General features: G+C 65.2%; 55 protein-coding genes (1 of these 55 only partly in view). 30 read left to right on the top strand and 25 right to left on the bottom strand.

Translation table 11 applies throughout. The features are described 5' to 3' along the window. Positions 1-531, bottom strand: the 5' portion of a protein-coding gene (locus AC5RUQ_RS12995) for an MFS transporter (RefSeq protein WP_493947756.1). It extends 855 nt beyond the left edge of the window; the window shows 531 of its 1,386 coding nt (coding positions 1-531); it begins with the start codon at positions 529-531; its stop codon lies off the left edge, out of view. Positions 532-680: 149 nt separating this feature from the next. Between AC5RUQ_RS12995 and AC5RUQ_RS12990 the strand changes: the two genes are divergently transcribed. Then, complete coding sequence (locus AC5RUQ_RS12990) at positions 681-1,367, top strand: DUF2848 domain-containing protein (RefSeq protein ID WP_493947755.1); 687 nt, start codon at positions 681-683, stop codon at positions 1,365-1,367. Positions 1,368-1,394: 27 nt separating this feature from the next. Here AC5RUQ_RS12990 and AC5RUQ_RS12985 read toward each other — a convergent pair whose 3' ends face one another. Continuing rightward, a complete protein-coding gene (locus AC5RUQ_RS12985; RefSeq protein WP_493947754.1) occupies positions 1,395-1,631 on the bottom strand; it encodes a DUF2630 family protein in 237 nt (78 codons plus the stop codon). A 56-nt stretch (positions 1,632-1,687) separates the two neighbouring features. Here AC5RUQ_RS12985 and AC5RUQ_RS12980 point away from each other — a divergent pair, with 56 nt between their 5' ends. After that, entirely contained in the window at positions 1,688-2,086 is a 399-nt protein-coding gene (locus AC5RUQ_RS12980; RefSeq protein WP_493947753.1) for a hypothetical protein, read from the top strand. Between the two features lie 21 nt (positions 2,087-2,107). On the opposite strand, the gene AC5RUQ_RS12975 is transcribed toward AC5RUQ_RS12980, so the two are convergent. The 3 genes from AC5RUQ_RS12975 to AC5RUQ_RS12965 form a co-directional block, all read right to left on the bottom strand. Next, on the bottom strand, positions 2,108-2,443 hold the full coding sequence (locus AC5RUQ_RS12975; RefSeq protein WP_493947752.1) for a DUF202 domain-containing protein: 336 nt from the start codon (positions 2,441-2,443) through the stop codon (positions 2,108-2,110). 3 nt (positions 2,444-2,446) lie between these two features. Beyond that, positions 2,447-2,851 (bottom strand): YidH family protein, encoded by a 405-nt coding sequence (locus AC5RUQ_RS12970; protein WP_493947751.1) that lies wholly within the window; start codon positions 2,849-2,851, stop codon positions 2,447-2,449. A gap of 106 nt (positions 2,852-2,957) precedes the next feature. Beyond that, positions 2,958-3,317 carry a YnfA family protein gene (locus tag AC5RUQ_RS12965; protein WP_493947750.1) on the bottom strand — a complete coding sequence of 120 codons (360 nt, stop codon included), beginning with the start codon at positions 3,315-3,317 and terminating at the stop codon, positions 2,958-2,960. A gap of 54 nt (positions 3,318-3,371) precedes the next feature. On the opposite strand from AC5RUQ_RS12965, the gene AC5RUQ_RS12960 reads away from it, so the two are divergent. From AC5RUQ_RS12960 to AC5RUQ_RS12935, 6 genes are all read left to right on the top strand, one after another. Continuing rightward, positions 3,372-4,406, top strand: a complete 1,035-nt coding sequence (locus AC5RUQ_RS12960) for an LLM class flavin-dependent oxidoreductase (protein WP_493948128.1) — start codon at positions 3,372-3,374, stop codon at positions 4,404-4,406. A gap of 223 nt (positions 4,407-4,629) precedes the next feature. After that, positions 4,630-5,727 carry a ferredoxin reductase gene (locus AC5RUQ_RS12955; RefSeq protein ID WP_493947749.1) on the top strand — a complete coding sequence of 366 codons (1,098 nt, stop codon included), beginning with the start codon at positions 4,630-4,632 and terminating at the stop codon, positions 5,725-5,727. Positions 5,728-5,739: 12 nt separating this feature from the next. Further along, positions 5,740-6,924: a fatty acid desaturase family protein gene (locus AC5RUQ_RS12950; RefSeq protein ID WP_493947748.1), complete on the top strand. Its 1,185-nt coding sequence runs from the start codon at positions 5,740-5,742 to the stop codon at positions 6,922-6,924. Between the two features lie 315 nt (positions 6,925-7,239). Further along, a complete protein-coding gene (locus tag AC5RUQ_RS12945; RefSeq protein WP_163166235.1) occupies positions 7,240-7,437 on the top strand; it encodes a hypothetical protein in 198 nt (65 codons plus the stop codon). Positions 7,438-7,530: 93 nt separating this feature from the next. Next, positions 7,531-8,367 (top strand): alpha/beta fold hydrolase, encoded by an 837-nt coding sequence (locus tag AC5RUQ_RS12940; protein ID WP_493947747.1) that lies wholly within the window; start codon positions 7,531-7,533, stop codon positions 8,365-8,367. 242 nt (positions 8,368-8,609) lie between these two features. Continuing rightward, entirely contained in the window at positions 8,610-9,383 is a 774-nt protein-coding gene (locus AC5RUQ_RS12935; protein WP_493947746.1) for a lytic transglycosylase domain-containing protein, read from the top strand. A 119-nt stretch (positions 9,384-9,502) separates the two neighbouring features. On the opposite strand, the gene AC5RUQ_RS12930 is transcribed toward AC5RUQ_RS12935, so the two are convergent. Further along, the gene (locus tag AC5RUQ_RS12930; RefSeq protein ID WP_493947745.1) at positions 9,503-10,246 is read right to left on the bottom strand and encodes a GAF and ANTAR domain-containing protein; all 744 of its coding nucleotides are present in this window, start codon (positions 10,244-10,246) and stop codon (positions 9,503-9,505) included. Positions 10,247-10,540: 294 nt separating this feature from the next. On the opposite strand from AC5RUQ_RS12930, the gene AC5RUQ_RS12925 reads away from it, so the two are divergent. The 3 genes from AC5RUQ_RS12925 (at position 10,541) to AC5RUQ_RS12915 (ending at position 14,010) form a co-directional block, all read left to right on the top strand. Continuing rightward, the gene (locus AC5RUQ_RS12925; protein ID WP_493947744.1) at positions 10,541-11,134 is read left to right on the top strand and encodes an adenylate kinase; all 594 of its coding nucleotides are present in this window, start codon (positions 10,541-10,543) and stop codon (positions 11,132-11,134) included. Next, positions 11,131-12,003: an NAD-dependent epimerase/dehydratase family protein gene (locus AC5RUQ_RS12920; protein ID WP_493947743.1), complete on the top strand. Its 873-nt coding sequence runs from the start codon at positions 11,131-11,133 to the stop codon at positions 12,001-12,003. Before AC5RUQ_RS12925 ends, AC5RUQ_RS12920 begins: the two co-directional genes overlap by 4 nt. Before the next feature lie 168 nt (positions 12,004-12,171). Further along, positions 12,172-14,010, top strand: coding sequence for a S8 family serine peptidase (locus tag AC5RUQ_RS12915; RefSeq protein WP_493947742.1), 1,839 nt, complete (start codon positions 12,172-12,174; stop codon positions 14,008-14,010). Positions 14,011-14,111: 101 nt separating this feature from the next. On the opposite strand, the gene AC5RUQ_RS12910 is transcribed toward AC5RUQ_RS12915, so the two are convergent. From AC5RUQ_RS12910 to AC5RUQ_RS12890, 5 genes are all read right to left on the bottom strand, one after another. After that, positions 14,112-14,315, bottom strand: a complete 204-nt coding sequence (locus AC5RUQ_RS12910; RefSeq protein WP_493947741.1) for a hypothetical protein — start codon at positions 14,313-14,315, stop codon at positions 14,112-14,114. 9 nt (positions 14,316-14,324) lie between these two features. Then, positions 14,325-15,629, bottom strand: a complete 1,305-nt coding sequence (gene mmsB / locus AC5RUQ_RS12905) for a multiple monosaccharide ABC transporter permease (protein ID WP_493947740.1) — start codon at positions 15,627-15,629, stop codon at positions 14,325-14,327. A gap of 1 nt (position 15,630) precedes the next feature. Continuing rightward, a complete protein-coding gene (mmsA, locus tag AC5RUQ_RS12900) occupies positions 15,631-17,160 on the bottom strand; it encodes a multiple monosaccharide ABC transporter ATP-binding protein (protein ID WP_493947739.1) in 1,530 nt (509 codons plus the stop codon). A 105-nt stretch (positions 17,161-17,265) separates the two neighbouring features. Further along, a complete protein-coding gene (chvE, locus tag AC5RUQ_RS12895) occupies positions 17,266-18,390 on the bottom strand; it encodes a multiple monosaccharide ABC transporter substrate-binding protein (RefSeq protein WP_493947738.1) in 1,125 nt (374 codons plus the stop codon). 242 nt (positions 18,391-18,632) lie between these two features. Next, on the bottom strand, positions 18,633-19,763 hold the full coding sequence (locus tag AC5RUQ_RS12890) for a DNA alkylation repair protein (RefSeq protein ID WP_493947737.1): 1,131 nt from the start codon (positions 19,761-19,763) through the stop codon (positions 18,633-18,635). A gap of 142 nt (positions 19,764-19,905) precedes the next feature. Between AC5RUQ_RS12890 and AC5RUQ_RS12885 the strand changes: the two genes are divergently transcribed. Next, positions 19,906-20,706 carry a phosphatase PAP2 family protein gene (locus AC5RUQ_RS12885; protein ID WP_493947736.1) on the top strand — a complete coding sequence of 267 codons (801 nt, stop codon included), beginning with the start codon at positions 19,906-19,908 and terminating at the stop codon, positions 20,704-20,706. A gap of 121 nt (positions 20,707-20,827) precedes the next feature. Here the strand turns inward: AC5RUQ_RS12885 and AC5RUQ_RS12880 are convergent, their stop codons facing one another. Beyond that, positions 20,828-21,118, bottom strand: a complete 291-nt coding sequence (locus tag AC5RUQ_RS12880) for a MerR family transcriptional regulator (RefSeq protein WP_493947735.1) — start codon at positions 21,116-21,118, stop codon at positions 20,828-20,830. A 167-nt stretch (positions 21,119-21,285) separates the two neighbouring features. Here AC5RUQ_RS12880 and AC5RUQ_RS12875 point away from each other — a divergent pair, with 167 nt between their 5' ends. The 3 genes from AC5RUQ_RS12875 (at position 21,286) to AC5RUQ_RS12865 (ending at position 22,671) form a co-directional block, all read left to right on the top strand. Beyond that, on the top strand, positions 21,286-21,714 hold the full coding sequence (locus tag AC5RUQ_RS12875) for an Hsp20/alpha crystallin family protein (protein WP_493948127.1): 429 nt from the start codon (positions 21,286-21,288) through the stop codon (positions 21,712-21,714). A gap of 83 nt (positions 21,715-21,797) precedes the next feature. Beyond that, entirely contained in the window at positions 21,798-22,217 is a 420-nt protein-coding gene (locus AC5RUQ_RS12870) for a J domain-containing protein (protein WP_493947734.1), read from the top strand. A 76-nt stretch (positions 22,218-22,293) separates the two neighbouring features. Next, complete coding sequence (locus AC5RUQ_RS12865; RefSeq protein ID WP_493947733.1) at positions 22,294-22,671, top strand: hypothetical protein; 378 nt, start codon at positions 22,294-22,296, stop codon at positions 22,669-22,671. Positions 22,672-22,702: 31 nt separating this feature from the next. Here AC5RUQ_RS12865 and AC5RUQ_RS12860 read toward each other — a convergent pair whose 3' ends face one another. After that, positions 22,703-24,091: an AAA family ATPase gene (locus AC5RUQ_RS12860; RefSeq protein ID WP_493947732.1), complete on the bottom strand. Its 1,389-nt coding sequence runs from the start codon at positions 24,089-24,091 to the stop codon at positions 22,703-22,705. A 121-nt stretch (positions 24,092-24,212) separates the two neighbouring features. On the opposite strand from AC5RUQ_RS12860, the gene AC5RUQ_RS12855 reads away from it, so the two are divergent. Continuing rightward, positions 24,213-25,760, top strand: coding sequence for a GH1 family beta-glucosidase (locus AC5RUQ_RS12855; RefSeq protein ID WP_493947731.1), 1,548 nt, complete (start codon positions 24,213-24,215; stop codon positions 25,758-25,760). Positions 25,761-25,832: 72 nt separating this feature from the next. Here AC5RUQ_RS12855 and AC5RUQ_RS12850 read toward each other — a convergent pair whose 3' ends face one another. Together AC5RUQ_RS12850 and AC5RUQ_RS12845 are read right to left on the bottom strand one after the other, a co-directional pair. Continuing rightward, entirely contained in the window at positions 25,833-26,924 is a 1,092-nt protein-coding gene (locus tag AC5RUQ_RS12850; protein WP_493947730.1) for an App1 family protein phosphatidate phosphatase, read from the bottom strand. Between the two features lie 66 nt (positions 26,925-26,990). Then, positions 26,991-27,722, bottom strand: a complete 732-nt coding sequence (locus AC5RUQ_RS12845; RefSeq protein ID WP_493947729.1) for a DUF72 domain-containing protein — start codon at positions 27,720-27,722, stop codon at positions 26,991-26,993. Between the two features lie 88 nt (positions 27,723-27,810). Here AC5RUQ_RS12845 and AC5RUQ_RS12840 point away from each other — a divergent pair, with 88 nt between their 5' ends. The 3 genes from AC5RUQ_RS12840 (at position 27,811) to AC5RUQ_RS12830 (ending at position 30,746) form a co-directional block, all read left to right on the top strand. Next, positions 27,811-29,619 (top strand): glycoside hydrolase family 15 protein, encoded by a 1,809-nt coding sequence (locus AC5RUQ_RS12840; RefSeq protein ID WP_493947728.1) that lies wholly within the window; start codon positions 27,811-27,813, stop codon positions 29,617-29,619. Between the two features lie 117 nt (positions 29,620-29,736). Beyond that, complete coding sequence (locus AC5RUQ_RS12835) at positions 29,737-30,027, top strand: hypothetical protein (protein ID WP_493947727.1); 291 nt, start codon at positions 29,737-29,739, stop codon at positions 30,025-30,027. After that, a complete protein-coding gene (locus AC5RUQ_RS12830) occupies positions 30,027-30,746 on the top strand; it encodes an HAD family hydrolase (RefSeq protein WP_493947726.1) in 720 nt (239 codons plus the stop codon). The genes AC5RUQ_RS12835 and AC5RUQ_RS12830 overlap by 1 nt, the downstream gene beginning before the upstream one ends. Positions 30,747-30,827: 81 nt before the next feature. Here AC5RUQ_RS12830 and AC5RUQ_RS12825 read toward each other — a convergent pair whose 3' ends face one another. Continuing rightward, on the bottom strand, positions 30,828-31,076 hold the full coding sequence (locus tag AC5RUQ_RS12825; protein WP_493947725.1) for a hypothetical protein: 249 nt from the start codon (positions 31,074-31,076) through the stop codon (positions 30,828-30,830). 169 nt (positions 31,077-31,245) lie between these two features. Here AC5RUQ_RS12825 and AC5RUQ_RS12820 point away from each other — a divergent pair, with 169 nt between their 5' ends. Next, positions 31,246-32,421, top strand: a complete 1,176-nt coding sequence (locus tag AC5RUQ_RS12820) for a zinc-dependent alcohol dehydrogenase (RefSeq protein WP_493947724.1) — start codon at positions 31,246-31,248, stop codon at positions 32,419-32,421. 70 nt (positions 32,422-32,491) lie between these two features. Here the strand turns inward: AC5RUQ_RS12820 and AC5RUQ_RS12815 are convergent, their stop codons facing one another. The 4 genes from AC5RUQ_RS12815 to AC5RUQ_RS12800 are packed head-to-tail and all read right to left on the bottom strand — an operon-like array spanning position 32,492 to position 37,679. Then, on the bottom strand, positions 32,492-33,304 hold the full coding sequence (locus tag AC5RUQ_RS12815) for a bifunctional allantoicase/(S)-ureidoglycine aminohydrolase (protein ID WP_493947723.1): 813 nt from the start codon (positions 33,302-33,304) through the stop codon (positions 32,492-32,494). A gap of 15 nt (positions 33,305-33,319) precedes the next feature. After that, complete coding sequence (locus tag AC5RUQ_RS12810) at positions 33,320-34,597, bottom strand: DUF6986 family protein (RefSeq protein ID WP_493947722.1); 1,278 nt, start codon at positions 34,595-34,597, stop codon at positions 33,320-33,322. Positions 34,598-34,600: 3 nt separating this feature from the next. Continuing rightward, a complete protein-coding gene (gene aceB / locus AC5RUQ_RS12805; RefSeq protein ID WP_493947721.1) occupies positions 34,601-36,199 on the bottom strand; it encodes a malate synthase A in 1,599 nt (532 codons plus the stop codon). 37 nt (positions 36,200-36,236) lie between these two features. After that, positions 36,237-37,679: an NAD-dependent malic enzyme gene (locus AC5RUQ_RS12800; protein WP_493947720.1), complete on the bottom strand. Its 1,443-nt coding sequence runs from the start codon at positions 37,677-37,679 to the stop codon at positions 36,237-36,239. Between the two features lie 212 nt (positions 37,680-37,891). On the opposite strand from AC5RUQ_RS12800, the gene AC5RUQ_RS12795 reads away from it, so the two are divergent. Further along, entirely contained in the window at positions 37,892-38,647 is a 756-nt protein-coding gene (locus tag AC5RUQ_RS12795) for an IclR family transcriptional regulator (RefSeq protein ID WP_493947719.1), read from the top strand. 135 nt (positions 38,648-38,782) lie between these two features. Here AC5RUQ_RS12795 and AC5RUQ_RS12790 read toward each other — a convergent pair whose 3' ends face one another. Both AC5RUQ_RS12790 and pucL read right to left on the bottom strand, forming a co-directional pair. Beyond that, the gene (locus AC5RUQ_RS12790) at positions 38,783-40,288 is read right to left on the bottom strand and encodes a nucleobase:cation symporter-2 family protein (RefSeq protein WP_256249879.1); all 1,506 of its coding nucleotides are present in this window, start codon (positions 40,286-40,288) and stop codon (positions 38,783-38,785) included. A gap of 180 nt (positions 40,289-40,468) precedes the next feature. Next, on the bottom strand, positions 40,469-41,377 hold the full coding sequence (pucL, locus tag AC5RUQ_RS12785) for a factor-independent urate hydroxylase (RefSeq protein WP_493947718.1): 909 nt from the start codon (positions 41,375-41,377) through the stop codon (positions 40,469-40,471). Positions 41,378-41,728: 351 nt separating this feature from the next. Here pucL and AC5RUQ_RS12780 point away from each other — a divergent pair, with 351 nt between their 5' ends. After that, complete coding sequence (locus AC5RUQ_RS12780; RefSeq protein WP_163166290.1) at positions 41,729-41,914, top strand: hypothetical protein; 186 nt, start codon at positions 41,729-41,731, stop codon at positions 41,912-41,914. Between the two features lie 100 nt (positions 41,915-42,014). Here the strand turns inward: AC5RUQ_RS12780 and AC5RUQ_RS12775 are convergent, their stop codons facing one another. After that, positions 42,015-43,388 carry an 8-oxoguanine deaminase gene (locus AC5RUQ_RS12775; protein WP_493947717.1) on the bottom strand — a complete coding sequence of 458 codons (1,374 nt, stop codon included), beginning with the start codon at positions 43,386-43,388 and terminating at the stop codon, positions 42,015-42,017. A gap of 402 nt (positions 43,389-43,790) precedes the next feature. On the opposite strand from AC5RUQ_RS12775, the gene AC5RUQ_RS12770 reads away from it, so the two are divergent. From AC5RUQ_RS12770 to AC5RUQ_RS12735, 8 genes are all read left to right on the top strand, one after another. Then, positions 43,791-44,285 (top strand): nucleoside deaminase, encoded by a 495-nt coding sequence (locus AC5RUQ_RS12770; RefSeq protein WP_163166294.1) that lies wholly within the window; start codon positions 43,791-43,793, stop codon positions 44,283-44,285. Positions 44,286-44,300: 15 nt separating this feature from the next. Next, entirely contained in the window at positions 44,301-45,821 is a 1,521-nt protein-coding gene (locus AC5RUQ_RS12765) for an NCS2 family permease (protein ID WP_493947716.1), read from the top strand. A 170-nt stretch (positions 45,822-45,991) separates the two neighbouring features. Further along, the gene (locus AC5RUQ_RS12760; RefSeq protein ID WP_493947715.1) at positions 45,992-47,197 is read left to right on the top strand and encodes an XdhC family protein; all 1,206 of its coding nucleotides are present in this window, start codon (positions 45,992-45,994) and stop codon (positions 47,195-47,197) included. Further along, the gene (locus AC5RUQ_RS12755) at positions 47,188-48,105 is read left to right on the top strand and encodes an FAD binding domain-containing protein (RefSeq protein ID WP_493947714.1); all 918 of its coding nucleotides are present in this window, start codon (positions 47,188-47,190) and stop codon (positions 48,103-48,105) included. The genes AC5RUQ_RS12760 and AC5RUQ_RS12755 overlap by 10 nt, the downstream gene beginning before the upstream one ends. Before the next feature lie 2 nt (positions 48,106-48,107). Further along, positions 48,108-50,939, top strand: a complete 2,832-nt coding sequence (locus AC5RUQ_RS12750; RefSeq protein ID WP_493947713.1) for a molybdopterin-dependent oxidoreductase — start codon at positions 48,108-48,110, stop codon at positions 50,937-50,939. A gap of 87 nt (positions 50,940-51,026) precedes the next feature. Continuing rightward, the gene (locus tag AC5RUQ_RS12745) at positions 51,027-52,007 is read left to right on the top strand and encodes an aldo/keto reductase (protein WP_493947712.1); all 981 of its coding nucleotides are present in this window, start codon (positions 51,027-51,029) and stop codon (positions 52,005-52,007) included. Positions 52,008-52,048: 41 nt separating this feature from the next. Continuing rightward, positions 52,049-52,708 (top strand): uracil-DNA glycosylase, encoded by a 660-nt coding sequence (locus AC5RUQ_RS12740; protein WP_493947711.1) that lies wholly within the window; start codon positions 52,049-52,051, stop codon positions 52,706-52,708. Between the two features lie 96 nt (positions 52,709-52,804). Continuing rightward, positions 52,805-53,974, top strand: a complete 1,170-nt coding sequence (locus AC5RUQ_RS12735) for a serine hydrolase domain-containing protein (protein ID WP_493947710.1) — start codon at positions 52,805-52,807, stop codon at positions 53,972-53,974. Between the two features lie 11 nt (positions 53,975-53,985). Here AC5RUQ_RS12735 and nboR read toward each other — a convergent pair whose 3' ends face one another. Then, positions 53,986-54,624: a nicotine blue oxidoreductase gene (nboR, locus tag AC5RUQ_RS12730; protein ID WP_493947709.1), complete on the bottom strand. Its 639-nt coding sequence runs from the start codon at positions 54,622-54,624 to the stop codon at positions 53,986-53,988. 91 nt (positions 54,625-54,715) lie between these two features. Then, a partial coding sequence (locus tag AC5RUQ_RS12725) for a transketolase-like TK C-terminal-containing protein (RefSeq protein WP_493947708.1) occupies positions 54,716-55,488 on the bottom strand: 773 nt, incomplete at its 5' end.

The raw sequence follows: 55,488 nt of genomic DNA, 5'->3' as shown, positions 1-55,488 counted from the left end.
GAGGTTGCCGGCAGGCGGACCCACCTGTGCGGCGGAGGCCCAGAAGCCCCGCCGGTGCGGATCGCCGTACTCGCTGGAAAGCAGGACGGCCCCGCCCCACTCGCCGCCCACGCCCACGCCCTGCGCGAACCGCAGGAGCACCAGGATGATGGGCGCTGTGATGCCGATGGCATCGTATCCGGGCAGGACGCCGATCAGCACCGTGGCCACGCCAATGATCATCAGCGTGGTTACCAGCACCTTCTTGCGGCCGATGCGGTCGCCCAGGCGGCCGAAGATGATCCCGCCGACCGGGCGGGAGACGTAGCCCACGGCGTAGGTGGAGAAGGCGAGGATAGTGCCCGTCAGGGGATCGCTTGCCGGGAAGAAGACGAGGGGAAAGACGACGGCGGCGGCTGCTGAGTAGACGGCGAAGTCGTACCACTCAAGGGCTGTCCCGGTGAGGCTGGCGGCAAAGGCCTTATAAAGACCCTTGGGATGGATGGGCGGGTGCGGCGCCGCCCCGTGAGCCGGAACTGGAGAGTTGCTCATTGTGTCCTCCACGGAGTGTTCAAAGGTGACGCCTGTCACGCTGGCGTATAATGTATACATTACGCATACTGGTTGTACATTGGCGACCCTTTCCGGTTTCCGGTTTGTTATTTTTTTCCAGCAGCACCTCGAAAAAGGACGGATCCACCATGACGGTTCTCAGCTTTGAACTTCCCGACGGCAGCACCAAGGATGTGGAGGTCAAGCATCTTCTTAATGCCGGCTATGCGGGACGCGAGCAGGATGAGGTCCAGGCGCACATCGCTGAACTGGCAGAGCTTGGCGTCCCGGGACCCACCACCACCCCCGCCCTCTACCCGGTGTCGCCCTACCTGGCGCAGCAGGTGTCCGAGGTGCGCGTGCAGCACGGACGGACGTCGGGAGAAGCGGAGTGGGCGCTGGTGATCGCGGACGACGGCGTCCTGTTGACGGTGGCCTGCGACCACACTGACCGGGAGCTCGAAGTCCATGGCGTGGCCTGGAGCAAGAACGCGAGCCCGGACGTCCTGGGCCGGAAGGCATGGCGGCTCGACGAGGTGCGTGACCACCTGGACAAAATTACGCTGAAGGGCTGGGTGGGGGAGGGGGAGACTCCGGACACCCTCATCCAGGACAGCACGCTGGAGGCGCTGCTGACCCCGGATTACTGGCTGGAGGTCCTGACAGAGCGCGGTCTGAACCAGCCCGGCACCCTGCTCATTTCCGGCACCGTAGCCATGACAGGGGGCGTAAACCAGTTCGCCCGCAGCTGGAAAGTGGAAATGGCCGACCCCGTCACCGGGTTGTCCGTGGATGCCCAGTACGTGGTGGAGCAGATGCCGGAACCCATCGGCTGAACATGCAGCCCGGCTGCGGAGTGGGGGCTACTGCTTGTAGCCCTCAACTTCGCTGACGGGGCGGGCCTCGGCTTCGTTGGGGTTTTCGCCTGATTCCGCTTTGGCCCTGCGCTGGCGGAGCAGGTCCCAGCACTGGTCAAGGCTTTCCTCCACCTGCCTCAGCCTGGCCCGGTCCGGCGCCTGGCCGTCTCCGGATCCCTCGCGGAGTGTGTGCTCCTCCTCCACCAGGGCCTGGATGCGGCTCAAAAGATCCTCGTTGTTCATGTCTGCCCCTTTCGCCGGAAACGATTCCCTCAGGGTACGCCTGTACCATCAGAATCATGCCCACTGTGCTTGATATGGCAGGTCCAATCCTGGAAATGCTCACTTGGTTGTGCCTGCCCGCCGGGCTGGGATTGCTCTTCTACACCGGCTTCCTGCGCCGCTTTGTGCATCCGTGGGCCGTGGCCGAGGCTGTGGTGTACTCGGACAGCAGCGGCGTGGGCTTCCGCTGGTTCGACCGGAAGTACCAGGTGCACCACGCGCCAATGTCGCCACACGACATCAAAGACCTCGCAGTGGGCGATACCCTCCCGATCTACTACCATCCCAAGCGGCCCACGCAGTGGCAGATGGCAGCTCCGGAAGAGGCTGGAAAAACGGCGGCCGTGCTGGGCCGTTGCCTCACCGGTATCGGTGCCGTGGCGTTCCTCGCGGGGTTTGTCCTGCCGATGTTCTAGGGCAGGATCGCCGGGAGCCCTTCAGCCGGCAAGGACGACGCCGATGCCGAGGCCGCCCAACGCAACCCCCGCAGTAGCCGTCCACAGCACGGCGGTGACGTCGGCGTCGACATTCTCCCTTGCAATGCCGCGTGAGCTGGCGCTGTAGCGGCGGCGCTGCGTGAAGTAGATGGCTGCAGCCGCCCCCGCAGCGACGGCGAACATCAACAGGATGGGCAGCCCGTGGGTAGGAAGCCAGCGCAGGAAGATCGCGCTGACTGTCACCAGCGCCATCATCGTCCTGCCCCAGGCGAGCGTGGTGCGCTCCGGCTGGAGGCCGGGATCGCGGTGACCCCCGGCGGGGTGCGTGGCCGTCACCGGTCAGCGCCAGAGGATGAAGACCAGCACGACGGCGGCCGCGACCGCCCCTGCCCCCGCAAGCAGCGGGACAATAAGCGGCAGCGGCAGCGGCGCCTTGTTGCGCATGCTTCGTTCCACCCGCAGCCACCGCACTGCCGCCCCCGCGCTCAGCAGCATGCCCAGCAGGAGCAGCACCACCGCCAGTCCTTTTCGGACGGGCTCCAGGAAAAGGTCCGCGGTGAAGGCCTCGATGGCAATGCCGCCGGCCAGGAGCGCCAAGGACGTTCGGATCCAGGCAAGGAAGGTGCGTTCGTTCGCCAGGGTGAACCGCGGGTCCGGTTCCTCCCCGCCGGGCAGCAGCCGCTCGGCAATTTTCCCACGCGACGGCGGGGTGTTGGCCCTGGCGGGCTGCTCGCTGTTGGTCACGCTGCCAGTTTAGCCAGCGGTGTTGCCCTGGCCGCCTGCGGTGCGGGGCGGCAGCCGGTTAGCTTTCGTGCTGTGCGGCGCCCGCCCAGAGCAGGCTGTACTGGGATCAGCCCGCGTTCCGTGGCACGAACATAATCACGGCAACGCCCAGCAGGCAGATGAGGGACCCGGCCACGTCCCAGCGGTCGGGGCGGAAACCGTCAAAGATCATGCCCCAGGCCAGCGAGCCGGCGACGAACACCCCGCCGTAGGCTGCCAGGATTCGGCCGAAGTGGGCGTCCGGCTGAAGCGTTGCCACAAAACCGTAGAGGCCCAGGGCTATCACGCCCAGGCCGGCCCACCACCAGTCCCTGCCTTCGCGGACCGACTGCCATACCAGCCAGGCGCCACCGATTTCCGCGGCTGCTGCGATTGTGAACAGCACAACTGTTTTGGCGATGGTCGCAGCTTCTTCAGAAATACCCACCCGGCCATCATGCCAGCCGGGAATGCCCGCCGCCCCGCTGCAGTTGGGGCAGGTATGGAGCGCATCGGATTCCTTTCTTTCGGCCACTGGGGCCCCGGCCACGGTTCCCGCACCCGGACTGCGGGAGACGCCCTCCTCCAGGCCATTGACCTTGCAGTCGCTGCCGAGGAACTGGGGGTCAACGGGGCATTCTTCCGCGTCCACCATTTCGCCCGGCAGCAGGCCTCGCCGTTTCCCCTGTTGTCTGCCATTGGTGCACGGACGACCCGGATCGAAATCGGCACCGGCGTGATCGACATGCGATACGAGAATCCCTTGTATATGGCAGAGGAGGCCGCCGCGGCCGATCTCATCAGCGGGGGCCGGCTCCAGCTGGGGATCAGCCGCGGCTCACCGGAGCCCGCCCGGGAAGGGGCGGCTGCGTTCGGCTACCGCCCGCAACCGGGAGAGACTGACGCGGACATGGCGCGCCGCCATACAGCCCTGTTCCGGAAAGCCATCAGCGGAGCCGGAGTGGCGGAAGCGGATCCCCGCTATGCCGGCGGTACAACCGGCCTCCTGCCCGTCCAGCCGCAGTCGCCAGGCCTGGCCGAGCGCATCTGGTGGGGAGCCGGCAGCAGGAAGACAGCCGTCTGGGCCGCGGAACTGGGCATGAACCTGATGAGCTCCACCCTGCTCACAGAGGACACCGGCGTACCCTTCCATGAACTCCAGGCGGAGCAGATCCAGTTGTTCAAGGACGCCTGGGCTGCAGCCGGGCACCAGCACGCGCCCCGTATTTCGGTCAGCCGCAGCGTGCTTCCCATCGTGGACGAGGAGGACAGCCGCTACTTCGCGGGCAGTGCCCTGCGCGACAGCCGGGACCAGGTGGGCGTCATCGACGGTCTGACCGCCCGGTTCGGGAAAAGCTACGTGGGCGCCCCGGACTTCCTGGCCGAAGAACTCGCTGCGGACACAGCGGTACAGGCTGCAGACACCCTGCTGCTCACGGTCCCCAACCAGCTCGGCGTTGAGTTCAATGCCAAACTCCTGGCAAACGTCACCCGATATATCGCACCGGCACTAGGGTGGCCGCCGCCGTTCTCCTGACCAGCCGTAATGTCTCCGGTCATAATCAAATTTCTCGGCGGAAGCAGGGCTTTGACGATACAATAAGCATGCTTACTGAAATACGGGGAACCTTCCGCAGGCCGCAGCCGTTACTCTTATAGTGCGGCTTTGGGGGCTTAGCGCCCTTACTACAGCGTGACTGCGGAACGGTCATATGACGGAGAGAGAGAAATATGGCCCGCGCCCTTTTAGGCTTTAACCCATGATCCGGCTACGTCAGCTGGCCCAGGCGGCCTCAGTCCTCACAACGCCCTTGACCCCGGAGGACATCCTCGCGTTGTTCAATCCGGTCTACTCGGCGCGGCAGCTTCGTGGTGTGGTCACCCGCGTAGTGCAGGAGACGGCACAGTCCGCAACCATCTTTTTCCGGCCCGGCCGCGGCTGGCACTCCCACTTGGCGGGCCAATGGGCGCGGATCGGCGTCGAACTCGATGGCGTCCGCCACTGGCGGTCCTACTCCCTGAGCGCCCCGGCGGGCAAGGACCCCGCCATCACTGTGACCGACGTCGGTGCAGTCTCCGGAACCCTAGTACGCACCACCCGCCCGGGCGACGTCCTGTTCCTGGCACCTCCGCAGGGTGACTTCGTGCTGCCGGAGCACCCCCGGCCCCTGCTGATGGTGACCGCGGGCAGCGGCATCACTCCGGTGATGTCCATGATCCGCACCCTTGTTCCACGACGTCCTGATGCCGACGTCGTCCTGGTCCACTCAGCGCGCACCCCAGGTGACAGCCTCTTCCGCGAGGAACTTGCCGAGCTCGCCGACCAGTTCCCCAATTTCCGCCTTGCACACTGGTTTACCGGCGAGCAAGGCCGCATGGACCTCACCAACACCAAGCAGCTGGACGAGATCTGCCCGGACTGGAAGGACCGCGCGGCCTACGCCTGCGGGCCGGACAGCTTCCTGGACGACGCCGAGGCCCTGTGGAAGCGCGCAGCGCTGACCACCGCCGCCCCCGGCTCGGACGTCGCGGTGGCTGGCAGCGCCGGCAACCTCATGATCGAGCGCTTCAATACAACCTTCGAAGGCGGCGTCGGGCACGACGGCGGCCTGGTCACCTTTGAAGCTTCGGACCGTGAGGTGGAAGCCGACGGCGACACCCCCATCCTGGACGTCGGGGAGGACGCCGGCGTGCTGATGCCCAGCGGTTGCCGCATGGGCATCTGCCACAGCTGCCTCACCCCGCTCCTGTCAGGGCAGGTCCGGGACCTCCGAACCGGGGAAGTCCATGGCGAACCCGGCCAACTGATCCAAACGTGTGTCTCGGCAGCCGCCGGACCCGTCAACCTCGAAATCTGAGGAGCACCAGGTATGACTGTAATTTCACCGAGCAAAACCAACCCCGCCGAAGGCACTGCAACCGGAGGGTCAAGGACGCGCCCCGGAAAGCTCGCCGAGTCCGGCAGCCCCACGGTTCGCCCGCCCGCTGCAGCGCACCTCTCGGACGAGCAGGTAGCGGAACTTGGCCGCGAGCTGGACGCGATTCGCGATGAGATCCTGGCCAAGCGCGGGGCAGCGGACGCTGCCTACATTCGCCGTGTGATCAAGGTCCAGCGCGGCCTGGAGATCTCCGGCCGTGCTGCACTGCTGGTCAGCAAGAACAAGGCCGCCTGGGTCACCGGAACCACACTGCTCAGCTTGGCCAAGATCCTGGAAAACATGGAGATCGGACACAACGTCCTGCATGGCCAGTGGGACTGGATGCGGGACCCGGACATCCACTCCACCACCTGGGAGTGGGACTTCGTCACCCCGTCGCGCTCCTGGCAGCACACCCACAACGACCTGCACCACCGCTGGACGAACGTGGTTGGCAAGGACAACGACGTCGGATACAACCTCCTGCGCATGGACGAACAGCAGCCGTGGAAGCCCGTCAACCTGGCCAACCCGCTGTTCAATGCCATTCTGGCGCCCCTCTTCGAGTGGGGCATTGCCATTTACGACCTTGAGCTCACGGAGTTCAAGGAAGGCAAGAAGTCCAAAGAGGCGCTGCTCAAGGACCTGAAGGCCCTCGGCAAGAAGGTTGTCACCCAGTTCACCAAGGACTACGCCGCAACCCCTGCCGTGGCCATGCTCACGGGCTCCGGCAAGCAGGCGCTCTACGGAACCTTGACCGCCAACGCTGTCCGCAACGTCTGGGCGCACGCCGTGATCTTCTGCGGTCACTTCCCCGAAGGCACAGACACCTTTACTGAGGAAATGGCCGAAGGCGAAACCCGCGGCGACTGGTACATCCGGCAGATGATCGGGTCCGCCAACATCTCCGGGTCAAAGTTTATGCACATCATGACCGGAAACCTGTCCCACCAGATCGAACACCACCTCTTCCCGGACCTGCCGTCCAACCGGTACGCCGAGGTGGCGCCCAAGGTCCGCGAGATCTGCCAGCGCTACGGCCTGAAGTACACCACGGGACCGCTGCTGAAGCAGGTTGGATCCACCTGGGGCAAGATCTTCAAGCTGGCTCTTCCGGGCAAGGCTGCCGGCGCCTGATCCAAGCACCGCCTGTTCAGTACTGAAGGCACCTCCGGTACCGGGATTCCCGGCACCGGAGGTGCCTTTTTGTCTCTGCCCCCGGACGCTCTCTCACCTACCGTGGGTTTTCCGGCGACGCTCTCTCACTTAACGCGGGTTTTCCGGCGACGCTCTCGCACTTTCGGCGGGTTTTCCCGGGGCGCTCTCTCAACCAACGCGGGTTTTCCGGCGACGCTCTCTCACTTACCGCGGGTTTTCTCCAATCGATGGCTCACATTTGCTCGCCCACGCCGCATAATTGAACCCACAGCCGCCACGGCCTATGGAGGAATCATGCGGATTCTCGGAGCTCTTGTTGTCATCTGGCTAATCATCGGCGGTGTGGCCGCGTGGCAGCGCGGCTACTTCGGTTCCGCGCCGGGGAACTGCGCGCAAGCAGGGACGATAGCGATCACTATCGTCGCCGGCCCGCTGAACTATATGGGTGCCAATCCCCAGATATCCTGCGAGCTTCCGCAGCCCTCACAGTAGCGTGGAGCACGGCGGGCCACCCTAGAGTAGGAACTGCGCGGGCAAAGCATTTCCCGCCCGCATTGATCCCACAGTCTCGAAAGGACCGCCGCGATGGCTTTCATCACCGTTGGAACTGAAAACAGCACTGACATCGAGCTTTACTACGAGGACCACGGGTCGGGCCAGCCGGTGGTGCTGATCCACGGCTATCCCCTGGACGGCGCTTCCTGGGAGAAACAGACTGCGGCACTGCTGACTGCCGGCTACCGGGTAATCACCTATGATCGCCGCGGCTTCGGGAACTCGAGCAAGACCACTGAGGGATACGACTACGACACGTTCGCTGCCGATCTCAACACCATTTTGACAACTCTGGACCTCAGCGACGCGGTGCTGGTCGGCTTCTCCATGGGTACCGGCGAAGTGGCCCGTTACCTGAGCACCTACGGCTCGGCACGGGTAGCGAGGGCGGCGTTCCTCGGCTCCCTCGAACCTTTCCTGCTGAAGACCGACGACAATCCAGACGGTGTTCCGCAGGAGGTCTTCGACGGGTTGAACCAGGCTGTCACGGCAGACAGGTACGCGTTCTTCACCGAATTTTTCAAGAACTTTTACAACACTGACACCTTTCTTGGCACGCCCCGCCTCAGCCAGGAGGCAGTCAATGCCAGCTGGAACACGGCCTCCGGCGCAGGAGCCACTGCTTCGGTGGCAGCGCAGCCCACCTGGCTCACGGACTTCCGGCAGGACATCCCCAAGATTGACGTTCCTGCGCTGATCCTCCACGGCACCGCGGACAACATCCTTCCCATTGACTCCACCGGACGGCTGTTCGCCAAGGCCCTGCCCAGCGCGGAGTATGTGGAGATCGAGGGCGCCCCGCATGGCCTGCTGCTGACCCACGCCGCAGAGGTCAATGAAGCGCTGCTGCGCTTCCTCGCCCAGTAGTCCCGCCTTACGCCGGCACCTTCGGCGACGGTGGTAGTCCGCCGTCGCCGAAGGTGATGGAGCGTTTCGGGAAGATGCGCCATAGGTGATGGCGCGTTGGGGTTTGGTCTGCGGGAGGTGATGGCGCGCTGGGGTTTTGCCTGCGGGAGGTGATGGCGCGTTGGGGTTTGGTCTGCGGGAGGTGACGGAACCCAGCCGTGAATAGGAGGGCTTGGCCGGCTCCGATCGATAGGATCAAACGCGTGACTGACTCCCGCGACGCCGTACTGCGCCTCAGGCGTCTCCTGGTCTTTACCGTGTTCGCGGTTTGCGTCTTCACAGCGTTGTCATTCTGGGCGCTGCAGCAGTCCGGCGCGGATGCCCGTGTGGCCCTCGACCCGCCGCCGCGGTCGGAAGCGAAACTTGAAACGCTCTCCACCGGCATCACGCCGGCCGTGAACATCACCCGGAACGCGGACGCCGAGTGGCTCGCACAGGCTGCCGGGCAGACCGGCATTCCCGCGCGGGCGCTCCAGGCTTATGTGGCCGCGGCCGGCGCAGCCAACCAGTCCTCTCCGGGCTGCGGGATCGGCTGGAATACGGTGGCGGCAGTCGGCTTCGTCGAATCCCACCACGGGGCTTACGGCGGCGGAAGCCTGGACTCCGCCGGGCAGGCCAGCGGACCCCTTGTTGGCCCAAGCCTGGACGGAAACGGATTCGCCGCCATCGCTGACACGGATGCCGGAGCCCTGGATGGCGACGCACGCTGGGACCGTGCCGTGGGGCCCATGCAGTTCATTCCCTCCACGTGGGAGATTGCGGGGAGGGACGGCAACGGCGATGGGACAGCGGATCCCTTCAACATCGACGACGCTGCGCTCAGTACAGCCAGCTACCTGTGTGCCCGCGGCGGTGATCTCACCACCGCGCACGGATGGACCGGTGCCATCTACTCCTACAACCAGTCGGATGCCTACCTGGTCCAAGTGCGTGACCGGGCCACGGCATACGCCCAGGCGACGGGCGCCATCGGATAAGTACCGCGGCGCTACTGGCCCCGTCCCACGCCGCTGGCCACCTCCGCGGCGGCCTCCTCGCGGCGTTCCCAGCAAAAAGGTACCGCTGCTGCATCGCGAAGCGGCCTGACGCCGGGCTGCTACCCGTCGTAGTGGGTGCGAGCCGGGCCCTGGCCCAAGGCGTTGACCACTGCCGTGGCAACGTCATGCAGTTTCGAATTGCGGGTGCTGGACGCTGTCTTCAGGATCTCGAAAGCATCGTGCTGGCTGCAGCGGTTCTGGGCCATAATGATGCCCACCGCCATATCGATGACTGTCCGCGATTCCAGGGTTGCCCGCAGGTTTGCCGCCGTTTCGCTGTAGTGGGCAAAGCGGACGGCAAGCCGGAGCGCGAGGGAGGTCTGGCTGACGAAGTCCTCGGCGAATTCAAGCACCCGTGCTTCAAAACGGTTGGGGCGGCCCGAGTACAGCAACAAAGCCGCCTTGGTGCCGCCTTCCAGCTGGAAAGGCAGCGCAAGGACGGAGCGGACGCCCCCACCCAGCAATGCCGCGGAGTATTCAGGCCACTGGCCATCGTCGCGGATATCCGGAACATGGACAGTTTCCTGGGTGGTGGAGGCAATCATGCTAGGCGTTTGGTTGAATTCGTACTCAAGCCGCGCAACGGCCTCGGCGGCCGGGCTGCTGCTGGCCACCATGGCGGCTTTCCGCTCCCGCAGCAGGGTGATGGCGCACAGGATCTCGTCCCCGGGCTCGGAGAGATTGCGGGCGGACACCTGCGCCAGTTCGGTAAGGAAATCCTCGACATCGGAGCTGTTGAGGACAAGTTCATGCAGGTGGTCAGTAATGGATGTATCAGTTTTTGCAGTTGACTCGCTGGCCACGGTTTCTTGGTGCCATTCGCTCAGGTCAAAACGAGCCGGCAACATGCTCCGTCCACCCGAAGGGCGGAAGGCGGCAATGCTCGCTGGATCGACGAACTTTCCAACGGCCTGCTGCTAAACCGATACCGAGAAGTATATACATCCTCCGGCCACGGGAAACGTCATATTGGCTTCCCCTGTTAGCCCGTGGCTGCTGGTGCCCGAACGGTTATTGCGGGCAGAATAGGGGACGTGCCGGGGCCGCCGGCGGCGGATCCGGAAACCAGCGGTGCCGCGCCGTGGAGGGACAGGAACATGACCAGACTGCTCATCATCGGTCCGCCCAGCTCCGGCAAGGGAACGCAGGCGGAACACCTGGCACGGCATTTCGGCATTCCCGCCGTGTCCACGGGCGAGATCTTCCGCAGCAATGTCAGCCGGGAGACTGAACTCGGCAATGAAGCCGCAAAGTACCTCGACGACGGCGACTTCGTTCCGGACCACCTCACCAATGCCCTGGTCAAGGACCGGCTCCTCGAGGCCGACGTCAAGGCAGGCTTTCTTTTGGACGGCTACCCGAGGACCGCACCCCAGGTTATGGAGCTCGACGACATGCTGGCTTCCCAGGGGCACGCCCTCGATGCGGTGATCGAGCTCCAGGCCCCCGACGCCGAGCTGGAACAGCGGATGCTGCAACGTGCCAGGGACGAGGGCCGCAGGGACGATACCGTGGACGTGTTCCGGCGCCGCCTTGACCTCTACCACCGCGAGACCCATGAAGTGGTGTCCGTCTACGCAGGCCGGGGCTTACTGGTGCCGGTGAACGGCAGCGGCGAACCCGGCGACATCACCAAACGTGCGATCGCCGCCGTGGAACGCTTTATCAACCGAAAAGGAGAACGCGCATGAGGGTGGCAGTAACCGGGGGAAGCGGAAAGCTGGGACGGCACGTGGTCCGCAGGCTGGCCAGCGACGGCCACCAGGTGCTCAACCTGGACCGTGCAGGGGAGCGGAACCCGGGGCTGGTGGTGGTTGACCTGCGCAACTACGGCCAGGTGGTGGATGTCATGCTGGGGCTGGACGACCGCCACGGCGGATTCGACGCAGTGGTCCACCTCGGGGCCGTTCCCGCGCCCGGCATCATCCCGGACGCCGCCACCTTCGAGAACAACATGCTCGCCACCTACAACGTGTTCCAGGCCGCCCGCCGGGCCGGAATAAAGAAGGTGGTGTATGCCTCCAGCGAGACGGTGCTGGGACTGCCGTTCGACGTCGACCCGCCCTACATTCCGGTGGACGAGGAGTATCCCGCCAGGCCGGAGAGCACCTACTCGCTGGTGAAGCACCTCGAGGAGCAGATGGCGGTGGAGCTGACGCGGTGGGACCCGGAGTTGAGCATCTCCGGGCTCCGGTTCTCCAACGTCATGGACCCCGAAGACTACGCCAGGTTTCCGGCTTTCGATGCCGACGCAACGCTGCGGAAATGGAACCTGTGGAGCTATATCGATGGCCGTGACGGTGCGCAGGCGGTGGTCCGTGCACTGGAAAACGCGGGGCCGGGCTTCGAGGCGTACATCATCGCCAACGCGGACACGGTGATGAGCCGGCCAAGCGCGGAATTGGCGGCGGAGGTGTTCCCCGACGTCAAGGTCACCAAGGACCTGGGCGAGCACGAGACCATGTTGTCCATTGACAAGGCCAGGCGGCTGCTCGGTTTCGAGCCAGAGTACTCCTGGCGGAACCACCAGGTGGACATCCCGGCAGGCGCCTCAATCTGACCCGCCGCGTACGAGCCGCAGAAATCTCATAGGGTTGGCACAAGATCCTGCAAGGACCGGGTTTTTGTGCCCAACCGGGTCCTAACCTTTTGGTAGGCCGGATAAATTACCTGCCCGCGCAGCCCGCAACGCCAAAACAAGGACCCCAAAATTCGCACTCCATCCTTTGTGCTGCCCGCCGCAGCAGTGCTGGTCTCCGCCGTCGCCCTTTCTACCGCTTCCGTGCCGGCGTCAGCAGCCCCGCCGGCAGAGGCCGGCGAAACGGGCCGCTACATCATCCGGTACGCAGCCAATGCCGATGTAGCCGCCGAGGCAGCCGGGCTGCGGGCGCAGGGACTCGGTGTCGGCCGTACTTTTGCCCACGCCGTCCGTGGTGCCGTGGTGACCGCCAATCCCGCACAGGCAGCAGCGCTGGCACGGTCCGGCCGCGTGGTATCGGTGGAAACCGACGCCCCCGTCAGGCTCTCCGCAACCCAACAGCCAGCACCTTGGGGCCTGGACCGGGTGGACCAGAGGGCCCTGCCCCTCTCCGGGTCCTACTCCTGGACGGCATCCGGAGCCGGCGTGAGCGCCTACGTGGTGGACACCGGTGTCCTGGCCTCGCACGCGGACTTCGGCGGACGGGTGGCGGCCGGCTGGAGCGCCGTTGCGGACGGACTGGGCTCCAGCGACTGCAACGGGCACGGCACCCACGTGGCAGGATCGGTGGCCGGGTCCATTTACGGCGTGGCCAAGGGCGCTACCGTCGTGCCGGTCCGGGTGCTCGACTGCAACGGCTCCGGCTACAACTCAGACGTGGTGGCGGGCCTGGACTGGATCGCGGCCCACCACACGGCGGGAACGCCCGCGGTGGCCAACCTCAGCCTGGGCGGCGGGGCCAGTACCGCCGTGGACGCGGCCATCCAGGCAGTAATGAACGACGGCGTCACTGCTGTGGTTGCCGCCGGCAACTCCGCCGTGGACGCCTGCGGTAGCTCTCCCGCCCGCGTTCCGGCGGCCGTAACCGTAGCTGCCAGTGACTCATCTGACCGGCAGGCGTCCTTCTCCAACTTCGGATCCTGCGTGGACCTCTACGCACCCGGGGTGGGGATTACCTCAACCCACCACACGTCTGCCACCGCCACCGCATCCATGTCCGGAACGTCCATGGCCGCGCCCCACGCGGCGGGGGCAGCAGCAGTGCTGCTTTCCCAGAACCCCGCGCTCTCACCGGCCCAGGTGGCGGGCACGCTCACGTCCAATGCAACCGCAGGCGTTATTACCGGGGCCACCAGCGGAACCCCCAACCGCCTGCTGTTTGCCGGCGCTGCTGCCGCCCCGGCACCCGTCCCCGCTCCGGCACCCGCCCCGGCACCCGCCCCCGCTCCGGCGCCCACTGTCACTGCCATCACCCCGGGATCCAACGCAACGGCAGTTGCAGCAGGAGCCAACGTGACAGCCACCTTCAGCGCCGCGGTCCAGGGCGTCACCACCGGCACGTTTGTGCTCAGGAATGCGGCCGGCAGTACCATCCCGGCCACGGTCAGCTACAACTCCACCACCCGCACCGCCACCTTGGACCCGGCTGCCGGCCTGCCCGCTGACGCAACCTACACTGCCACACTGGTGGGCGGAGCCTCCGCCATCCGCGACGCCGCAGGAACCCCGTTGGCCTCCGTCTCCTGGAGCTTCCTTACCGGCCCGGCCCCCGTGGTCGCCGCTTCCACACCTGGCAGCAACGCGCTGCTGGTCCGGCGGACCAACAACATCAGCGTTACCTTCAACGAGGCCGTCCAGGGGGTGGCCGGGGCGACGTTCACGGTAAAGAACGCTGCCACCGGTGCGGTGGTTCCGGCCGCCGTGTACCGGAACGGCACCACCAACCAGTGGATACTGGACCCCCAGCAGGCGCTGGGGGCCAAGACCAAGTACACAGTGACGGTGACCGGTGGCAGCGCCGGAGTCCGCGACCTTGCCGGAAACCCATTCGCCGGCAGGAGCTGGCAGTTCACCACCGGCTCGTTCTAGGCCGTTCTCACGGGCAGGCGGAAACCAAAAAGGAGGCCGACGGCGGTTGGTAGCAGCCGCCGTCGGCCTCCTTTTCAGGGTTGTGTCCCCAAGGGGCCTTCTCAGTAGTCGATCGGGACAAGCTCATAACCGTCTGTCTTGGCTATCAACTGTCGGCCGTCGACACCGTTGGGGCTAAGCCAGAGAGCTGACGAGTCCGCTGTAACGTCCTCCACCTCGCCGGTCCGCAGGACCCGGCCGCCAGAGCGGAGTTCCACCCAATGGCCCCGCAGGTCCTCCCAGTTTTCACCTGGTGCGACGGGCATGACTCTTGGTCAGATCTTGTCTGAAGTGCTTGCCGGAACCGGGAGGGGTTGGTCCGGCGCCTTCTCCCGGGGCTGGGCCGATTCGCCGGCAGCCGGCGGTACTGGCTTCCTCTTGAAGCGGTTACTGATGCCGGTGCCACCGCCGGTGCGGTTTTTGTTGAAGATATCGAAGCCCACGGCGAGCAGGAGGACGAGTCCCTTGATGAGCTGCTGGTAGTCCGTCCCGAGTCCCAGGATGGACATGCCGTTGTTCAGCACACCCATGATCAGGCCTCCGATCAGGGCCCCCGCCACCGTGCCAATGCCTCCTTGGACTGCCGCTCCGCCGATGAAGGCTGCCGCTATCGAATCCAGTTCAAACCCGGTGCCGCCGGCAGGTTGGGCGGAGTTCAGGCGGGCAGTGAAGACCAGTCCTGCTAGTGCGGCCAGTACGCCCATGTTGACGAAGAGCCGGAAGGTGACTGCTTTGGTCCTGATGCCGGAAAGTTCGGCGGCGTGGAGGTTACCGCCGATGGCGTAGATGTGCCGGCCGAAGATGCTGTTGTTCATCAGCGCGGAGTAAGCGATGACGAGCACGGCGAGAACGATCAACACGATGGGGGTGCCGCGGTAGCTCGCAAGCAGGAACGTGATGACGAGCATGAGCAGCGCGATGAACGCCGTTTTGATGGCGAACCAGGCCACGGGCTCGTTCTCGAGGTTGAACCTCTTGCGGATCCGGCGTTCCTTCAAGGACTGAAAGAGGATCGCGGCAGTGCCACCGACGCCGAGGATGACGGTCAGCCATTCCAGTACGGAAGTGCCGCCGGTGATGTCGGGCAGGAAGCCGCCGCCCAGCGCGCGCAGTTCGTCGGGAAACGGGGTGATCTGCTGGTTTTTCAGGGTAATCAGTGTCAGCCCGCGGAAGATCAGCATGCCGGCGAGCGTGACGATGAATGCCGGGATGCCGACATAGGCGATCCAGTACCCTTGCCAGGCTCCCACCAGGGCGCCCACCAGCAGACAGGCGGGGATAGCCAGCCACCATGCCCATCCCCACTGGACCATCATGACCCCGGCGACTGCGCCGATGAAACCGGCGACGGAGCCGACGGAGAGGTCAATGTGCCCGGCGATGATGACCATCACCATGCCTATCGCCAGGATGAGGATGTAGCTGTTCTGAACCACTAGGTTGGTCACGTTCTGGGGCTGGAGCAGGATTCCGTCGGTCAGGACCTGAAAAAGGATAACGATCAGGATCAGGGCGACGAAGATGCCAACCTGGCGGAGGCGGCTTGTCAGGAAGCCGAGGGATTCTCGTAGGGCGGACATGCTATTCCTTTTCTTTGGTCATGTAGTGCATGAGAGTTTCCTGGGAGGCCTCGGCAATTGGGACCTCACCGGTGATGTGGCCCGCTGACAAGGTGTAGATCCGGTCGCAGATGCCCAGGAGTTCGGGGAGTTCCGAGGAAATAACGATGACTGCTTTTCCTTCAGCGGCCAGGCTGGCAATGATCGTATAGATCTCGAACTTGGCCCCCACGTCGATGCCCCGGGTGGGTTCGTCGAGGATCAGCACGTCAGGATCGGAAAACATCCATTTACTCAGCACCACTTTTTGTTGGTTTCCTCCCGAGAGCTTGCCTGTGATGGCAGCAACGGATGGAGCCTTGATGTTCATGCTTGCGCGGTAGCGGTTGGCCACGGCTGTTTCTTCGTTTTTGTCCACCCAGCCGCGTTTTGCCAGCTTTCCCAGGGCCGCCATCGAAATGTTGCGTTTGATGTCTTCAATGAGGTTCAGGCCGTAGTGTTTACGGTCCTCGGTGGCATAGGCAATCCCGTGCCTGATCGCGTCGGGCACGGTGGCGGTGTTGATTTCCCGGCCATGCTTGAAGACTTTGCCGGACACCGCACGCCCGTAGGACCGGCCGAAGACGCTCATGGCGAGTTCCGTCCTGCCCGCGCCCATTAGGCCAGCCAAGCCCACCACTTCGCCCTTGCGCACGGTGAGGTTGGCGTTGGACACCACCATGCGCGTGTGGTCCTGGGGGTGCTGGACCGACCAGTCTTCGATGCGCAGCACTTCCTCGCCGATCTCGGGAGTCCGTTCCGGGTAGAGGCTGTCCAGGTCACGCCCAACCATTCCGCGGATAATGCGTTCCTGGGTGATCTGGCCTTGGTCGAGCCGAAGAGTCTCGATCGTCCTGCCGTCGCGAATGATGGTGACGGCGTCAGCGACCTTTCGGATCTCGTTGAGTTTGTGGCTGATGATGATACTGGTGATTCCCTGGCCTTTAAGGTGCAGGATCAGGTCCAGGAGGTGGCCTGAGTCCTCATCGTTGAGGGCTGCTGTGGGCTCATCCAGGATGAGAAGCTTAACTTCCTTCGACAGCGCTTTGGCGATTTCCACCAACTGCTGCTTGCCGACGCTTATGTGCTGGACCGGCGTGACCGGATTTTCGGCCAGGCCCACCCTGGCCAGCAGCTTTGCCGCTTCCAGGTTGGTTTTGCGCCAATCCACCCAGCCGTTTTTGGCCTGCTCATTGCCGAGGTAGATGTTTTCGGCGATCGAGAGGTAGGGGCTGAGGGCAAGCTCCTGGTGGATGATCACGATGCCGCGCTTTTCACTGTCGTTGATGCCTGAGAAGTTGCACGCCTCGTTTTCGAAGAGGATTTGCCCGTCGAACGCATTGTCAGGGTAGACGCCGGAGAGGACTTTCATCAGGGTCGATTTCCCGGCGCCGTTCTCTCCGCAGATGGCATGCACTTCACCGCGGTTAACATCCAGCGTGACATCCTGCAGGGCCTTGACCCCTGGGAAGGTCTTGGTGATTCCTCGCATTTGAAGAATGGGTGTGTTCATCGTCAATTCCCACTGACTGGTTGGAAGCTGGCAACCTGCTGCTGCAGGTGCTGGGGGAAGGGTGTGGCCGGGCCGAAAGGGCCCGGCCACCGCCCTGCGGGGTTGTTACTTGACGTCGGCGTCCGAGTAATAGCCGGACTCCAGGAGTTCCTTCTTGTAGTTGTCCTTGGTGATGATCACGGACTCAAGCAGATACGCCGGTACCACCTTGACCTTGTTGTCGTAGGTCTTGGTGTCGTTCACTTCCGGCTCCTGGCCCTTCAGCACCGAATCGACCATCTTTACGGCCTGAGAGCCCAGCTGGCGGGTGTCCTTGAAGATGGTGGAGTACTGCTCGCCGGCGATGATGGACTTGACCGAGCCTTTTTCGGCATCCTGACCGGTCACGACTGGAAGGGTTCCCTTGGCGTAGCCGCCCGTGCTGGTCAATGCGGAAATGATGCCGATGGAGAGGCCGTCATAGGGGGAGAGCACTCCGTCCAGTTTGGTGCCTGAGCTGTAGGCGGCGGTGAGGATGTCCTCCATGCGCTTCTGGGCCACGGGAGCCTGCCAGCGCAGGATGGCTGCCTGCTCGAACTTTGTCTGGCCGCTGGGCACCTTCAGAGTTCCGGCGTCCAGGTAAGGCTTCAGCGTGTCCATGGCGCCAGTCCAAAAGAAGTTGGCGTTGTTGTCATCCGGGCTGCCGGCAAAAAGCTCGACGTTGAAGGGGCCCTTCCCCTCCACCTTGTTGCCGCCGGCATCCACCAGGCCGAGCCCGGTCAGCAGGGACGTTGCCTGCTGCACGCCCACCGTGTAGTTGTCGAAGGTGGTGTAGTAATCAACGTTCGGGGAACCGTTGATCAGGCGGTCGTAAGCGATGACCTTGACGTTCTGCTCTTTGGCTTTGACCAGGACGTCCGTCAAGGTAGTGCCGTCGATAGCAGCAATAATGAGGGCCTTGGCGCCCTTGGTCAGCATGTTCTCAATCTGGGAGACCTGGGTGGGAATGTCATCATTGGCGAACTGAAGATCAGTCTTGTACCCCAGGTCCTTCAAGGACTTCTCGACGTTTCCGCCATCAGCAATCCAGCGTTCGGAAGTCTGGGTGGGCATTGAGATGCCCACAAGAGATTCACTGGGATTGGCAGAGGCCCCTGCCTCAGTGGCTGCGCCTCGGGAGCCGCAACCTGTCGCACCGACAGTGACTGCCAGGGCGACGGCAACGGCGCCCAGGAGTTTCCTAATTCTCATGATTTTCTCCTTTCGCGGAGGTTGGTCCGCGAAGTGGTGCTGGGCCCGCAAGCATCTGCGCTTGCCGGCGGATAAAGCCGCCAGGAGTACCTGGTGTTGATGCCCGAGAGGGCTACGGACACGAGTGGAACTGCGGATCCGGCAGAATCGGTGGTCGAGCCAGCCGGGCCTGCAGTCCAGAAGCCCATGCATGCTTGTTAGCGCTAACACGCATGCTACGGCAGAGTTGCATGTGAGTCAAATCACTCTTTGCTTTTCGGGGGTAGTCCTTCTAGCGTGAATTCGGTGCGCCCATGTGCGGCACCGTTGATCTGGAGCTCCAACGCGTGCAGTCCCGGATGATGCACCCTGGTAGTCATCTGCCTGAACGCGTGGCGCTTGGAGATGCTCGTGCTCTCGCCCGGCGCCAGGGTCAGGGTTGAGATTTTGAAGACCTTCGCCGACTGGCTGCCATTGGCCTTGCGGTAGTGGACCAGGTAGTCCACAGCCAGGCGGACATCCTGGGTGCCGGTATTGGAAATCTCGAAGGCGAACGTCAACTCTCCAGGCACCGTGAGGATTTCCTGGTCAAGGCGCGGACCGGAAACGGCCACCGTCGCCGGCGTGAAGCCAAGCAGCGCCAGCGCGCCCGGATGCCCCTTCTTTATGAGGGTGCGGAGGCCGTGGCGGACCACCCGGCCCGTGTTGCGGTCTGCCGCCGTGAGCCAGTGCCGGGCTGTGTCCACAACAGCATCAGGCGCGTGGCGGGCGAGATCGTTAAGGTGGTTGGCTACAGAACGCCGTACATACTCGGACGGGTCGCGGTAGAGGGCTGTGAGGATGGGCAGGGTGGCTTCGGGCCGCCGGACGAGGGCTGGCACGCGCACCGCCCACGGGAGGTACGGACGTGTGCCCTCGCTCGCCAGGCGGCGAACGTGCTCATTAGGGTGTGCTGTCCACGTCAGGATTGCTGCCAGTGCCCGGTCCGTATTCCTGGCAAGGAGACGCCGGACGGCGAACTCCCCGGTGAGCCGTGGCGTCAGTTCGGCGAGCAGGCCCAGGCAGTCGTCGAAGTCCTCCGCTGCATCCGAGGCGAGCGCGAGTGTAACGGCCGCCTCCGAAACCGGCCAGAGGACCCAGCCGGTGAATTCCGGAGCTGCAAGTGCCGCACGGAAGCTGGCGGACGCCGTCGTATATCCCGGGACCGGACCCGTGCTGATGTCGGCCACAAGGGCACCGGCCACCAGGTCGGTCCGTGCACGTAAGTTCAGGTCACCCAGCAGGGATGCGGTGGCAGCAGTTTGCTTCCACTCCACCGTGGGCGCACTTTCCATCAAGATACGCGTGAGCGTGCCTATGCCCGGAGGATCAATCAGTTCGTTCATCACGCCCATGCAGTCAGGCTACCGCCGGAGTACGACAGTTCGGGCGCCGCCGGATCCCTGATGGAAAGGCACGGAACCGATACCGCACCAAGGCCGGGCAACCGGGATAATCTTCACCCTAGGCAAATCTCCATCTAGGGACGGGCACGCAGTGGCACAGCAGGGGTCAGCAGGTTCCGGGGCTACCGGTAAAAGGGCCAGCAAATGGCGGGTCTTCCACGACAAATTCGTCGTGGAGGAGCGCTATGTGGAGCCGGACGACCGGCGGGGCCTGTACCGGGCGTCGATCGTTCTGGTGGCGCTGGGGGTGGCGCTTTTCATCGCCACCTTGATCAGCGTAGTGCAGGCTGATGGCCTCTCCGCCGCTGACGGGCCTGTGCGCGACTGGCTGCTCGGGCTGAGGTCACAGACCCTCACAGTCGTCATGATCTTCCTGGCCGTGGTCTTCGGTCCGGTTGCCCTCCCCATCATCGTCCTGGTGGTCGTTGCCGCCTGGGGCTTCGCGGCAAAGCACGCCTGGCGCCCCATTCTGCTGGCCTCCGCGATGCTCACGGGCGTCATCATTTCCCAGATCATCCTCCAGATTGTGCGGCGCTCCCGTCCCCCGGTGGATCAGATGCTCTTCGGCATTGACCACACCTTTTCGTTCCCGTCCGGGCATGTCCTGGGAGCCTGTGACTTCCTGTTGGTGGGTGCCTTTTTGATCTACTCCCGGCGAAGCAACCGGCGGGCTGCCGTCTTCGGGTTCATCGGGGCAGGCATCGGCATTGTGCTGGCGGCCCTCAGCCGTTTGTACCTGGGATACCACTGGCTCAGCGATGCCCTGGCATCGCTATCGCTGTCCTTGGTGATTCTGGGCGGAGTAATCGCCCTTGATACTTGGCGGACGGTGAGGGTTCCAGGCGAGCGGATCACCGGCGAGCTGTCCAAGGCGGACGCACCGCGGGACTGAACTCCAAGAGACTCCAAGAGGCCGACCAAGGCGTTCCATTGAGCCCGGAGTGCGGGGTGCCAGTGAGCGGGACGGGGCGCCGAGGCGGCTGGCCGCCGTCGTACCTTTTCACACCGGGGGCTCAGGCGGGCGGCCGGGACCGGGCCCGCTTGAGGGCCCGGTGGAGCTTGACGTTGGCTTCCTCCAGCTCCAGCACCTTGGCAACGCCGGCCAGGTTCAGGCCCTGTTCCAGGAGTTCGCCAATCCGTAGCAGCACCGCAATGTCCGCATCGCTGTACTGCCGTGTGCCGCCGGAAGTACGCGACGGCGTGAGCAGGCCCCGCGTCTCATAGAGCCGGATGTTCTGCTGGCCGGTCCCTGCCAGCTCCGCCGCCACGGAGATGGCATACAGTGCGCGTCCCTTTGCGGGCATTCGCGCCCCTCCTGTTTCCTGCCCTGCCATTAGTTCTCCAAAAATTGTGGGGGAGTCTTGCTTCAGTTTCCCACGGGTGCTATAAAAAATCTATATCCAACACCATAGATCATGGGAGTGGATATGGCATCGATCCAACATCTGACAAGCTGAAGGAGTGGGAAATGATGTTGATGCGTACGGACCCGTTCCGTGAGCTGGACCGGCTCACGCAGCAGGTCTTTGGAACCGCCGCCCGCCCGGCCGCCATGCCCATGGATGCCTGGCAGGAGGACGGTGAGTTCGTGGTGGCCTTCGATCTTCCGGGCGTCAAGCTCGATTCGCTGGACCTGAACGTTGAGCGCAACGTCCTTACGGTCCGGGCGGAACGCCAGGACCCCACCCAGCCCAATGTTGAGCTGGTTGCCTCCGAGCGTCCACGCGGCGTCTTCAGCCGCCAATTGATCCTGGGCGACACCCTGAACACGGACAACATCAGGGCCAGTTACGACCAAGGCGTCCTGACGCTGCGGATCCCCGTGGCGGAAAAGGCCAAGCCGCGCAAGATCGAAATCGAGACGCAGCAGCAGGGCCAGATGCAACAGATCGGAACCTAGGCCAGTGGTGGGCGGCACAGGGCAACCCCTGGTTGCCCTGTGCGGCCCGCATTCGGAACTGCAGCTGGAACCGGAAGACTGACATGAGCCAAACCCCGGATTACTACGCCGCCCTGCACATCCCGCATGACGCCACGCGGCAGCAGATCTCACGCGCCTACCGTGCCCTGATGCGCAACCATCACCCGGACATGGAAGGCGGAAGGGCCGCCTCGGCGGTGCAGGAGGGAGCGCAGGGCGGGGTGCAGAAGACCGGGTCTGGTGGAGGAACGCCACCTGAGGCGGAACTGCTGCGGATTATGCAGGCCTTCGCCGTCCTGCGCGATCCTGCCCGGCGGGCAGCGTACGACCGCGAGGTGAAGGCGCAGCCGGCAGTCCGTGCAGCACCGGCATCCCAAACGGGGACGGACATCCCGGTCCGCAAGGTCCGGCACGCGGCCAACCCGCGCGGGAACATCATACGAATCACACCCGTGCGCTGGGAAAGCGGCCCCTGGGCCTAGCTGCCAGGGCACCTGTCATGCCGTAGCAAACCCCCGCGATCCAACCCGGGAACCACTTCGAGAGGCGGAGAACTGTATGAGCGATTGGCGCCGCTACGATTCACACCTGATGCCTGCATTCCACGAGCGCTTCGAACAACGGTGGGGCCAGGGCACCGCTCCGTTTTTGGATCCGGAGGCGCATGAGGAGCCCGTTCCACGTGCCCAGTGGATCAACCCGACAACCGGTGCGGCGCTGGCCGTGGTACCGGTATGGACGAACGACGAGAGGCAGCAACGGTCCTTCGGCGTGTTCTATCTTCCGCCCGCGGGGGACATTTGGGTGCTGCGGCCGGGCTACACCGGCTACCTCGAACCGGCCGATGGCGAAACGGAGCACCTGGTCACGTTGCGGAACGATGCCTTCCGCAAGGCCGTGGCGCACGCAAAGGAGTTCCTGTTCGGCGACCAGTAATCCCGGGAAGCCTTATGCGCAGGCACCTCAGTTAGACGATTCCTGCGGCGCCGCTGCCCAGCAGGCTCCGGGTCAGGGATTCGGCGTCGCCCAGCAGTTCTTCCGCCGCCGTTGCCAGGTGGGAATCAGACACCGGCACGTCCTCGAGGGCTGCGGCTACCACGGCCCGCCGCACCAGTTCGCGGGCGAAGGAGGCCGTGGTTCCCTGGGTACGCTCGGCGGCGGCAGCCACGGCGTGGGGACTGAAACCGGCCTGCCGGCCGTAGAGGCGAAGGAGCTCAATCCGTTCCTGGAGCGCAGGCAACGGGATCTCCACGGCAAGGTCCACCCGGCCGGGCCGCTGTGCCAGCGCGCGCTCCAGCATGTCCGGCCGGTTGGTGGTGAGCACAAATGCGACGTCCGCGTCATTATCCAGGCCGTCCATGGCATCCAGGACTTCAAAGAGCAGCGGCTGCGGCCCGTGGCCGAAACTCCGGTCCTCGGCGATGAGGTCGCAGTCCTCGAGCACTACCATCGAGGGCTGCAAGGCTCGGGCCATCCGTGCCGCCTCCGCGATCCGGGCGAGCGAACCGCCGCTGAGGAGGATGGCGGTGGTGCCCACGCTTTGGCCGAGCAGATAGCGGACGGTGTGTGTTTTGCCTGTTCCGGGAGGGCCGTACAGCAGGACGCCCCGTTTGAGGTGCTGTCCGTGGCGCTTCAGGGACTCGCTGTGGGCGGCAATGCCGACGGCGTGGCCCGCCACCTTGTGCAGGAGGCCAGGCGGAAGAATGACTTCCTGCTCCTGCAGCTGCGGCCGGTGATGGAAGGTCACCCCGCCGCTGCTGGGCCCGAACTCACCCATCGTCAGGGAAATGACCTGGCCCTTGAGAACACTCTGGCTGTCCATCCGGCGCCGGTACTCGGCCAGGAACGCAGCACCCGTTTCGGCGTTCTCGGGCGCCACCTCAAGGGAAGCGGTTTGCCGCCCGGACCGGGGATCCGCCGCCCGTTGCAGAACGGCCAGCCGCCCGCCGTCGTACGTGAAAAGCCGCACCCCGAAACCCACCGCCTGGCGCTGGCTGTCCGGCCCCACAGCCAGGTTGACGTAGTCCGGCTGGGCCAGCGGGAACTGCGGGAAGGCCTGTGATTGCTGAAGCATGTCGCTCAACGACTGGTGGTGCCGCTGGCCGCCGCCGCCGACCCCCACCAGCCTGCTTTCCGGGTCCAGGGCCGCGAGCCCGGCCATGACGATGTCCGCATCAACGAACCGGTGGGGCGGAATCTGTTCCTCCACCACCGCAAGGTCTTCGGCAGCCAGGCCCAGGTGCCCGGTCAGCGTATCCAGCAGCTGCACCCCGGCCTGGCGCCTGTGGCTGCTGGCCTGTGCCAGCTGCACCAGATCGGCAAAGTCGTCGATGAACTTCCCCAGTTTTTCATCCATTCCCAGACCCTAGCAGCACGCTCACCGGCACCCTGGGAATCGTGCGAGGATATGGTCCTGACCTCGCGGAAGTTGTAGGACTCCGCAGGTACCGTCCTGTTCATCAGTAAGGGTTGAATCAATGCACATTACCGCCAGGGACCTCGCAGCACTCATCCCGCCGGGGTTCACCCTCGGAGTGGCCACCGCAGCCTTCCAGATCGAAGGCGCGCTGGATGAGGACGGCCGCGGACCTGCGGGCTGGGACGTGTTTTCCCGCAAGCCCGGCGCCATCGTCGAGGACCACAGCCCGGCCGTAGCGTGTGACCATTACCACCGCATGCCCCAGGACGTGGCGCTCATGAAGCAGCTCGGTGTGGATTCGTACCGCTTCTCGTTCGCCTGGCCACGCATCCAGCCCACGGGTAGCGGCGCCGTAAACCGCGCCGGCCTGGCCTTTTACGACCGGCTGCTGGATGAACTCCTCGCCAACGGAATCTCACCCATGGCCACGATCTACCATTGGGACACTCCGCTCGCCCTGGACGAGGCCGGCGGCTGGATGAACCGCGACACCGCCTACCGCCTGGGGGAGTACGCCGCCATCCTCGCCGAAAAGTTCGGCGACAGGGTAGCCCGGTGGGTCACCATCAATGAGCCCGCCACCGTGAGCACCAACGGGTATTCGCTCGGCCTGCACTCGCCCGGGAAGGAGCTCGTCCTGAACGCCTTTCCCACAGTCCATCACCAACTGCTGGGCCATGGCCTGGCCGTGCAGGCCCTGCGTGCCGCGAACGTCCCGGGGGAAATCGGCATGACCAACGTGTACTCGCCGATGGTCCCGAACTCCATCAACCCGCTGGACTACATCAGCGCAGGCCTGATGGACCTGGCCCAGAACCGTCTCTATGCGGACCCCGTGCTGACCGGAAAATATCCGGACCTGATCCGGGCCGCCAAGTTCTTCAGCGCCTTCGACCACCCCGCCGAGGACATGGAGCTCATCTCCCAGCCGCTCGATTTCTACGGGCTCAACTACTACATGCCCACCAAGGTGGCTGTCGGGCCCGGCGCAGGCGCAGTGCCGGCAAGCATGGCCGAGGCCATGGGCAGCGACCTCAGCGCGGCGGGCAGCGGTGGAACCCCCTTCCACGTGGAAACCTGGCCGGAGGCAGACATCACGTCCTACGGCTGGCCGGTGAAACCGGAGTACATGGGAGTCGCCCTGAAGGAAATGGCCGAACGGTACCCCAACCTGCCGCCCGTCATCCTCACCGAGGGCGGGGCCAGCTTCGAGGACATCATCGTCCGGGACAAATCGACCAACACCCGGTTCATTCCGGACGAGCGCCGCCTGAAGTACCTGTCGGACCATCTTGAGGCCGCACTGCGGGCCACTGCTCCGGGGGGTGACGCTGAGTCGATCGATTTGCGCGGCTACTACGTCTGGTCCCTCCTGGACAACTTCGAGTGGTCGGCCGGCTACAACCAACCCTTCGGGCTGCTCCATGTGGACTTCGAGACCCTGGAGCGGACGCCGAAGGCCTCCTACTTCTGGTACCAGGAACTCATCGAGGAGCGCGACCTTGTCAACGCCGCGGGTGCGGCCATCGCACAGGCAGCAGCGCCTGAGGTCCTTGAAACCGAAGCGCCCGACGACGGCGTGGCACCTTTGGGTGCCAGCGCTTAGGGCGTTTGCGGCTGGTAGAGCTTGGGGCCGGGCCGCGCGGGTTGGCCAGGACGCGCGGTTCCGGACCGGGGGCTAGAGAAGGTCCAGCGTGGCGAGCTGCTTGGCTATGCCGGCACCGTCCGGCGAATAGATCCAGGGCACCCTGGACGTGGTGTGGTCGCCGTCCTCCGAGTGGCCGCCTGCGAACACGGACTCGCTGACGGAGAGTTGCCGGATGGCGATGGCTGCAACCTTGTCGGGGTTGTCCTGGGCAAAGCTTGAGTAGATTGCCTCATCGTGCTGGCCGTTGTCGCCCACCAGGAGCCAGCGCATGTCCGGGAACTCCTTGGCCAGCCGGTCCAGGTTTTGCCGTTTGTGTGCCTGGCCGCTGCGGAACCAGCGGTCCTGCGTCAGGCCCCAGTCGGTCAGCAGCAGGGCGCCGGACGGATACATATTGCGGTTGAGGAAACGGGCCAGCGTGGGCGCCGCGTTCCAGGGCCCCGTGGACAGGTAGATCACCGGCGCATCCGGGTGTTCCACGGTGAGCCGGTCCAGCAGCACCGCCATGCCCGGCGTGGCCATGCGCGCCCGTTCGCTCAGCACAAACGTGTTCCAGAGGGCAAGGAAGGGCCGGGGCAGGGCCGTCACCATCACGGTGTCATCGATATCCGAGACGATGCCGAACTTTACATCCGGTGCAATCACCCGGATCTTGGCCTCGACGGGCTCCGTGCCTTCCGCGCGGAGGACGGCGGTGTGCCAGCCCGGTGAAAGCTCGACGTCCACCTCAGTATCGATCAATCCGCCACGGTCCGCTTTGACGTGGGTGACAACATCGCCGATGGTGATCTCGACGTCGGTAAACTGCAGCGGCACGCTGGTGAAGGCGCGCCAGCCGCGGACGTTCTGGTTGCCGTTCTGCGCCGCGTGTTCCGCTTTGCTCCCCGGCAGGGGCTTTTGCGTGAGCAGGACCCGTCCCAGCACGCGCACGAGGCTGGTGGAGCCGTAGCCCTGGTACGCGATGGTCTGGGGAACAAAGTTCCAGCGCTTGGCCAGCCGGATCCGCGCCGAATTAACGGTGTCCGAGATCAGGTGCGCCAGCCGGAACACCTGGTTTCCCGAGAGCACGTCCCGGACCGGAGTGTGCGCTGTTTTCTGTGACGAATTGTTCGGAGCCGTGTCCATGGTTCCACTCTGCCACAGGGCGGCGCCGGGAGAGGGTAACGCTGGTCTCCGGGGAGGTGTATGACGTCAGCCTTCTCCCAGGATCCCGCGCAGGGTCTCGGCGTTCCGCACGGCGTGGCCATCGCCGTCGTTATTGAAGTAAGCGTAAACGTCCAGGCCGCTGCCGGACCACTCGCGGATGCGTTCCGCCCACCAGTGCAGGTCAGCATCGGAATAGGAGCCGGCGTATAGGTGCTCGTGGTCCGGCCCGTGCAGCCGGACATAGGTAAAGGGGGCGGTGGTGCGCAGGATGCAGGGCAGATTGGCGCCGCTCATGATGCAGTAGGCTGCCTGGTGCCGTTCGAGCAGGGCGAACACTTCCGGGCTGTCCCAGCTGGGGTGGCGGAACTCCACACAGACACGGATCCAGTCCGGGACCGCGGCCAGGAAGTAGCCCAGCCGGGCATCGTCCCGCTCCATGCCGGGCGGCAACTGGACCAGGAGGACCGCCCGTTTATCGCCGAGCTCGTGCCAGCACCGCGTAATGCGCTCCAGCCACACCTCGGGCTCATACAGTTTTCGGGCATGGGTCAGGCCCCGGGGGGCCTTGACGGACATGCTGAAGCCGGGCGGCAGCCGCTGGTTCCACCCGGCAAATGTTGTGTCCCGGGGCCAGCGGTAGAAGCTGGCATTGAGTTCGACGGTTCGGAACCGGGCCACGTAGTGCTGGAGGCGGTCCTTGACCGGCAGCTTGGGTGGGTAGAGGACGTTCTCCCAGTGGTTGTAGCTCCATCCGGAGGTGCCGATATGGATTGCCATGAGTGCCTCCGGTGCCTGCTGCCGTCGATATGAAGGCTACACCCCTGTGCCCGGTCCACTTCGGAGCTGGCTGTGGCAGGGTAAGGGCATGGCGCGAATTGAAGACTATGCAGTTGTAGGTGACCTCCATACCGGGGCGTTGATCAACAAGGAAGGCTCCATCGACTGGCTCTGCCTTCCCCGGTTCGATTCTCCCGCCTGTTTCAACGCGCTGCTGGACACGCCTGAAGCAGGTCGCTGGCTCCTGGCGCCTGCAAGCGGGGGCTCCTGTACCCGCCGGGGCTACCGGGACGGCACCCTTATTCTCGAAACGGAATGGGACACCCCCGAAGGCAGCGTGCGGGTCATTGACTTCATGCCGCCCCGGGACTCGGTGGCGGACATTGTCCGCATCGTCGAAGGCGTCAGCGGCAGCGTGAGGATGCACGGTGAGCTGACCCTCCGCTTCGACTACGGCCACATCATCCCCTGGGTGCGCCGGGACGAATACGGCCTGCATGCCATCGCCGGCCCGGACGCGGTCTACTTTGTCACCCCGGCCCCGCTTCACGGCGAAAACATGCACAGCGTCAGCGACTTCACCGTCAACGCTGGGGAGCGGGTCCCCTTTGTCCTAACGTGGGCGCCCAGCCATGTTGGGCGGCCGCATACTGTCGACGCCGAGGAAGTGCTGGGCACCACCTTTGCGTTCTGGCGCGGCTGGGCCTCGCAGTGCACGGTGGAGGGCCCTTACAAGGATGCCGTGGCCCGTTCCCTGGTGACGCTGAAGGCCCTGACCTATGCCCCGACCGGAGGGATCGTGGCGGCAGTGACCACCTCGCTGCCCGAACAGTTGGGTGGCCCCCGCAACTGGGACTACCGGTACTGCTGGCTGCGCGATGCGACCATGACGCTCCAGGCGCTGCTGGCTGCCGGTTACACCGCAGAAGCCGCCGCCTGGCGGGACTGGCTGTTGCGGGCCGTGGCCGGCGACCCCGCGGACCTGCAGATCATGTACGGGATCCATGGCGAACGCCGCCTGCCCGAGATGGAGCTGCCCTGGCTGAAGGGTTACGAAAACTCGTCCCCGGTGCGCATCGGCAACGGCGCCGCCGAACAGCTCCAGCTCGATGTGTGGGGGGAGGTGCTCGACTGCCTGGCGTTGACGCGGAACTCACTGCTGAAGCACTCGGATGAGGCCTGGGACGTCCAGGTGGCACTGATGGAGCATCTGGAGACCATCTGGGACCAGCCTGACAACGGGCTCTGGGAAATGCGCGGACCCCGCCGCCACTTCACCCACTCCAAGGTGATGGCCTGGGTTGCAGCGGACCGCATGGTGAAGGGTGTCCGCGAATCGGGACTGCCCGGGCCGGCGGAGCGCTGGGAGAAGCTGCGGGACACCATCCACCGCGACGTGATGGCCAACGGCTTCGACCCCCGCCGCAACACGTTCGTCCAGTCCTACGGCCGGCCGGAGCTCGACGCCAGCCTGCTCCTGATACCCCGGGTGGGGTTCCTGCCGGCTGATGATCCCCGCGTCATCGGAACCATTGAAGCCATCCAGCGGGAGCTGACCGAGGACGGGTTTGTGCTCCGTTACCGCCCCGACGTAAGCGACGACGGCCTGCCTGGTGATGAGGGCGTCTTCCTGGCCTGTTCGTTCTGGCTGGTGGAGGCGCTGCTGGGTGCGGGCCGCCGCGAGGAATCGAGGGAACTCTTTGAACGCCTCCTTGAGCTGCGCAACGACGTGGGACTGCTGAGTGAGGAATGGGGCGTACGGGCAGGCCGGCAGCTGGGCAATACACCCCAGGCCTTCAGCCATTTCGCGCTTGTGACTAGCGCTTTGGAGCTGCATCAGGATACGGTTCGGCGAAGTGACACCCCCATTCCGCCGGAGACGGCGGAAGCGCGCTGAGGCGGCGCGTATAAGGGTGCGACTTCTCCTTCGCAGAATAGATAAGTATACTTACTAACACCTCATGGAGTGCTCCCAGTAAGCACGGTGCGGTGACTGACGGAGGAGTGATTGCAAATGGCCGGGTATTTTGAGCTCGTGGATGCGCCTGACGGCGGCTACCGGATCAGGATGATGGACGGAGCGGGGAATCTTATGGCCATCTCGGTGACCTTTCCCACGAAAAGGGCAGCTGTAGCCGGAGTGGCAATGGCACGGGAAATCGCCGGGACGGGCCTCATCAGGGACAAGAGCCACGATGGCGCAGGCACGGTGATCCGGGAGCGCGTACGTCCGGTGAATACGGCCAAGGAGGAGGCTGCCCTGGCCAGGAAAACTCCAGGGGCCAAACGGGCAGCGGTCAGCTGATGGCCCTGCAGGCTGCTGGGTCCCCTGACGGCGGGCGCCGGCAGGGGATCCTTTTTGATGTTGACGGCACCTTGATCGATTCGTCATACATCCACACCATCTCCTGGTGGGGCGCCTTCCGCCAGCAGGGGTACGACATCCCGATGGCATCCATCCACCACTTCGTGGGCATGGGCGGTGACCGCCTGGTGGACAGCCTCCTGCCGGCAAGCCGGGACCGTTCCCTTGATCCTGACATCATGGCCAGCCATGGGGCCCTTTACGCCTCGCACTGGCCGGCGCTGCGAACCTTCGACGGCGCGAAAGACCTGCTCGCCCAGTGCCACGCGGCGGGTCTCGCCGTTGCCCTTGCCTCCTCCGCGCGCAAGCAGGATCTGCAGGTCATGAAGGCCACCCTGGACGCCGACGCCTTCATTGATGCCGCTACCAGCGCCAATGACGCCAAGGACAGTAAGCCTGCTCCGGACATCCTCGTGGCGGCGCTGGAGGCCATCGGCGTGGAAGCGGCGGACGCCGTTTTTGTGGGGGATGCGGTGTGGGACATGAAGGCCGCTGCGGCGCTGGGTATTCCTGCGATTGCCGTTACCTGCGGTGGCGTCAACGCCGGTGAACTCCGTGATGCGGGCGCGGTGGAGGTCTACGAGGGTCCGCGCGACCTGCTCGAGAACCTCACATCAAGCGCCATCGGCCGGTTGCTTTCGCTCGCGCCTAACTCCTGACCCCGAATCCGACGACCGGCTTCTGACGCCGGTGCGCACCCGCTGCCGCGCCATCCGTCGTCGGACTTTTCGCCGTCGGTGCTACAGGACCTGGCCGCCGGCAACCGAGTCCTCGTCACCCTGATTGGCCGGCTTGGCCCAGGAGACAGCCACCCGCACCGAGCCGTCGTCGCTCCGGTCAATGTCAGTGGCCACATCCGATGCGCTGGCCCCCATCTCCATGATCCGCTCGCGGTAGGTAGCCACGAGCTGCTCCAGGCTCTCTTCCGTCCATTCTCCGGGCCGCATGCGGGTGGAGATTTCAACCGGTTCGGGCTGGTAGAGCGACATAACGTTCCTCTTTCATATCTGCGGGTGTGGCTCTTCCTACGCTAGGAGCACGAAGTCAGAACAACAAGGATTTTAGTCAGGTTGCTTACTTTTTCCCCCGCGAGCCGATAGCGTCGAAGGATGGGCGCGAGGCCCCGCTGCAGCGAAAAACTTCCGGGAAAGGTGAATTGTGAAAGCACTGACATGGCAAGGAAAACGCTCGGTAAGTGTGGAAGAGGTCCCCGATCCCGTCATCCAGGAGCCCACGGACGCGATTGTCCGGATCACCTCCACGGCGATCTGCGGATCGGACCTGCACCTGTACGAAGTGTTGGGGCCGTACATGCACAAGGGCGACGTGATCGGCCACGAACCGATGGGCATCGTGGAGGAGGTGGGAAGCGCAGTCACCAACCTCCGCAAGGGCGACCGGGTGGTGGTCCCGTTCAACATCGCCTGCGGCCGCTGCTACATGTGCGCGCAGGGCCTGCAGTCCCAGTGCGAGACAACCCAGGTCAAGGACAAGGGCTCCGGTGCTGCCCTCTTTGGCTATTCCGAGCTGTACGGTTCCGTTCCGGGCGGGCAGGCCGAATACCTGCGGGTCCCCCACGCCGACTACGGCCCGGTGAAGGTGGGAACCGAGCTACCGGACGAGCGTTACCTCTTCCTTTCGGACATCCTTCCTACGGCCTGGCAGGCCGTGGAGTACGCCGACACCCCGGCCGGCGGCACGCTGGCCGTCTTCGGGCTGGGGCCGGTGGGGCAGTTCTCGGGCCGCATCGGCGTGCAGCGCGGGCTGCGGGTGATCGGCGTGGACCCTGTGCCGGAGCGGCGCGAGATGGCGGCGCGGCACGGAATCGAAACGCTCGATTACAGCAAGGACGTGGCGGACCAGCTGCGGGAAATGACGGCCGGAAGGGGCCCGGACGCGGTGGTGGACGCCGTCGGCATGGAAGCGCACGGGTCCCCGGTTGCCGGCTTCGCCCACCAGGCACTGGGCCTCCTGCCCGACAAGCTGGCGCAGAAGGCGATGGAGACGGCCGGCGTGGACCGGCTGGCAGCGCTGCACACATCCATCAACGCCGTCCGGCGCGGCGGGACCGTGTCCCTGAGCGGGGTCTACGGCGGCCAGGCCAGCCCAATGCCCCTGCTGACAATGTTCGACAAGCAGATCCAGGTGCGGATGGGGCAGTGCAACGTCCGGCGGTGGACCGACGACCTGCTTCCTTTGGTGGAGGACGACGCCGATCCGCTGGGTGTGATGGATCTGGTCACCCACCGTTCGGGGCTTGAAGGAGCGCCGGCGCTGTACGAAAAGTTCCAGAAAAAGGAAGACGGCTGCATCAAGGTGGTCCTGAACCCCTGAACCCCTGAAGCGCGAAGTGTCGTGGTGACGCTCCACCACGGCACTTCGCGCTTCCCCATGGGGCGGGTTATTAGGTGAGGCGGACCTGCCGGTTCATGTCCTTGTAGAGCAGGTAGCGGAATTCGCCCGGGCCGCCCGCGTAGCAGGCCTGCGGGCAGAAGGCGCGCAGCCACATGAAGTCGCCGGCCTCAACCTCAACCCAGTCGTTGTTCAGCAGGTACATGGCCTTGCCCTCCAGGACGTACAGGCCGTGCTCCATGACGTGGGTTTCGGGGAACGGGATGACGCCGCCGGGCTGGAACGTCACGATGTTCACCTGCATGTCGTGGGCAAGATCGTTGGAGTCCGTGAAGCGGGTGGTCTTCCAGGCGCCGTTGGTGTCCGGCATCGCCGTCGGCTCCACGTCCTTTTCGTTGGTGACGAAGGACTTGGCTTCGTACCCCTCGAGGCGTTCGTAGGCCTTGCGAATCCAGTGGAAGGACACGACGTCATCGGAGACATTCTCCAGGCCCCACTCCGAACCGGCAGCCAGGTAGGCGTAGCCGCCTTCCTCCAGCTGGTGCAGTTCACCGTCCAGGGTCAGGTTGACCCTGCCGCGGGTCACGAAAACGACGCCTTCGACTCCGGCCTCGAATTCGGCCTTGGGAGCACCGCCGCCCGGGCCGATCTCCACGATCAGCTGCGAGAACGTGGTGGCGAAGCCCGAAATGGGGCGGGCGATGATCCAGGAGCGGGTGTTCGAAAAGCCCGGAAGGTTGGACGTGACGATGTCGGTCATGACGCCTTTGGGGATCACCGTGTACGCCTCGGTGACGATGGCCCGCTCCGTGGTCAGGTGCGTCTGCGGCGGCAGTCCGCCGGTGGGGGAGTAGTACTTGCCCATGAAAGGGTTCCTTACCTAGGAGTTGGAAGTGGTGGCGAGCCTGGGGTGGGCCAGCGCAGTGAGTTGGGGGATGCCGACGCCGGCGAGCGCCTGCACTTCATCCGCACCGACGGCGCCGCACTGGACGCCGCGCAGCACGAACGCGGCCAGCGCACGGGCCGTGGCAGGCTCGTCCATCACGCCGCCTTCAGTCTGCTCCACGTAGTTCCGCAGGCGGGCTGCGGCCGCGGGAAGGCCTTGCCGGTAAAAGGCGTAGGTGGCGGCAAACCTGCTGGGCAGCTGGGCCGGGTGCAGGTCCCAGCCCTGGTAGTAGCCGCGTTCCAGCGACCGCCGGACCAGCCGGCCGTGCAGCTGCCAGGCGTTTTCGACGTTGTCGCCCACCGGAATGGTGTTGGTGGACCCGTCCGAAAGCCGGATGCCCGTGCCGGCAACTGCCAGCTGCATGACCTCTTTGGCGAAGTCCGCCACCGGGTGCTCCATGGACTGGTACTCCGCGGAAATCTGCAGCGACGCCGAGTAGTCGTAGGTGCCGTAGTGCAGGCCGCTGATCCGGCCCGGGACGGCGTGCGGCAGCTGCGCCACGGGGGAGGTGCCCTCCGGTCCGAGGATCAGCTGCGGTGTTTCCACCTGGACTTCGAACCGCAGCCGTCCGGCGGGCAGCCCGTGGATATCCTCCAGCCGGGACACGGCGTAGTCCATGGCCTGGACCTGCGCCACGGTGGTGACTTTGGGCAGGGTCAGGACCAGCCCGTCCGGCAGTTCTCCGGCGGTAGCCAGGCCGGAGACGAACAGGTCCAGGGTGCGCAGTCCGCGGGCCCGGGTGGGGGCCTCGAAGCATTTGAAGCGGATGCCGATGAAGGGCGGCGCAGAGCCGGCCGCGACGCTGGCGGCCACCGCGGAGGCCGCGGCAACGGCGGCCGCGTCCTCGGCGTCGTCGCCCCTGTCCCCGAAGCCGTCCTCGAAGTCGAGGCGCAGGTCCTCAATGGGCTCACTCGCCAGCTTGGCTTGAACCCGTGGGGCAACAGCTTCCGCGAGGGCGGCGTCTTGGCCCAGCAGCGTGCCGAGCTTCACCAGGCCGCCGTGCGCTTCAGCAGTATTCAGCGCCTCGGCGCCCCACTCAGCAGCGATCGACGCCGTAAAACGGTCCGCGGGCACGTACACGGTATGGACGGGCTGGCGTGTGCCGTCGTCGCCCGGGTAGTTCCGCTCCAGCAGCCGGTCCGTCGAAGTCAGTTGCCCGTCGATGTGTGCCAGGTCACCCGCCGACAGCGAGGTCCGGGGTGTTGCCGCCATGCCTCAGCCCACCAGTTCGTAGGCCGGGGTGGTGAGAAAATCGGTGTAGTCGTCCGAAAGGCAGATATCCCCGATCAGCCCGCTGGCCGGCTGGTAGTAGCGGCGGAACGCTTCGTCGCCCACCTCGGTGCGGAGCCGTTCCGTCTCCTCGCCCAGGATCCGCTCCACGAGCTCCTTGGTCACGGTGTTGCCGGTATCAGCCAGGACGGACTTGTTGCGGATCTGCTGCCACACCTGCGAGCGGGAGATTTCCGCCGTGGCCGCATCCTCCATCAGGTTGTGGATGGCGACGGCACCGTTCCCGGACAACCACACGGCGGTGTATGCGACGGCCACGTAGAGGTTCAGCCGGAGGCCCGACTCGGTGACCTGGCCGTCGGCGGAGGCCACGTCCAGCAGCTGCTCCGCCGTAACGGAAACCTCGGGGCGCTGCTTGTCCAGCTGGTTCGGTTTGTCGCCGAGGACGGCGTCGAAGACTTCCCGGCAGGTGGGAACCAGGTCCGGGTGCGCAACCCAGGAGCCGTCAAAGCCGTCGTTCGCCTCGCGGGTCTTGTCCGCGCGGACCTTGGCGAAGGCCGCCTCGGTAACCTCCGGGTGGCGGCGGTTGGGGATGACGGCCGCCATGCCGCCCATCGCGAAGGCGCCGCGCTTGTGGCAGGTCTTCACGAGCAGTTCGGTGTAGGCGCGCATGAACGGGGCGGTCATGGCAACCGAAGCGCGGTCCGGCAGTACAAACTCCTCGCCGGCGTCGCGGAAGTACTTGATGATGCTGAACAGGTAATCCCAGCGGCCGGCGTTCAGCCCGGAGGCGTGGTCGCGCAGTTCGTACAGGATCTCATCCATCTCAAATGCGGCCGGGATGGTTTCGATCAGCACGGTGGCGCGGATGGTGCCCTGGTTAAGCCCCAGGTAGTCCTGCGCGAAGACAAAGACATCGTTCCACAGCCTGGCCTCGAGATGGCTCTCCATCTTGGGCAGGTAGTAGTACGGTCCCTGTCCGTTGAGGACCAGCTGCTTGGCCACGTGGAAGAAGTGCAGGCCGAAGTCCACCAGCGCGCCGACGGCGGGTTCGCCGTTGATGAGCAGGTGCTTTTCCGGCATGTGCCAGCCGCGGGGCCGGGCCACCACGACGGCGAGCGGCGCGTCGGTGCGGAGCCTGTACTCCTTGCCCTCGGCCGACGTGTGGCTGAGGGTGCCCTGGGCGGCGTCGCGGAGGTTCAGGATGGCGTCGATGACGTTGGCCCAGGTGGGTGTGCTGGCATCTTCAAGGTCCGCGAGCCACACCTTGGCGCCGGAGTTCAAGGCGTTGATGGCCATCTTTGCCGGCGAGGCGGGCCCGGTCATCTCAACCCGGCGGTCCTGCAGCGCCGCGGGCGCGGGCGCAACCTTCCAGTCGCCGTCGCGCACGTCCTGGGTTTCCGGCAGGAAGTCCAGCTTGCCGGTCTCGGCTACGCGCTGCCGCTTGACGCCGCGGGCTGCCAGGAGTTCGTTGCGGGTGCCGGCAAAACGGGTGTGCAGCTCCTCCAGGAATGCCAGCGCCTTGGGGGTGAGGATCTCCTCCGCGCGCTCGATGGGCCGGGGGTCTGTGACAGTGATGGCCATTTCTGGTCCTTTCCTTGTACTGAAGTCAGGCAGTGAATCAGGCGCTGGCCAGGGCGGCTTCGAGGTCCTTGGCTGCAGCAGCCGCTGATGCCGCGTTGGCGGCGTGGGCGGCGGCAGCAACGGCTGAGGCAACATCGGCGGCGACATGGGGATCGAAGACGCTGGGGATAATGTAGCTGGCATTGAGCTCGTCGTCAGCTACCCGGTTGGCAATCGCCTCCGCGGCGGCCACCAGCATCTCCGGAGTGATGTCCGATGCGCCGGCGTCGAGCAGGCCCCGGAAGAAGCCGGGGAAGGCAAGCACGTTGTTGATCTGGTTGGGGAAGTCGCTCCGGCCGGTGGCCACCACTGCGGCGTGCCGGGAAGCGATCACGGGATCGATCTCCGGCGTGGGGTTGGCCATGGCGAACACGATGGCGTTCTCTGCCATGGCGGCAACCTGCTCTTCGCCGATCACGTGCGGGGCGCTGACGCCGATGAAGATGTCCGCACCCACGAGGGCCTCGTGCAGGGTGCCGGCGAAGCCTTCTTCGTTGGTGTTCGCGGCAATCCAGCTGCGGTGTTCGTCGTTGTACTTCTCGCCGGAGTGGATGGCGCCGGAGCGGCCGGCGGCGATGATGTGCCGCGCGCCCTGGGCCTTCAGGAGCTGGATGATGGCCGAGCCCGCGGCCCCGACTCCGGAAACCACAATCCGAACCTCATCGAGCTTCTTGCCAACAACCCGGAGCGCGTTGACCAGGGCGGCGAGCGTGACGATGGCGGTGCCGTGCTGGTCGTCATGGAAGACCGGGATGTCCAGTTCCTCGCGGAGCCGGTTTTCGATCTCGAAGCAGCGCGGGGCTGCAATGTCTTCCAAGTTGATGCCGCCATACACGGGAGCCATGGCCTTGGCAATCATGATGATCTCTTCGGTGTCCTGGGTGTCGAGGCAGACGGGCCAGGCGTCCACGTTGGCGAACTGCTTGAACAGTGCGGCTTTGCCTTCCATCACGGGCAGGGCGGCGGCCGGGCCGATGTTGCCCAGGCCCAGGACGGCGGATCCGTCGGTGAGGACGGCGATGGTGTTCCGCTTCACGGTCAGGTTGCGGGCCGCTGCGGGGTCCTCGGCGATGGCAAGGCAAACGCGTGCGACGCCGGGAGTGTAGGCGCGGGAGAGGTCGTCGCGGTTGCGCAGGGCTACCTTGGGGACGACTTCGAGCTTGCCGCCCAGATGCATCAGGAAGGTGCGGTCCGAGACGTGCTGGACAGTCACGCCGTCGAGCGCGTTGAGGGCGTCTTTGACCCTGCCGGCGTGCTCGTCATCGGTGGTGTTGCAGGTGACATCGACAACCAGGGTCTCGTGGTGGGACTCGCTGACGTCCAGGGCGGTGATGGCTGCGCCCGCGGCGCCGACGGCCGCGGCGAGCTCGCTGGTGGCGCTGAAGCTTGACGGTGCTTCCACGCGCAGGGTGATCGAATTTCCGGGGCTGGGGTTCGCCATTGAATGTCCTCCTGTTAGGCCCGGGACGGGCTTCTGCTCGAATCCGAATGTTTTCGTATTATGGATATTATTATCTACTTTGTGGAATTACAACCCCGTCTTGCCGTTCATCGCGTCTACCGGGCCCGTGCTGTATCTTGAGAGCATTAGGGCAATTCTTTTCACGATGCGGATAAGACTTGTCGGAATCCGAGTCCACAGGAGACTGGTACATGGCTGAGAAAGCCGCAGGTGGCGTCCAATCCGTTGAGCGCGTCTTCGAACTGCTGGAACTGATCACTGACGCCGGCGGCGATGTCACCCTCAGCGAGTTGTCCTCGTCCACGGACCTACCGCTGCCCACAATCCACCGCCTGCTGCGCACCCTGGTGTCGCTGGGCTACATCCGCCAGCTGCCCAACCGGCGCTACGCCCTGGGTCCGCGGCTCATCCGCCTGGGCGAAGGAGCCAACAAACAGCTTGGTGCGGTAGCCCGCCCACAGCTGAAAACGCTGGTGGACCGGCTGGGGGAGACCTCCAACATGGCCGTGCTCGACTCGGACATGGTGATTTACGTGGCGCAGGTGCCCTCGCTGCACTCGATGCGCATGTTCACGGAGGTGGGCCGGCGTGCCCATACCCACGCCACCGGCGTCGGCAAAGCCATCCTGGCGCAGCTGGACGACGACACCGTCCGCGGCATCGTCACCCGCGCCGGGATGCCCACCCCAACGGCGAAGAGCCTCGGCGACGTTGATGACCTCCTGGCCGACCTGAAGCTCATCCGGGAACGGGGCTACTCCATTGACGAGGAGGAGCAGGAACTGGGCGTCCGTTGCTTCGCCATGGCCGTGCCCAACGCTCCCACCCCCACCGCAATTTCCGTTTCGGGTCCGGTGTCCCGGGTGGACGAGCACTTCGCCGACAAGGCCGTACCGGTCCTCCGCGAAGCTGCCGAGGCCATCTCCCTGGAACTCAACCGCAACTGATCCAAACCCTGGAGTTTTGTCCAGATATGCAGGCTTTTAGGCACTTCAAACCTGCATCCGGACAAAAACTCCTAGGATGACGCCGACGGCGGCCTGCTTCTTCCGGAAGCGGGCCGCCGTCGGCGTTCCATGGTGTTAGTGCTCTGACGCCTTTTCGGACGACTGGACGGGGACTTCCTTGCCGTCGCAGTCGATGAGCTTGCCGCCTTCGAAGCGGTCGCCGTCGGCAAGGCATTTCAGGTCCTCTTCCCGGACCACGCGTTCGGTGCCGGCAACAAACACCGACTGGTTCTCCGAGTTGCCCGCCTTGAGGTGGTTGAACAGCAGGTTCAGCAGGATCGCCATTACGGCAGCCGAGCTGATGCCGGAGTGGAAGATGGTGCCGAACCAGGACGGGAACTGGTCGTAGAAGCTCGGAGCGGCGATGGGGATCATGCCGAATCCGATGGACGCCGCCACGATGATCAGGTTCATGTTGTTCTTGTACTCGACCTTGGAGAGGGTGCGGATGCCGCTCGCAGCCACCGTTCCAAAGAGCACGACGCCGGCGCCGCCCAGCACGGGGGTGGGCACCGCTGCGACCACCCGGCCCAGGACGGGCAGCAGGCCGAGGATCACCAGGATCAGGCCGCCGGCGCTGACCACGAAGCGGCTCTTGACGCCGGTGATGGCCACCAAACCAACGTTCTGGGCAAAAGCGCTCTGGGTGAAGGAGTTGAACAGCGGGGAGATGGCGCTGGAGAGCATGTCCGCACGCAGGCCGTCGCCGATCCGCTTGGAGTCCACCTTGGTGCCCACGATCTCGCCCACCGCGATGATGTCCGCCGAGGTTTCGGTCAAGGTCACCAGGATGACGATGAGCATGGAGATGATGGCGGCGATCTCGAACACAGGCGGACCGAAGGCGAACGGGGTGGGGAAGGCGACGATCTCGCCCTGGCCCACCTTGGAGAAGTCCGCCATACCGAAGGCGAAGGCGATCGCGGTGCCCAGGACCATCGCAAGCAGGATGGACAGCCGGGAGATCGCGGCGCTGCCCACCTTGCTCAGGAGCAGGACGATGGCCATGGTGGCTGCCGCGAGGCCGATGTTGGCCATGCTGCCGTAGTTCTCGGCAGTCCGGTTGCCGCCCATGGCCCAGTTGGCCGCCACGGGCATCAGGGTAAGTCCAATGGTGGTGATGACCGTTCCGGTGACCACGGGCGGGAAGAACCGGATGATCTTGGAGAAGAGGGGAGTGATCAGCAAGCCGATCAGCGACGCCGCGATGACGGACCCGAAGACAGCCTGGATTCCGCCTCCGCCATGGACGATGGCAACCATGGTTGAAACACCCGCGAACGAGACGCCCTGGACCAGTGGCAGCTGCGAGCCGAAGAACCGGACGCCGATGGTCTGCAGGATGGTGGCCAGGCCGCCCACGAAGAGGCAGGCGGCAATCAGCAGGCCGATGTCCTGCGAGGACATTCCGGCGGCGGCGCCGATGATCAGGGGCGGGGCAATGATGCCGCCATACATCGTGAGGACGTGCTGGAAGCCGTAGGCAAAAGTGCTTGCGATGGGAAGCCGCTGGTCCTCCGGACGGGCCGGCTGCTTGCTTTTACCGGCGGCCGCAGCGGCCAGTTTCTTTCTGGTGTTCATGGCAGACTTTCTTGGTTCATGGCAGACGACATTGTCTGGCTAACGGGGTCTGGCTAACGGGTGTTGCGGAAAGACGTGGATGAAAGCCCGGAGTTTTTGTCCACGTATGCGGACTTGAAGTGCGCTGAGGTCGTCGTATCTGGACAAAAACTCCGGGCCTGGAGTTGTGGGTGGTGCGGTTTAGCAGAAGCCGGCGATGCCGGACCAGGCGATGCCCGCCGGCGTGGCGTCGTCGCGCTGGACGGTGGCCTCGATCAGGCCGTAGGGGCGGTCGGCGGCGTAGAAGACCTCGTTGGGGTTGTCGAGGCCGAAGGGTGAGAGGTCCACGAGGAAGTGGTGCTTGTTGGGCATGGAGAACTTGATCTCGTCGATCTCGCTATGGGCTTCCAGTACCTTGGTGCCCATGTCGAACAGGGTTTGCTGCAGGGCGTGGGAGTACTTCTCGGTGAAGCCTTCAAGCAAAAGACCCTTGACGTCCTCGTAGCTCTTGTTGAAGTCCAGGGCGCTGAAGTCGGTTCCGGTCTTGAAGCGCCAGCGCGCGGAGACGTCGGTGGCCAGGATGCGATCCGTGGTCTCCTGAAGGGTGGTGTACCTGTCCTTCGGGTAGCCCACGAAGCCTGACTGGGTGGACTTCAGGACGGTCAGGTCCTTCAGTCCGGAGATGAGGTGGGTAGTGGCGCCGTCGCGGACCAGTACCGCGGTACGCACTTCCTGGCCGTTGCGCACGAAGGAGTGGTCATGCTCCGTACCGTGGGCCTGGATCCGGTCCCAGCTGTAGGACTCGGCTTCCCAGCGGCCGCCGGTCACCCATTCAAAGCTGGAAGTGAAGTGCTCAGCCAGCCGCAGCAGGAATGCCTCCGGGGAGCCGACGCCGTCACGGGCGAAGGCATAAATGGTGTTTTTCTGGGTGTCGGTGGCTACCACGTGGGCGTTGTCGCCTTCGAGGTGCGCGGCCGCAAAATCCCCCCGCAGCTGCGAGGTGACGTTGAGGTCTTCGATTTCGTGGCGGTCGCTGTCGCGGGTGATCTTGACGACCCGGACCTCGGCCTTTCCGTACTGGTTTTCGCCGAGGATGATCTTGCTGCTCATGGTCTGTTCCCAACTTCCGGTTAGGTGGAACCTAGGTTCCATCACTGAAATTTAGCGCGCGTTTCAAGCGCGTTTCCGGTGGAGCCGACCCAACAAAAAAGAGCCGGCATCCATTGATGCCAGCTCATTACGACCCTGCCTGCTGCTCCCAGGTTACGTGACATACACCACGAATTGAAACCAGCGTAGCTCAGCAAACCGGTGGTGTACATCACAAACCGAAAATTCAATTTGTGACCGGGGAGGGCGGGAACCGTTGACGAAGCAGCGGGAGGCCGCCTAAGCTATTCCACATAGCAAAAGTTATTTTCCATTTTGCGGAAGTACTTAAACCCCTCGGAGGAGGATCAGATGTACCAGCAGGACACGACGCCGGTTGCACCGGCACAAACGGCGGCACCCTCAGTCCAGGAGTTCTACCTCCCCCTTGGCGGCGGAACCGATCCGGACTTCTACTTGCCGGCCGACCGGGACCATGTCCCCGGGCGCTTTTCGCGCTGGGTCCACGCGCTGCCGGGCTTCGGTAAGCGCCCCTAGCGAAGCCGGCTGCAGCAAGCGCACTGGCATAAAGCACCAGGCCTGGCGGTACAGCTTCCGGTACCGCCAGGCCTTTGCGCGTCTTGGGACTCTTTCCCGCCTAGCCGTTCACCAGCCGCCGCGCGGCCGCGGAGTGCTCGGCGATGAGCCCGGCAACATCCAGACCGGGGATCTGCCCGTCCACCACGCGCCACTGCCCGCCCACCATCACCCGGTCGGCGCGGTCGGCAGCACACAGCAGCAGCGCGGCGACAGGGTCATGGCTGCCCGAAAAGCGCAGGTCGTCCAACCGGAACAGCGCCAGGTCTGCCTGCATCCCCGGAGCAAGCTGGCCCAGCCCCGGACGCCCAAGAACGGCCGCCGAGCCCCGCGTGGTCCAGCCGAGCGCCCTTTCCACAGGGACGTCTGCCCCGTAGCGCAGCCTTTGGAGGTACAACGCCTGCCGCGCTTCCAGGATCATGTTCGAGGCATCGTTCGACGCCGAGCCGTCCACTCCCAGCCCCACCGGCACCCCGGCGTCCTCCAGTTCCAGGACGCGTGCGGTCCCTGACGCGAGACGCATGTTTGAGGTGGGGCAATGCGCGACGGCGGTGCCCGCGGCTCCCAGCCTGGCAATTTCCGCGTCGCTGAAATGGATGCCGTGGCCCAGCCACGTGCGCTCCGTCAGCCAGCCCACGCTGTCCAGGTAGTCAACGGTCCGCAGCCCAAACATCTCCCGGCAGAAGTCCTCCTCGTCCAGGGTCTCGGCCAAGTGGGTGTGCAGCCGCACGTCCAGCCGCTCGGCGAGCGCGGCGCTTTCGGCCATGATGTCCTTGGTCACCGAGAAGGGCGAGCACGGCGCAAGGGCAATCTGGATGACAGCGTCCTCACCGCGCTCGTGGTACCTGGCCACCAGGCGTTCGCTGTCGGCCAGCACCACCTCCGGTGCCTGGACGGTGGATTGGGGCGGCAGGCCGCCGTCGTCCGTTCCGAGCGTCATTGATCCGCGCGTCAGGGTGGCCCGCATTCCCAGACGGCGCACCGCTTCAACCTGGATGTCGATGGCGTGCTCCAGCCCGCCCGGGAAGAGGTAGTGGTGATCGGCTGCCGTGGTGCAGCCCGAGAGCAGGAGTTCGGCGAGTGCCACGGTGGTGGCGAGCTCAAGGTCCCGGGGCGTGAGCCGGGCCCAGACCGGATACAGGTTCTGCAGCCAGGGGAACAACGGGGCGTTCGCCACCGGACCCCAGGCGCGGGTGAGGGTCTGGTAGAAGTGGTGATGTGTGTTGATCAGGCCCGGCAGCAGCACGTGGCTTCCGGCGTCGAAGAGCTCCGTGCATGGTTCCGCCGGACGCTGCCCCGTAGCGAGTACTTCCACGATGGTTCCGCCACTGACCACCACTCCGCCCGAGGCGTCCAGGTGGTTTGCGGTGAAGGCGGCCTGCGGATTCCGGATCCAGAGGCGGGATGCGGCGGCAGGAGCGGGAGGAGGGGTCATGGAGTGTCCTTGTCTGAGCGCAGGTGCGGTATTTCCAGCTCAGTGAGGCCCTGTCTGCTGATCCAGGTGCCGGCGGCTGCGGGCAGCGGCGGTGCCATCAGAGTAGGGAACAAGCCTGACCTGCGTCAACGTCCCCGCAATGTGACCGGCCGCGGCCAGTCCAGTGAAGAACACGTAACCTGGATTTCACATTGCGGAATAAAGTTTTCAGAAAACTATGGCGCGGGCCACAATCCGGTGCTAATCTCGATTTTGCCAAAGGCGGGCACCCGGACTTCGGGAAGCTATCTACCAGGCGCAACTTAACCTTCACAGCACATGCTGAAGCCTGGTAACCGTCGCACCTGGTTCTACTGGTCCTGCAAGCGGCAACAGGCTTCCCGGCAATAAGGAAGTCGCATCATGAGTACCACCGTCACGGCCGAGGAATTTTTGGCCAGATCCATCCGGCTGGCAACGGCCAACGTCCTGAACAGCGGCGGCCCCTTCGGCGCCATGATCGTCACCGCGGACGGCAAAACGTTCGACGGCGTCAACCGCGTCACTGCGGACAACGATCCCACGGCCCACGCCGAAGTCACTGCAATCCGCACCGCCTGCCGCGAACTCGGCACCTTCGACCTCAGCGGCGCCGTCCTCTACACCAGCTGCGAGCCATGCCCCATGTGCCTGGCTTCCGCACTCTGGGCCCGCGTCGAGCGGGTGGTCTTCGCTGCGGACCGGCACGACGCCGCCTCCGTCGGCTTCGATGACGCCGTCTTCTACGAATACTTCGACAACCAGGACAGGGATTCCCTGATGCCGGTATCCAAGCTGGAGCTGGGCGATCCCCAGGCCCCGGCCCCGCTGGAGCCGTTCAACACCTGGAACACGCTTGAATCCAGGATCGACTACTAGGCCCGGCGGCTCACCATGACCATCCTGGATTCCTCCCACGAGGAGCATTCGGCTCCAACCCCCCGCACCCCCCAGCCGGCATCAGGCACCCCCAGGCCGCCGGCGTCGAACGCCATCCTTGACCGGTTCTTCCACATCACCCAGCGCGGTTCCACGCTGGCCCGTGAATTCCGCGGCGGCCTGGTCACCTTCTTCACCATGGCGTACATCGTTATCCTCAACCCCCTGATCCTGGGCGGTTTCAGCGCAGGCAACGCCCCCACCGATGTCGCCGGGGGCTGGCTCTCCGCCGCACAGGTGGGAGCAGTCACCGGACTCACCGCCGGCGTCATGACCATCCTCTTCGGCCTCGTCGCCAACCTGCCGTTCGGCCTCGCAGCCGGGCTGGGCATCAACTCCTTCCTGGCCGTCTCGGTCATCCAGGAAGTCACCTGGGCCGAAGCCATGGGCCTGGTGGTGATCAACGGCATCCTGATCGTGCTGTTCGGCATCACCGGAGCCCGGACCGCCATCTTCCGGGCCGTCCCCAAGGAGCTGAAGGCCGCCATCACGGTGGGCATCGGCCTGTTCATTGCCTTCATCGGTTTTGTGGATTCCGGCTTCGTCAAGGCCACTGCGGGCGGACCGCCCGTCCAGCTGGGCAACGGCGGCTCCATCACCTCCGTCCCCACACTTGTGTTCATCGTCGGACTCCTGGCCATGGGCATCCTCGTGGCGCGCAAGGTCCAGGGCGGACTGCTGATCGGCATCGTGGCCACCACCTTCCTGGCCGCCGTCGTCGAAGCAGTGATGAAAATCGGCCCGGCCAGCGAAACCAACCCCGGCGGCTGGCACTTGAACACCCCCGTACTGTCCGGCCAACTGGTGTCCGCCCCGGACCTGGGCCTGGTGGGGCAGTTCGACCTGTTCGGCGCCTTCAGCCGGATCGGCGGACTGGCTGCGACCATGCTGGTGTTCACCCTCGTGTTCACCAACTTCTTCGATGCCATGGGCACCATGACCGGCCTGGCCAAAAGCGCCGGGGTGGCCCACAAGGACGGCACCTTCCCCCGGCTGAAGTCGGCCTTCATTGTCGAAGGCATCGGCGCCGTCGCCGGCGGAGCAACCTCGGGGTCTTCCAACACCGTCTACATCGACTCCGCGGCCGGCATCGGCGAAGGTGCCCGTACAGGCCTGGCGTCCGTGGTGACCGGTGTGCTGTTCCTGGGTTCGATGTTCCTCACGCCGCTCACCAGCGTGGTGCCGCTTGAGGTGGCAGCCGCTGCCCTGGTGGTGGTGGGCGCGATGATGATGGCGCAGATCCGCGAGATCAAGTTCAGCAAGTTCTCCGTGGCGCTGCCCGCGTTCCTGACCATCGTGACCATGCCGCTGAGCTACTCCATCGCCAACGGCATCGGCGTGGGCTTCATCAGCTGGGCCATCATCGGCGCGGCTTCCGGGAAAGCGAAGAAGATCCATCCCCTGATGTGGGTGGTCAGTGCCGGGTTCCTGGTGTACTTCGCCCGCGGGCCCATCAACCTGCTGCTGGGCGCCTGACCGCAGTTTTATCCGCACCTGCTCCGCTTTTGGGCATCCGCACCTGTGACCCTGGGTGCGGATGCCCGAAACGGCAGCAATATCCCGTGAAGCCGGACCAATGCTTGGTCCGGCTGGCATTAGGAACGACAATATGGACACCACCGCAACGTGGAAAAAGGAGCGCCGCCATGCTTGACTTGATTCCTTCACTTCACGGCTGGGCCCCGGCCATCATCGGACAGCGGTTCGCGGTGGCCACCATCGTGCGGGCCAGCGGCTCCGTTCCCCGGCCCGTCGGCAGCTCCATGCTGGTGTCCGACGCCGGCGCCGTCCTGGGCAGCCTCTCCGGCGGCTGCGTCGAGGGGGCAGTCGTGGCGGCGGCCCTGGAATCAATGGACGACGGCGCCACCCGGCTCGAGACTTTCGGCTACAGCGCCGCCGATGCCTTCGCCGTCGGGCTCACCTGCGGGGGAGAACTGGACGTGCACATCGAACCGGCAAACGGGAACCCCGGCGGTCGGCTGGCGGAGGCATTGCTGCAGCTGGCGGCTTTTGGACCGGGGGAACCGGTGGCGCTGGTCCGGAGGTTGGACGCCGGCGGCGGCGCCGTCGTTCTTTCCCAACCGGCCGCTGCAGATGTGTCCCGCCATCCGGAGCTGCGCGCGCTGCTGGACCTTTCGGGAGACCCCGGGGCCGGCCGTGCCCGCAGCCTGCAGCTCGATTCCTTCCTGCGCAGCGGCACCACCGGTGTGCTGCAACTGGCCGGGCCGGGCCTGTGCACCGGCGCAGCCACCCTGCTGGTCGAGTCCCGGCTTGCACCGCCGCGCATGCTGGTGTTCGGAGCCAACGACTTCAGTGCCGCGCTGCTGCCCGCCGCCAAACCGCTCGGCTACCACGTCACCCTGGTGGATGCCCGGCCGGCCTTTGCCTCCCAATCGCGGTTCCAGGCAGCGGACGAGGTAGTCACCGCCTGGCCCCACCATTACCTCGCAGCAGAAGCTGCGGCAGGACGGGTCGACGCCCGGACGGTAATCTGCGTTCTCACCCACGACCCCAAGTTCGACGTGCCCCTGCTGGAGACCGCGCTCGCCCGGGACGTCGCCTTCATCGGCGCCCTCGGTTCCCGGCGCAGCCACGTCCAACGCGTAAGCGCCCTGCTGGACACCGGCGTCCGCCCCGAACGGATCGCCCAGCTCCACTCACCGCTCGGCCTGGATCTCGGCGCCGTCACACCGGCCGAAGTGGCGGTTTCCGTCCTGGCCGAGGTCATCGCCGCCCGGCATCCGGCAGCTTCCCATCAGCCGTTGCGGGAAACTTCCGGCCCCATCCACCAGGAGCGCGCCGGGAAGCCCGCGCCCACCCACTCGTTGCAGCAGGAGATCGCATGGACATGAACACCATCGAGGCGGTGGTCCCCACCACCGACCCCTCGGAATGGCGCGACGGCGACGCCTGGCTGGCCGGAGGCACAGTCCTCTTCTCCTACGGCAGCTTCGCGTTCGGCGCCCAGCCGTTGAGGCGGCTCCTGGACCTCGGCAACGCCGGCTGGACTCCCGTCACCGTCAGCGATGACGGGATAGAGCTCGCCGCCACCTGTACTGTCGCGGATCTCTACAGCCTTCCCGGCTCTGCTGCAGCAGCAGGCCGAAGCTGGCCGGCCCTGGACCTGGTCCGGCCGTGCTGCGACTCCTTTGTTGCCTCCTACAAGGTGTGGAACATGTCCACCGTGGGCGGCAACCTGTGCACCTCGCTGCCCGCAGGCCCCGTCATTTCGCTGTGCGCCGGGCTGGACGGCAGCGCCACCATCCTCAGCCCCGGCGGCAGCAGCCGCAGCGTCCCGGTGACGGAATTCGTCACAGGTGACGCAGAGAACTGCCTGGCACCGGGCGAGCTGCTGCGCAGCGTCCACCTCCCGGCGTCGGCCCTTGCGTCCCGGGTGGCGTTCCGCCGCCTGTCGCTGAGCAACCTCGGCAGGTCCGGGGTGCTGTTGATTGGAAGCCTCGACGGCGGAACCCGGCTGGTGCTCACCATCACCGCCGCCACCAAACGGCCCGTGCAGCTGCGCTTCGACGGGCTTCCCGACGCCGACGTGCTGGCCGCCGCGATTTCCGCAGCGATTCCCGACGACCTTTACCACGACGACATCCACGGCCTGCCGGTCTGGCGCCGGGACATGACATACCGCATGGCCGAGGAAATCCGCGCCGAACTCGCTGCCCCGGAAGGGGCGCCCGGCCTCCGGGTTTCCGGCGACTTCTGGCCGCCGAAAGACGGACTTTACGCACAGCAGGAAGGGGCCTGAGCATGGCCATCGAGATCAACGGAGCCGCGGCGGACGCGTCACCCCGCCCCGGGCAGTGCCTGCGCACCTTCCTGCGGGAGCAGGGCAGCCTGGGCGTCAAGAAGGGTTGCGACGGCGGCGACTGCGGTGCCTGCACGGTGCATGTGGACGGCACTCCCGTGCACAGCTGCATTTACCCTGCCGTCCGCGCCGAGGGACACGCGGTGACAACCATCGAAGGACTGGCTTCAACTGCCGGCGCCGGAGCGGACCTGCACCCCGTGCAGCAGCAGTTCATGGAGCGGCAGGGCTTCCAGTGCGGGTTCTGCACGGCGGGCATGGTGATGACGGCGGCGACCTTCGACGACGAACAGAAGGAAAACCTGCCCCGCAACCTCAAAGGCAACCTCTGCCGCTGCACCGGATACCGTGCCATCTCCGACGCCGTCTGCGGGCACGCAGGGCACCCCGACCCGAAGGGACAGGGGTCCGGGATCGCCGGGAAAGGCCAGCCGGATCCCGAACCGGGGCAGCTGGGCGACGACGTCCCGGCACCCGCCAGCCGGGCAGTGGTCACCGGCGCCGCCCGCTACACCTTGGACGTCCCGGCAGACCAGCTGCAAGGCCTGCTTCACCTCAAGCTCCTGCGCTCGCCGCATGCCCATGCGCGCGTGCTGTCCATCAACACCGATGCTGCACTTAAGGTCCCCGGCGTGGTGGCCGTCTTGACCCACCGGGACGCCCCGGAACAGTTGTTCTCCACCGCGCAGCATGAACTCTTTACGGATGATCCAGATGACACCCGCGTGCTGGATGACGTGGTGAGGTTCCGGGGCCAGCGGGTTGCCGCGGTGGTGGCTGAAACGGTGGCTGGCGCAGAAGCCGGGGTGCGGGCACTTGAGGTGGAGTACGAGGAACTGCCCGCCGTCTTCTCGCCGCAGGAAGCGCTGTTGCCCGGAGCGCCGCTGGTGCACGGCGACAAGGACGGGACGGCGTCGCGGATCTCCCGGCCGGACCGGAACGTGGTGGCCGAACTCCATTCGGAGCTCGGAAGCGTGGCCGAAGGCTTTGCGGCAGCGGACTTTATCCACGAGCAGACCTACCGTACCCAGCGCGTCCAGCACGTTGCCCTGGAAACGCACGCAGCCATCGCAGCCGTTGACGAAGAGGGGCGCCTGCAGGTCCGCACATCCAGCCAGGTTCCCTTCCTGGTCCGCCGCACGCTGTGCCGGGTTTTCGGGCTCCCGGAGGAGCAGGTCCACGTAGTGGCCGGCCGCGTCGGCGGCGGCTTTGGCGGCAAGCAGGAAGTACTCACCGAGGACATCGTGGTGCTCGCGGCCCTGAAACTGGGCCGGCCTGTCCAGCTCGAATTGACCAGGACGGAACAGTTCACCGCCACCACCACCCGGCATCCGTTCACCATCAACCTCAAGGCCGGCGCCAGCGTCAACGGAAAACTCACCGCCCTGGAACTCGATGTGCTGACCAACACCGGCGCCTACGGCAACCACGGCCCCGGCGTGATGTTCCACGGCTGCGGCGAATCCTTGAGCGTCTACAACTGTGACAACAAAAAAGTGGACGCCCACGCGATGTACACCAACACGGTGCCGGCCGGGGCGTTCCGCGGCTACGGCCTCAGCCAGATGATCTTTGCGATCGAGTCCGCCATGGACGAGCTTGCCGCCGGCATCGGTATGGACCCGTTCGAGTTCCGCCGCCGGAATATGGTGCGCGAGGGCGACCGGATGCTGTCCACCCAGCCGGAACCCGAGGAGGACGTCCACTACGGCAGCTACGGGCTGGATCAGTGCCTGAGCCTGGTCCGCGATGCACTGGCCCGCGGCAGAGAACGGTACCGGGCCGCCGGGCTGGACGAACTCGGCCCCGACTGGCTCACCGGGGAGGGAACCGCCCTCTCCATGATCGACACCGTGCCGCCCCGCGGACACTTTGCCCACTCCCGCCTCCGGCTCCTGCCCGACGGGACGTACCAGGCCGACGTCGGTACTGCCGAGTTCGGCAACGGCACCACCACCGTCCACTCCCAACTGGCCGCCACGGCGCTGTCAACGAACGCCACGCGGGTTGTGCTCCGGCAGTCCGATACCGACCTGATCGAACACGATACCGGTGCCTTCGGTTCCGCGGGCACCGTGGTGGCGGGCAAGGCGACCCTCGCCGCAGCCGAGGAACTGGCAGTCCGCATCCGCGCCTTTGCGGCAGGCATCCACCAGACCCAGGCCTCAGCCTGCGTCCTGGACGGCGACACTGTAGTCATCGACGGAACTCCCGTGGCACTGACGGAACTGGCGCAGGCGGCTGCGGATGCCGGCGTCGAACTTGCAGCGGAAGGACGCTGGGGCGGGACGCCGAGGTCCGTGGCGTTCAACGTGCACGGCTTCCGCGTGGCGGTAAACCGGGGCACCGGCGAGCTGAAGATCCTGCAGAGCGTGCAGGCCGCGGACGCCGGTGTGGTGGTGAATCCGCGCCAGTGCCGCGGCCAGATCGAAGGCGGAATAGCCCAGGCCATCGGCGCTGCGCTGTATGAGGAGGTGGTAATTGACGACGCCGGCCGGGTCACCACCGACATCCTGCGGCAGTACCACATCCCTACTTTCGCGGACGTGCCCCGCAGCGAGGTGTACTTCGCGGACACCAACGACAAGATGGGGCCGCTAGGCGCGAAGTCCATGAGCGAAAGCCCCTTCAACCCCGTGGCCCCAGCCTTGGCGAATGCAATCAGGAACGCCACCGGTGTGCGCTTCGCCCAGCTGCCCATCGCGCGGGACAAGATCTACCTGGGACTCAAGGAGGCGGGGCTGGTGCCGAACCTGGAGCATCTCCTGTCCTAGGACGACGCGGGGTCACATAATGCCCCATTAGGCGCGCTCAGCAGGCCTAAAGTAACCCCGCGTTGCATCGTTGCATATAGTCATGGGATGGAACATCGGATTTTAGGCAAGACCGGACGGAACGTGTCCATCGTTGGGCTGGGCACCTGGCAGCTCGGCGCGGACTGGGGCAACGTTGACCCGGCACAGGCGCAGGCCATCCTGGCAGCGTCCGTGGAGGCGGGCGTGAACTTCTTCGACACCGCGGACGTATACGGCGACGGCAAGAGCGAGCAGGCCATCGGGAAGTTCCTCGCGGACAACCCCGGCCTGGAGATCACGGTGGCCACCAAGATGGGCCGCCGCGTGGACCAGCAGCCGGAGAACTACACCCTGGCCAACTTCCGCCAGTGGGTGGACCGCTCCCGGAAGAACCTGGGCACAGACTCCCTGGACCTGGTCCAGCTGCACTGCCCGCCCACTCCGGTGTACAGCAACGCAGAGGTCTATGACGCCCTGGACACCCTGGTGTCAGAGGGTGCCATCCGCAACTACGGCGTTAGTGTCGAACGCACCGACGAGGCGCTGGAAGCGATCAGCCGCCCGGGCACCGCTTCTGTTCAGATCATCCTCAACGCCTTCCGCCTCAAGCCACTGGACGAGGTCCTTCCCGCGGCAAAGGCAGCAAATGTGGGGATCATCGCCCGCGTGCCTCTCGCCTCGGGGCTGCTCTCCGGCAAGTACTCCAAGGAAACCACGTTCGCCGAGAACGACCACCGGAACTACAACCGCAACGGCGACTCTTTCGACGTCGGCGAAACGTTCTCGGGCGTGGACTATGACCTGGGGCTGAAGGCCGTCAAGGAGTTCGAACAGCTGGTCCCGGCCGGCGCCAGCACGGCTCAGGCCGCGATCGCCTGGATTGCGGCGCAGGACGGCGTCACCAGCGTGATCCCCGGCGCACGCAACGTGGAGCAGGCCACGGCGAATGCCGCCGCGGCAGGTCTCGCGGTTGATGAAGACTTCGACGCCGGCGTCCGCTGGATCTACGACCACTACTTCCGCGAAGCCATCCACCCGCGCTGGTAAGGCGCAGGCCAGGTTCGCCGCCACACGTGACAGGCAGGTGAATGACAGCTTCTTCCGTTGGCACCTTCGTGGAGCGGCTATCCGCCGTGCCTTCTGGTCCGGGCCTTAACAACTTCCTCGATCACAGCGAACCGGCCAATGCGCAGCGCCGGAGCAACCTGGAGCTCTACCTGCAGGAAATGCTGGACCGCGCGCCCAAAGTGCTGCTGTTGGGCGAGGCCCCGGGCTTCCGTGGCATGAGGATCACCGGGGTTCCCTTCACCAACCGCACCATGTTCCAGGGCCCGGCCAACAGTTTTGGGCTGTTCGGTCCGGGAAAGGGTTACGTGTTGCCTCCCGATGCGGCGGGAGTGGCAGCTGAGCCCACCGCCACCGTGATGTGGGAGGTCCTGGCGGAACTGGATTTCCTTCCCCTGCTGTGGAGCGCATGCCCCTGGCACACCCATGTGCCCGGGAAGCCGCAGTCCAACCGCACGCCGAGGACAACTGAAGCCCGGCTTGGAACTGAGTTCCGGCAGACGCTGGTGGAGCTCTTCGGCATCGAAACCGTAGTGGCCGTGGGCAACGTGGCCCATCGCAGCCTGCTTGCCACCGGCATGGACATGCCGAAAGTCCGGCATCCGTCGCATGGCGGGAGGTCCGGCTTCAAGAAGGGACTGGAGGAGTTACTGGCCCTCGACCACGGCGGCTACGAATTCTAGAATTGCTGTGCTGGGACTTTGGCGCCGGGTAAACCCCTGGCCGGGGGCGGCGTCCCCGCGGTCCGTCCCTGTTCGAGCGGATCCGCGGCGGGTGCCATGCAGTCCAGGACACGTTTTTTCCCCGCATTCATCACGGCAACCGCGCTGGTTCTCGCCGCGGTGCTGCCCGCGTGCACGGGTCCCGGTCCGTCGCCGTCATCTACTGCGCCGGCGGCCACTGAACCCCTTGACGTCGCCATGCGGTCCGTCCTCGACCAGGGCGCCACTGCTGTCATTGCGCAAGTCCGGTGGCCTGGCGGGGAATGGTCAAAGGCCTATGGCGTCCGTGATTTGGAGTCCAAACACCCCGCACAACCAGGGGACAGGGTGTCCATAGCCAGCGTCACCAAAACAATGACCGCGGTGTCGGTCATGAAACTCGTGGAGGATGGCCTGATCGGGCTTGATGACCCTGTCAACGGCATACTGGAAAGCTTCACCACAGTGCTGAAGCCCCCGGGTCCCATCACGGTTCGTCAGCTCCTTGGTCACACGTCCGGGATGCCCCCATACCAGGAGGCAATTTTCAGGACCGTCGACGATATCCTTCCCGCGGCGGAACAGAAGCTGAGCCTGCAGCGGGGCCTTGAACTCACCGGCACGCTGCCGTGGGAGTACGTTGGGAATTTCCGTTATTCAGACTCAAACTACCTGGCTGTTGGCCAGCTTCTGGAGAAGCTGCGAGGCAAGCCTTATGGTGAGGTGCTCCGCGACGACCTCATCAAACCGCTTGGATTGACCCACACCACTGTCGACGATCCGCTCAATGGGGCTCCCGACATGATCCAGGGCTACATCACGATCAGGGGTCAGCGTGTGGGCGGCGGACCGACTCCGGACCAGCTCGGTTCGCCGGCCCATGGCGTGGTGTCCACGATGCCGGATGTAAATAACTTCCTTGCAGCACTTTTCCGGGGCCAGTTGGTGTCGCACAGTTCGCTGGAGGAGATGAAGAAGACCAGCCGTGTGCCCTCCATTGGGTTAGGCCTATGGAAGTGGCCGCAGGACTGCACCGGGGCTCACAGGTACGGCGGCAGGGGCGGGTACTTGAACTACCGCACCATTGCAACGAGTAGCGCTGACGGCCGGTATCAGGCAACAATTACCATGATGCCCGCGCCCCTGCCATCACCCCTGGAGGACCCAGAGGCTGACAACAAGCGCGACAGATGGAGCGACCAACTGGAATCGGCCCTGCTGGAGACCCTAAACCGGCTCTGCCAATAGACCACCACGTACTAGGCGGTCTCCCAGCCGAGAAGCCGCAACTGGTCCGATGTGTCGATGTCCTCGCCGGTGGACAGGTCACTGCAGTCCACCTCGTCCACCAGTTCCGGATGCGCCCGCAGGAAGCCCCGTGCCCCGGCGTCGCCCGCCACAGTTTCTGCCACAGCCCGGCGAAGGCCGGCGTCGATGACCAGCGGATGACCCCGGCGTAACCTGCGGGGCCCGGCAGTGGCTGCCTCGCCGTCGTCGTAGGCGGCCGCTGTGATCCGGCCTGGACGGTGGGCGGCCAGCAGCCGCGCTACCGTCCGCGGCGTCAGGCCTGGCTGGTCCACCAGGGCAACCATCAGATGGTCGCCCGGGTCCGCGCTGGCGTTCCCCAGCAACAACGAACTGCCCATGCCGGAATGCCATTCGTGGTTCACCTCGGTCCGGTAGCGGTCCAGCCCGGCGATGGCTGCGACGTCCGGAGCCCCGGCCCCAAGCACCACCACAACCTCACGGCAGCCGCCGTCGAGCAGCGCGCCGGCGACGGATTCCACGAGGGGCCTGCCCCGGTAGGGGAGCAGGGCCTTTGGACCGAGCCCCAAGCGGGTACCGGCTCCGGCGGCGAGGACAACCCCTGTCGTCCTGATCTGATGCGCGCTACCCATAGCCTCACCCTAAGTGAGTTTTTGTCCAGATATGCAGGGCTCCCGGCTTGGGAAGTCCGCATATCTGGACAAAAACTTGGGGTTGCGTCCCTTAGGCGTCGCCGCCGGCCCCGCCGGTGGTTCCGGCGTTGACGTCCAGGAGCTTGTAGCGGTCCATGGCGTACGACGGCGTGCCCTCCTCAACGTCACCCCTCGCCGCGAGCATCTGCAGTGCCTTTACGACGATGGAGTGGGTGTCGTTCTTGAAGAAGCGGCGGGCTGCGGCGCGGGTGTCGGAGAAGCCGAAGCCGTCGGCGCCGAGGGTGGCGAATTCGTGCGGGAGGAACTGGCGGATCTGGTCCGGGACTGCCTTCATATAGTCCGAGACCGCCACCACCGGGCCCTGCGCATCTGCCAACTGGCGGGCCACAAACGGGACCCGCGCGGATTCGCCGGGGTTCAGGAAGGCTTCCTCTTCGGCGGCGAGGCCGTCGCGGCGCAGTTCGTTCCAGGACGTGACGGACCAGACGTCGGCGGAGACGCCCCAGTCCTCAGCGAGGATCCGCTGGGCCTCAAGTGCCCACGGGACCGATACGCCGGAGGCCAGGATTTGTGCCTTGGGTCCTTCAGTGGCCGACGGCGAGACCCGGTAAATGCCCTTCAACACACCCTCCACATCGAGGTTCTCCGGCTCGCTTGGCTGGGTGATGGGCTCGTTGTACACGGTGAGGTAGTACATGAGGTTCCGGTCTGTTTTGTCTCCTTCGGAGTGCTCCCCGTACATGCGCTCGAGGCCGTCGCGGATGATGTGGCCCATTTCGTAGCCGTAGGCGGGGTCGTAGGTGACCACTGCGGGGTTGGTGGAGGCGAGCAGGGGGGAGTGGC

It is taken from the genome of Arthrobacter sp. MDT2-3, from assembly GCF_059090465.1.
The sequence above is the reverse complement of the archived record's forward strand: the minus strand, read 5'-3'. Positions and strand labels throughout refer to the sequence as shown.

Bases quoted from the DNA above. Each gene is read 5' to 3' on its own strand.
- chvE (WP_493947738.1), bottom strand. From the start codon at position 18,390: ATGAGAATTAGGAAACTCCTGGGCGCCGTTGCCGTCGCCCTGGCAGTC.
- AC5RUQ_RS12990 (WP_493947755.1), top strand. From the start codon at position 681: ATGACGGTTCTCAGCTTTGAACTTCCCGACGGCAGCACCAAGGATGTG.
- AC5RUQ_RS12735 (WP_493947710.1), top strand. From the start codon at position 52,805: ATGCAGTCCAGGACACGTTTTTTCCCCGCATTCATCACGGCAACCGCG.
- AC5RUQ_RS12780 (WP_163166290.1), top strand. From the start codon at position 41,729: ATGTACCAGCAGGACACGACGCCGGTTGCACCGGCACAAACGGCGGCA.
- mmsB (WP_493947740.1), bottom strand. From the start codon at position 15,629: ATGTCCGCCCTACGAGAATCCCTCGGCTTCCTGACAAGCCGCCTCCGC.
- AC5RUQ_RS12775 (WP_493947717.1), bottom strand. From the start codon at position 43,388: ATGACCCCTCCTCCCGCTCCTGCCGCCGCATCCCGCCTCTGGATCCGG.
- AC5RUQ_RS12985 (WP_493947754.1), bottom strand. From the start codon at position 1,631: ATGAACAACGAGGATCTTTTGAGCCGCATCCAGGCCCTGGTGGAGGAG.
- AC5RUQ_RS12830 (WP_493947726.1), top strand. From the start codon at position 30,027: ATGGCCCTGCAGGCTGCTGGGTCCCCTGACGGCGGGCGCCGGCAGGGG.
- AC5RUQ_RS12740 (WP_493947711.1), top strand. From the start codon at position 52,049: ATGACAGCTTCTTCCGTTGGCACCTTCGTGGAGCGGCTATCCGCCGTG.
- AC5RUQ_RS12925 (WP_493947744.1), top strand. From the start codon at position 10,541: ATGACCAGACTGCTCATCATCGGTCCGCCCAGCTCCGGCAAGGGAACG.
- AC5RUQ_RS12845 (WP_493947729.1), bottom strand. From the start codon at position 27,722: ATGGCAATCCATATCGGCACCTCCGGATGGAGCTACAACCACTGGGAG.
- AC5RUQ_RS12910 (WP_493947741.1), bottom strand. From the start codon at position 14,315: ATGCCCGTCGCACCAGGTGAAAACTGGGAGGACCTGCGGGGCCATTGG.
- AC5RUQ_RS12800 (WP_493947720.1), bottom strand. From the start codon at position 37,679: ATGGCGAACCCCAGCCCCGGAAATTCGATCACCCTGCGCGTGGAAGCA.
- AC5RUQ_RS12890 (WP_493947737.1), bottom strand. From the start codon at position 19,763: ATGGGCGTGATGAACGAACTGATTGATCCTCCGGGCATAGGCACGCTC.
- AC5RUQ_RS12875 (WP_493948127.1), top strand. From the start codon at position 21,286: ATGTTGATGCGTACGGACCCGTTCCGTGAGCTGGACCGGCTCACGCAG.
- nboR (WP_493947709.1), bottom strand. From the start codon at position 54,624: ATGGGTAGCGCGCATCAGATCAGGACGACAGGGGTTGTCCTCGCCGCC.
- AC5RUQ_RS12760 (WP_493947715.1), top strand. From the start codon at position 45,992: ATGCTTGACTTGATTCCTTCACTTCACGGCTGGGCCCCGGCCATCATC.
- AC5RUQ_RS12850 (WP_493947730.1), bottom strand. From the start codon at position 26,924: ATGGACACGGCTCCGAACAATTCGTCACAGAAAACAGCGCACACTCCG.
- AC5RUQ_RS12855 (WP_493947731.1), top strand. From the start codon at position 24,213: ATGCACATTACCGCCAGGGACCTCGCAGCACTCATCCCGCCGGGGTTC.
- AC5RUQ_RS12835 (WP_493947727.1), top strand. From the start codon at position 29,737: ATGGCCGGGTATTTTGAGCTCGTGGATGCGCCTGACGGCGGCTACCGG.
- AC5RUQ_RS12765 (WP_493947716.1), top strand. From the start codon at position 44,301: ATGACCATCCTGGATTCCTCCCACGAGGAGCATTCGGCTCCAACCCCC.
- AC5RUQ_RS12750 (WP_493947713.1), top strand. From the start codon at position 48,108: ATGGCCATCGAGATCAACGGAGCCGCGGCGGACGCGTCACCCCGCCCC.
- AC5RUQ_RS12870 (WP_493947734.1), top strand. From the start codon at position 21,798: ATGAGCCAAACCCCGGATTACTACGCCGCCCTGCACATCCCGCATGAC.
- aceB (WP_493947721.1), bottom strand. From the start codon at position 36,199: ATGGCCATCACTGTCACAGACCCCCGGCCCATCGAGCGCGCGGAGGAG.
- AC5RUQ_RS12825 (WP_493947725.1), bottom strand. From the start codon at position 31,076: ATGTCGCTCTACCAGCCCGAACCGGTTGAAATCTCCACCCGCATGCGG.
- AC5RUQ_RS12980 (WP_493947753.1), top strand. From the start codon at position 1,688: ATGCCCACTGTGCTTGATATGGCAGGTCCAATCCTGGAAATGCTCACT.
- AC5RUQ_RS12815 (WP_493947723.1), bottom strand. From the start codon at position 33,304: ATGGGCAAGTACTACTCCCCCACCGGCGGACTGCCGCCGCAGACGCAC.
- pucL (WP_493947718.1), bottom strand. From the start codon at position 41,377: ATGAGCAGCAAGATCATCCTCGGCGAAAACCAGTACGGAAAGGCCGAG.
- AC5RUQ_RS12880 (WP_493947735.1), bottom strand. From the start codon at position 21,118: ATGCCCGCAAAGGGACGCGCACTGTATGCCATCTCCGTGGCGGCGGAG.
- AC5RUQ_RS12950 (WP_493947748.1), top strand. From the start codon at position 5,740: ATGACTGTAATTTCACCGAGCAAAACCAACCCCGCCGAAGGCACTGCA.
- AC5RUQ_RS12920 (WP_493947743.1), top strand. From the start codon at position 11,131: ATGAGGGTGGCAGTAACCGGGGGAAGCGGAAAGCTGGGACGGCACGTG.
- AC5RUQ_RS12840 (WP_493947728.1), top strand. From the start codon at position 27,811: ATGGCGCGAATTGAAGACTATGCAGTTGTAGGTGACCTCCATACCGGG.
- AC5RUQ_RS12945 (WP_163166235.1), top strand. From the start codon at position 7,240: ATGCGGATTCTCGGAGCTCTTGTTGTCATCTGGCTAATCATCGGCGGT.
- AC5RUQ_RS12790 (WP_256249879.1), bottom strand. From the start codon at position 40,288: ATGAACACCAGAAAGAAACTGGCCGCTGCGGCCGCCGGTAAAAGCAAG.
- AC5RUQ_RS12810 (WP_493947722.1), bottom strand. From the start codon at position 34,597: ATGGCGGCAACACCCCGGACCTCGCTGTCGGCGGGTGACCTGGCACAC.
- AC5RUQ_RS12860 (WP_493947732.1), bottom strand. From the start codon at position 24,091: ATGGATGAAAAACTGGGGAAGTTCATCGACGACTTTGCCGATCTGGTG.
- AC5RUQ_RS12755 (WP_493947714.1), top strand. From the start codon at position 47,188: ATGGACATGAACACCATCGAGGCGGTGGTCCCCACCACCGACCCCTCG.
- AC5RUQ_RS12795 (WP_493947719.1), top strand. From the start codon at position 37,892: ATGGCTGAGAAAGCCGCAGGTGGCGTCCAATCCGTTGAGCGCGTCTTC.
- AC5RUQ_RS12940 (WP_493947747.1), top strand. From the start codon at position 7,531: ATGGCTTTCATCACCGTTGGAACTGAAAACAGCACTGACATCGAGCTT.
- AC5RUQ_RS12955 (WP_493947749.1), top strand. From the start codon at position 4,630: ATGATCCGGCTACGTCAGCTGGCCCAGGCGGCCTCAGTCCTCACAACG.
- AC5RUQ_RS12865 (WP_493947733.1), top strand. From the start codon at position 22,294: ATGAGCGATTGGCGCCGCTACGATTCACACCTGATGCCTGCATTCCAC.
- AC5RUQ_RS12770 (WP_163166294.1), top strand. From the start codon at position 43,791: ATGAGTACCACCGTCACGGCCGAGGAATTTTTGGCCAGATCCATCCGG.
- mmsA (WP_493947739.1), bottom strand. From the start codon at position 17,160: ATGAACACACCCATTCTTCAAATGCGAGGAATCACCAAGACCTTCCCA.
- AC5RUQ_RS12960 (WP_493948128.1), top strand. From the start codon at position 3,372: ATGGAGCGCATCGGATTCCTTTCTTTCGGCCACTGGGGCCCCGGCCAC.
- AC5RUQ_RS12745 (WP_493947712.1), top strand. From the start codon at position 51,027: ATGGAACATCGGATTTTAGGCAAGACCGGACGGAACGTGTCCATCGTT.